The organism is Rhizobium sp. SU303 (assembly GCF_021052345.1).
GTDB lineage: Bacteria > Pseudomonadota > Alphaproteobacteria > Rhizobiales > Rhizobiaceae > Rhizobium > Rhizobium laguerreae.
Genome location: NZ_CP088097.1, coordinates 227261 through 284123 on the forward strand (window position 1 = coordinate 227261; position 56863 = coordinate 284123).

The window sequence follows — 56863 nt, forward strand, 5'->3', positions numbered from 1 at the left end:
ATGCAGAACCAGCAGGGCGGGATATTCCGCCTTGCGGTTTGTCATGGCTCGCGGGAAGGCGTAGCTCAGGCCCTCGATCACCTGGAAGAGCGAGAGGTCGACATAGGTCAGCGCATCGCCGACCAGATGGTTGGGGCCTTTCGGGTTCTGCCGCAGCACACGCTCAAAATAACCGAGGAATTTCGGAATGCGGTCGCGGATGAAGGCCGCGGAGCGGGCTTTCGCTTCCTGCTTCTGATCCTCGTAAAAGAGCGACATGTCGATCGGGTGGTGCGTATCGTGCACTTCGGCGACGAAATCGGTTACGGTCAGCTGCAGGCCGTTGACGACATGGCGAAGGCCTTCATCCTTAGGCGCCAGGCCGAGCTTCGGGCCGAGATAAAACAGGATGTTGGCGACATGCGGGACAATGAGATCGCCGTCCTTCAGGAAGGGCGGCGCGAAGGGAATGTGCGGTTCGCTGTCGCTCTTCATGATGTCGAACATGGCGCCGGCACCGCGCCCGGGCTGGCGGGTGATGTCGATATAGTCGGCGCCGGCTTCTTCCAGCGCCAACCGCACGAATTCGCCGCGGCCTTGAATGCCGTCCCAATAATAAAGTTCGTATGCCATGAGCGCTCAATCCTTCGGTCGACGACCGAAGTCTTTTCGCAGTTCGTCCTTGGCCTTTTCAAGGGTGCCGCGCCGCTTTTTCGTCAGCTGGTCGCCGGCGCGGTTGATATAGAAGGTCAGCATCGACATGGCGGCGCGGAAGGGACTCGACTTGCGGCGATCGCTCTCCTCGGCGGAGTGCTTGACGGAGCGGGCAATCTTCTTCGGATCGTCCGATTTGAACACGCCTTCCTTCAGGTCCATCGCATCGCTGTGTTCGGTGACGTCCTGCGACCATTTCTTTTTCGATTTGGCCATGGGTTAAACTCCCTATGCGGCTGACGGAAAGCCTCCGCTTGCCGCATCAGTTGTTAATGGTGGCTGTGGTGTTCGTTGCGCTTGCGCGTCGCGGCGGCCTTCTTCGCGGAAGCGGACCGTTCCTCCTTCGAGCGTGCGGCGGATGCCGCGCCGCCCTTTTCGGAGGATTCATGCGTATCCTTCTTGCCGCGGCCGGAACCGGATTTGTTGCCGCCGCCGCTTTCCTTGTTGACGGTCGCCCAGGCGCGCCGTTCGGCTTCCTTCTCGGAGACGCCGCGATCCTCGTAGCCCTCCTCGATGTGCTCGGCCTTGCGCTTCTGCTTGTCGGTATAGTCGGATTTGTCACCTCTCGGCATCTCGGCCTCCTCTGGTTTGGAAAGGGACTGAACCGATCAGGAGCCCAAAAGTTCCGGCCGCGGTCGTGGTCCGCAAGGCCCGGATTCGGAACAAAAGCCGGTTTTATCAGGTTTCCGATGGGAAAGGCCTGCACAGAAGAAGGAGCCGAGAACATGGAAAAACACATCGTCAAAGCCGATGGAAACGGCGCGATCGACGTGAACGGCCAGGTATCGCCGGTCACCTATACCGTCGGCCTCAAGCAAGGGAAGGGACGTTCCTACGAGGTCGACATCCGCCTGATGGCGCCGCGTGACTGGCTGCTGCAGAGGGGCTTCGAGCGGGATGCCGTGCTGGTCAGTCAGAGCGGCGCGCGTATTCCCGTCTATCACGATGGCGGCAGCTATCACGACGATGGCAATTATCACGATAATGGCCGTTTCGGTCCTGCCGACACGGTCTCGATCGAACTGACGGCGCGCGACGACAGCTGCACCAGCGAAGTGGACCTGATGCGCAAATATCCCGAGTTCGACGGCGCCGACGCATAAAAGCAGAGGTGGCAGCAAAGAAAACAGAGAAACTCTAGGCGCCCGGCCGCTGCTGGACGGCGTTCTTGACCGCCTGGTCGAGCGCCGTGCTGCTGAAAGGTTTCGACAGCAGCACTGAACCGGGGAGACGGTTTGCATCCGGATCCGGCAGACTGCTGTGGCCGGTAGCAAAGACCAGGCCGACCGAAGGAAAGGCCTCGCGCGCCTTGGCGGCAAAGACCGGACCCGACATGCCGGGCAGGCTGACATCGGCGACGATGATGTCGACGATGGTGTGTCCGAGGATTTCCACGCCCCTTTCGCCGCTGTCAGCTTCGATCACGTCATAGCCGAGATCCTGCAGAATCTCGGCAGTATCCATGCGGATGAAGGCGTCGTCTTCCACGAGCAGCAGCTTCAGCTTTTCACGGGGGATCTCGGGATGTTCGTGAACGGTCACCGCGGCATCGCTCGCCCCTTGGCGGCGTTGCGTCCTGATAGTAAGCACGTGGCGGATCTTGCGGGCGAGTTCCTCGCGCGTATAGGGCTTGGAGAGCAGTTCGAGGCCAGGATCGAGCCGGCCGCCATGGACGATCGAATTTTCGGTATAGCCCGATGTGTAGAGCACAGCGATATCAGGCAGGCGCTCGCGCGCCATGCGCGCAAGCTCCGGGCTCCTCAATGGCCCGGGCATGACGACATCGGTAAAGAGCAGGTCGATATGGGCACCGCTTTCGATCACGGTGAGCGCGCTTTGCGCATCCTTGGCCTTCAACACGTAGTAGCCGAGATCCGACAGCATCTCGATGACGGTGGCGCGCACGCCCTCGTCGTCCTCGGCGACAAGAATGGTTTCCGTGCCCCCGGCGGCCGGTACGCTGTCGGCGGCCGCAACCCGATCCTCGCTTCGGAACGAGCGCGTCAGGTAGAGCTTGACGGTCGTGCCTTCGCCGATCTCGCTGTAGATCTTCACGTGGCCGCCGGATTGCTTGACGAAGCCGTAGACCATCGACAGGCCGAGACCGGTGCCCTTGCCTTCCGGTTTCGTCGAGAAGAAGGGCTCGAAGGCCTGCTCCATCACCTCCTGCGTCATACCGGCGCCGGTATCGGTCACGGCGAGCACCACATATTGGCCGGCGGTCACTTCAGGATGGATGCGGCTGTAGGAATCGTCGAGGAAGGCGTTGCCGACCTCGATCGTCAGCTTGCCGGCGCCATCCATCGCGTCGCGGGAGTTGATCGCAAGGTTGAGCAGTGCGTTCTCGATCTGGATCGGATCGGCGAAGGTGTTCCATAGACCGCCGGAGACCTTGGTCTCGACTTCGATCTCCTCGCCGAGTGCGCGGCGCAGCATGTCGTCCATGCCGTTGACGAGACGGCCGATGTTGATGACCTTCGGCTCCAGCGGCTGGCGGCGACCGAAGGCGAGCAACTGGCTTGCCAGCCGCGAGCCGCGTTCGACGGCGGCAAGCGCGTTGGAAATGCGTTCCTTGCCTCGGCCGCTATCTGCCACATCCTTGCCGAGAAGCTGCAGATTGCCTGAGATCACCTGCAGCAGATTGTTGAAGTCATGGGCAACGCCGCCGGTGAGCTTGCCGATTGATTCCATCTTCTGCGACTGCTGGAGCGCTGCTTCGGCCTGCTGGCGTTCGGCAATCTCGGCCGCAACGCGGACCTCGAGCATTTCATTGAGTTTCCGCAGCTGATCTTCCATGTGGCGGCGCTGGTCGATTTCGACTTTGGCGGCGCGGAAGAGCCGGATATTGTCGATCGCGACGGCCGATTGGCCGGCGAGGCTGACGAGGCTCGCCTCGGCCGCTTGGGAAAAACGGCCGGGCTGGCCGTGACCGAAGAACAAGCCGCCGATGACGCTGCCGTCGCGTGATTTCACCGGCACGGCAAGGTAGCTCCTGACCGGAAGATGCCCCTTCGGCATGCCTGCATGCGGCGCATTCTGCCCGTAGCGCGGGTCGAGCAGGATGTCGTCGGAGCGCACGATGCCTTCGCCGTTGAAGGTCGGTGCGAAGACCTTGGTATTGCGCGGCATCGGGAATTTCTCGAAGTTCTTCCGATCGACGCCGGCGAGCGCATAGAGCATGTAGCTGCCGCCCTCGCCATCATCGACATTGTAGAAGAAGGCGCCGAATTCCGCGCCGGTCAGCGTCACGCCGGCGTCGACGACAATCTGGGTGAGGCGCTCGACACTGGGCTCGGCGGTGATCGCCGCACCCGCCTGGTTGACGACCGCAAGCGCCTCCGATTTTGCGCGCAGTTCTTCCAGCGCGGTCTGTTCGCCGCGCTTGGCCGACACCTGGTCGCTGACATCAAGGGCCGCGCAGAGGATGCCGGCGACCTTGCCGTCCTCGTCGCGTAGCGGGGTGTAGGAGAAGGTGAACCAGGTGTCTTCGGTACGGCCGTCGCGGCGCATCGGGATGAGCAGCTCTTTGAAGAGCTGCGAACTGCCTTCCAGCGTGCTGGCGACGATCGGCGAGAACTGTTCCCAGATATCCGCCCAGACCTCGCGGAAGGGTCGTCCGAGGGCATCGGGATGCCGCTCCGGGAAAACAGGCACATAGGCGTCGTTGTAGAGAAAAGCGAGATCTGGACCCCAGGCGACGAATTTGGGCTGGCGGGAATTCAACACCATTTCGGCGATATGCTTGAGAGAGGCAGGCCAGCTTTCGACCGGACCGAGCCCGACGGCGTGGAAAGCCGGATGCCGTAACAATTCGCCGATTTCGCCGCCGCCTCTCGGCCAGCCGTTCCCGACGCTTCCCATTCAAGATCGCTTTCTTGTCGCAGCCGCGCCGGGGTGATCGGCCACCTCGGGGTTCAGCACTTCCAAACCGTCAACATAGAGGCTTGCGATGAGAGGGAAAGGGCGCGGTCGAAATATCCTTAACTGCCGGGTGTTCAACAGTTTTAGCAGTCTGCGGACGGCGCCTGCGGGCTGCTATTTTCGATAGAGTTTTTGCGATGCGGCAAAGGCGCGGCCGATATAGACGGAGACTAGCTGCACCGGCGCGCGCGGATCGCGAAAAACCAGTCCGACCAGATTGTCGACGACAAGGATGAACCCGAACGCGAGACCGAGGTAGAGCAGTGCGGCGATGATGAGGAGCGACATCTCCATCCCCTCACACTATCGCGGTCGAAAAGCGGCCGCTGGCTGCGAAAAGCGGGATTGAGAGGATTTCGATACGGCCGTCGTTCATAGCAACTTCCCCAGTTTCGCCATAAACAGCCATGGGATGCTCTTGTTCCCGGTTATCCGGGCAAGGCTCAATTTTTTTGGAAGCCTCAAAGCTTGCAGCGTCATCCGGCCTCTGTTCACCCCCGCATGGAAGCCCACCCCTGCAATTCAATATCGCACAACCAATTCAGGCATATGACAAAAAGGGATCAAGGGCGTCGAGACGACGCCCTTTTTAATCGAAATGCTCAGTATTCTAGCGTTCAGGACGCGGTCTTGCGGCTCGCGGTGCGCTTCGGCGCCGGCGTGACCACGCCATTCGTCTTGGCGCCCGTCGCAGTGCGCTTCGCCTTGGGCTTGAGCTCTTTGCCCTTGGAAGACGCAGCCGAGCCCTCGAGCGCTTCGCGCTCGTATCGTGCCTGTTCCCAATGGATGGACTCTCGCCCTGTCGGATAACCCTCTTCTTCCCAGAGGGTGTATGCACGTTTTTTTATCCACTCTTCCCGAGTTTCTGCCATCGCTGATCTCCAGTCACATGATGCCGTCGTTCGAACGCGATACTGCTTGGATGGTTCCAGAGGAGGGGAGCTCTTTCAAGCGAAATCGCGCCGCAACCGGAAATATTTGGCATCGCAGCATATTAGGGTTGAGAATCGGCGTTCACTGGGGACCGAAACTCCACCGCCTTGTGCAGATCTGAGACGAAATCCCGGCGCTGCCGGCGCTGCTCCGCCTCGTCGCGGATGCGCAAAAGATAGGAAGGGTGGATGGTGACCAGGACAGGCGGACGGTTTGCCGGATGCAGGATATGGCCGCGCTCCGGCGTCAGCTTCACCTTCGGACCGAGCAGCGCATAAAGCGCGCTTGCGCCGAGCGTCACGACGAGCTTCGGCTGCAGGATGTTGAGCTCGGCGCCGAGCCACCAGGCGCAACGTCTGATCTCGCCGGCATTCGGTTTTGCATGCAGCCGCCGTTTGCCGCGCGGCGTGAACTTGAAGTGCTTGACGGCATTGGTGACATAGCAGCGCCGGCGGTCGAGGCCAGCCTCTTCGAGGCAGCGATCGAGCAGCCGGCCGGCGGGACCGACAAAGGGCCTGCCGGTCAGATCCTCCTGATCGCCCGGCTGCTCGCCGACAAGGACGATCTCGGCTTTCAGAGAGCCTTCGCCGAAGACGATTTGCGTGGCATTCCTGTAGAGATCACAACGGGTGCAGCCTTCGGCCTGATGCCGGAGTTCGGCGATGCTGTCGGCATCCGCGACTTCGAGCGCGAGGGCCGGACCGACATTTGCGACGATGTTCATGATGGCGATCCTCAGTCTCCTCGGGATCAATCGACCAGCGCAGTGATTTGTTCCCTGCAGAAATCGCGCAGCGCCCGGCATACAAAATGATCACGGTGAAAAATTTCGCGTCATGGGAGAGCGACGGCGCGATTGAACGCCGCCGTTTCGCGGCTATATTCGCCAGCGATGTTCTATCTCCTGTCGACCTACTGGCCGCATATCCTCTTTGTCGTCTCGATCGCCATGGGGGCCGCGGCGGCGATCCATGCCGCCATGACCAAGGAGGAGGTGCGCGCCGCGATCGGCTGGGTCGGCGTCATCATTCTGTCTCCGATCATCGGCGCGGTGCTCTATGCGATTGCCGGCATCAACCGTATCCGCCGCAAGTCGCTAAGCGTCCGCCGTGACGCGCTGCTGCTTGCGGCCGAATTCGACGAGTTGGAGACCTTCGACGCCGAGGCCGAGACGGTGATCAGCCAGTTCGGTCGCCGCTTTGCGGCGCTGCAGACACTCGGCGACCGGGTAACGCGCAATCCGCTGACTTCAGGCAATACGATCGACATGCTGGAGACCGGCGACGAGGCCTATGCGGCGATGAAATCAAGCATCGACGAGGCGACGCGCAGCATCCTGCTCGAAACCTATATCTTCGACCGCGATGCGGTCGGCCTTCGCATCGCCGATGCGCTGATTGCGGCGGTCAGGCGTGGTGTGGAGGTCCGGGTGCTGATCGACGCGGTCGGCGCGCGTTATTCGGTGCCGAGCATTCTTGGCCATCTCCGTGAGAGCGGCGTCACCGTCGCCGTCTTCAACGGCAACGTCATCATGGGGCTGCGGCTGCCCTATGCCAATCTGCGCACCCACCGCAAGATCCTGATCGTCGATGGGAAAATCGCGCTGACGGGCGGAATGAACATCAGGGCGGGCTTCAGCGAGGAGGCGACGGGCGAGAGCTTTGCCCACGACACGCATTTCAGCGTCACCGGCCCTGTCGTGGCCGATCTTTTCGACCTCGCCGCCGAGGACTGGCGCTTCTCCACGCAGGAATTGTTGAACGACGAGCCCTGGCGCATCGAACCGCCGCAGCGCAGCCCCGGCGACCCCATCCTGATGCGCGTCGTCGCCTCCGGCCCGGACCGCAGCGTCGAGACCAACCACAAAATCCTGATGGGCGCCTTTTCCGTGGCGCGCCAATCGATCCGCATCATGTCGCCCTATTTCCTGCCGGACCGTGAACTCATCAGCGCCTTGGTGACGGCGGCGCGGCGCGGCGTCGAAGTCGATATCGTCGTGCCTGCTGCTAACAACCTCGTGCTGGTCGACCGGGCGATGACGGCGCAATTCGATCAGATCCTCAAGAACTACTGCCGCATCTGGCGCTCCACCGGCAGCTTCAGCCATTCGAAGCTGCTGACGATCGACGGCACCTGGGCCTATGTCGGCTCTTCCAATCTCGACCCGCGCTCGCTGCGGCTGAATTTCGAGGTCGATCTCGAAGTGCTGAACGAGGGTTTCGCCGCCGAGATCGACGAGCACATCGAAGAAACCCTGAAAACGGCAACGCCGGTGACGCTTGACGGGCTGCAGGCGCGACCCTTCGCGGTGCGGCTGCTCGAGAAGGTGCTGTGGCTGGGCTCTCCCTATCTCTGACGGATTTTTTGCATTCTGACATGGCAAGTTCCGTCCGGCTGCCTATACTGCCGAATGAGTAGCCCTTTTGATCAACGGAACAAGTGCGCCGCCCGATGCACGCCAGGAAAGACAGCCTTCCCGCCAGCATTCTCGCCTCGATCAGGAGCAGGAAAAAGCGGCTCGACGCGGCCTATACGGAGGCAAGGCCGCGCAGTGCGGGAACGCTGATCGCCTCCTATAACGTGCACAAATGCATCGGCACCGACCGCCGCTTCGATCCGGAGCGCACCAGCCGCGTCATCCACGAAATCGGCGCCGACGTGATCGCGCTGCAGGAGGCCGACACGCGCTTTGGCGAGCGCACCGGCATTCTCGATCTCGGGCGGCTGGAGCGGGAAACGGGTCTGATCGCGGTACCGGTTGCCGGCATGGCAAAGGCGCATGGCTGGCACGGCAATGTCGTGCTCTTCAAGAAGGGGCTGGTGCATGACGTGCATCAGGTCAAGCTGCCGGGGCTGGAGCCGCGCGGCGCGCTGGTTGCCGAGATCGAACTCGAGAAGGGCGGGGTGCTGCGCATCATCGCCGCGCATTTCGGGCTGCTGCGCCATAACAGAGCCCAGCAGGCCCGCATGCTGGTCGAACTCATCAACGACAGGCACGAGATGCCGACCATCCTGCTTGGCGACCTCAACGAATGGCGGCTCGGCGACCGTTCTTCGCTCAACACCTTGCAATCCGCCTTCGGACCGCTGCCGCCCGCCGTCCCGAGTTTCCCCGCCGGCCTGCCGCTTCTGGCGCTCGACCGGATTATCGCCAACCGCAAGGGGATCATTTCGGAGGTGGAAGCGCATGACACGCCGCTCGCACGTATCGCCTCCGACCACCTGCCGATCAAGGCGCTGATCGATCTGGAACCGGTGACCGGTTAGCTGGACAGAAAGTCGCCACCCTGGTTCCGCGAGACTGCACGGCTTGATACGCCCAAGCCTCGTTACCCTATTCAATCCTGCTTCGGCTGCTCGCTCCGAACGTCGCAAAAACGGATCCCAAGTTATGAGATTGAACTTCAGCCCCGATAGCGATCCTCCAGCGGAATTGCTCGCCGTCTGGTCGGCAACGATCTCGCACATGATCCACTCTCAGGGATCAAAGGCAACAGAGCGGCTCGGTATCCGATTGCAGGACCGGCGCGGCCCTTTTCGCGACCGCGCTACCCGCTGATCCGTTTAAGCCTCTCCAGGTGCTCGGAGCACACCGCCTTGACCACCTCAATGAGCAATGTGGTTTGCTCTACCAGCCAACGAAGAGCCTCTTCGGTGATATCAAAATGCTTCGAATAACGCGCCTTCACATAAGCCTCATTCAATGTGTTGAACCAGGCTCGCTCCCTGTGCTGATCACGTGGAAAGGCATCCGCCAGCCGGCGGTCCTGCTCCTCGGCAAGTGAGCGCAGAAACTTGATGTTATGCGATGGTGGACCGTAGTTGGTAAGGGTAAGGAGGACGCAGGAATAGGCTTGCTCGAGCGATTGGTGCAAGCTGAATGCGGCCCAATTTCTCCAGGCGTCTCCGGTCCTTTCCGATTTGCTGAGCTGAAATCTGGCCGTCTCAAGTATGGTCGTGGCTTCGGCGAACCTTTGATCAAAATGCTCCTTCGCCAACCGCAGCCGATCCTCCTTCGAAAGCGGTGCGGGCTCAGCCAGCGGTTCGTCGTCGAGTTCATAGAGGACGATGCCTTCCTTCCTGATGTCGGAGAAGAAATACTGCCCTTCCTTCAGGTAGGTGTTCACCTCTCGTCTGGAGTGAACGATGAAGCTTACCGGCGTTTCAATCGACTTGTCGTGGATCAGCCGGCCGGCGGCCTTGTGCCAATACTCGGCAAACTCGCAGAGCTTGCGGTTGTTGACGATAATTAGGAGATCGAAATCGGAGCGATACCCCTTCATTGTGAAGGGCTCATCGACCCATCCACCCTTGGCATAGGAGCCGAACAGGATGATTTTCAAGATCCTGCCGCGCTTCTTGAAATCGGCCGTACCCTCTTTCAAAGCGTCCTCGAATTCCTCGTGGAGGATTTCGAGCCCGGCCGAGTTCTCGCTGCTTGCGAAGCGGCATGTGTTCAAGCGACGATTTCATGAGCAATCGATAGGCGAAAGATCCTGCACCGTCCAGCCGCAGTTTTCGCATTGTACGACCCCAGGTTCGCGTCGGAATGCGTGCACTTGGTTCACCCTTCCGACGCGACCTTAACGTTCGCTAAGGCACTGTAGCTGTCCCGACGTGCTCCTAGGGAACTCCCAGGCCACTGGGCGCATATAGACCGCATAGGGCTCTATTCCGCCGGCGTCGCCGGCTCCGCGAAACTCTGCTGCGCCTTGCGGCGTGACGATCCTTTGCGTGGCGCATGCTGTACTCTCGTGCCGATATCCACGGCGCAATTTGCGACCGGCCATGCGCTCATGGGCAGCGGCTGCCTCTCCTGGCGTATCGAAGAGCTCTACCTTCTGCTGCCCCATGGTGCCGATCCGGCCCCAATTGCGCACGAGAGAGCTGCCTCCGAACAATGTCGGCTGGATCGACAAGTGATAGAAGCGTGCCATGTTCAGCGCGGGGTCGATCCGGTAAAGCAGCGTGATCTTGGCTTTTGCATCCATGACCGGATCCTGCAGTGCTCACCATCAGGCTGTCCAACGACATTCCTGAATCGGTGACTGCGGATCGATTCATGTCCGTGATGCATCTGCCGGTGGACGGCGTCTTCAACTGCATCGCAGTGTTCGCGGCGGCAGGTGACGATGTGGAGGGCTCGCCATGTGGACACGGCGACTGTCGCGCTAGGTAGCTTGCCGGCTGTCAGGAACTTGCAGAGAGCATTTTCATCCGGATCGTATCGGACCATCAGGAGTAGCCGCTTGGCTTCCGGCATTGGGGCCGCAACCGAGTGGCCATGGTATTGTCTCCCACCGGCTGCGGTTCAGGACCATTCCCGTTCTCCATGTCGCCTTTCTAAGGGGCCGGCCGCCATCAGCGTCAACCCGCAAGGGGTTCCCCTGCGCTGCGCTGCGGTGACGCCTGCGGCTCGGCCCCTTCTTCGGGCGCCATCGGGAATGGTCCCGAGCAACCGAAGGAGACAATACCATGGCCACCACGATCGCAACCCTGACGCAGAAGGCCGACGGCAGCCTCGAAGGCATCTTCGCCACCATCCGGGTCAACGCCCCGATCGCCATCGTCCCGAACGCCAACAAGGCGAGCGAGGAAGCTCCCGACTACCGCATCATCCACCGCAAGACCGGCTTCGAGATCGGCGCGGGCTGGAACCGCGTCGCCCGCCTGACCGGCGAGGAATATCTCTCGGTGAAGCTGGAGGCTCCGGAGATCGGCGTGATCTTCGGCAACCTCGCACAAGCCCCCGGCGGCGAGCCGAACCGCAAGGTTATCCTCTGGAACAACCCGAACTGAACGACGAGCAACCGGCCCCGAGCGATCGGGGCCGGCTTCCGCGATGAAACACTGAGGCGGCCGGCTTTGCCCGCCGCCAGTTTTCTGGTGCCAAACGAAACGTGGATTGTCTGCTCAGATCACCAAGTCTGCCGCGAGGACCGTGCCGCCTCAAGGTCGCGCGGCCCCTCCAATTTTGCCTCCGCTGCGATGCTCTTCGCTCCGGCAAAATCGGCACCTCCGCGCGCCGGCTCCGCCGGTCGCTGACGCGAACCTTGACCCGACCCGATCCTCACGACCGCCGGTTCATCTTTCACGTCAACAAGGAGACGACGATGACGAACGAAAACGCCTTCAACATCGAATGCACCATCGAGGAACTGCGCGTTGAAGCCAGAGAGGCACCGACCGTCGAGGAGCGTTGCCGCATCGAGGCGGAGCTGGAAACCGCGCGCGCCGAACTTGCAAAACAAGCCGGGGAGGAATTGCCGTGAGGCAGCTCTTTCCTCACTGAGCACCGAGGTAGCCAAGCCGGATCGACCGGCCCGTCTGCCTGTGAGGGTTCTCCTCGACACTCCCCGCCGGCTGACGCCGGAAACGGTCGCGCCCCCTTGGGGCCGCGGGTCTCTTCTCTCTCTGAAGTCCTATTCTACTCCAGCAAATCCGGCGTCAAGGACGGCGCGGTCTCCCCCAATTTTGCCGCAAGCGACAAAATCGGTTCCCCCGCTTGCGAGCCGCGTTCCGCGGTTCTTGACCCCTCTTTGCCACGGAGTGGCCGATCTCCGTCATCAAGATGAAGGAGATCACATTATGACAACCGATCAGAACCTCATGCTCTACGCCAAGCTTGGCGGTTTTCGGCTCGTCGTCCTCGCAAACCGCTTCGGCTGCGACAGCGGTTTCTCGCAAGATCTTCATGATCGCCTGATTGAGGGGCTCGACGCGGCAATCGCTCGGATCCAGATGATGATGGCATTGGAACGAAGTGTTCTTACCGGAGAGGATGAACTCGCCGAATATCAGCTGCAGGGCGAGAACGAGATTTTCGGGCGCTTCACCATCAATTTGCTGGATGATCTCGAGATTGATTTCGACACACATGAGTACCGCATCAACGGCGGTGGCTGGATCAACGCTTTGGCGTCGGATGACAGCGGGGCCGGGGTCCAGTTTCCGACATTGGTTGGATTGACCGACGAGGAATTCGGTTCACTGGTGTCGATAATTATGGGCATCACGCAGGAAACCGGAATTCCGGTTGACGCCGCCCGTGTCGTCTATGGCCGAGGAGCAGTAGAGGACGAGCTGCCATAAGCAACTCCCCACTCCTAGCGCTTCGCGGCCAGACCGCATGCGCCGGCGTGCTTGACTGTCGATTTGCCGATCCCGTTGTCGTCTTGCGCGCGGGTGAGGTTAGACTCACGCAAAACGATCAGCATCTCCCTGCGCCGGACGTAGATTGCCCGTGCGATGCGGACCGGGCTGTGACCCTGCGTGATGATCTGCTCGACCCGTGTCATCGACTGCGGACCAATCAGCAGTCGGTGCTGCAAGCTGATGCTCTCGCTTTCCCGCCTTCTCGCGTTCGATCGTTAGAATTACCCAGCTGAGATGGCGCGCGAAGCCTCACCCCGACCGTGGAAGACCTCACTATCCCAGTTGTTCACTTTGTGATGAGGGATCTCCGGCGATTATACTAGCTAGAAATAGCTAGTTAAATAGGCTATTTTGTACCAGCCCCAAACCGTTGCGGACGGAATTTCGGCCGACGTCGGTCTTTCGGAAAAGCGGTATCGGCCCTCCGGTCCGATTGGTTTGAGGGCGCAATATACGTCGCTGTCGCGACGTGCTCGGATGGGGTTGGATAAGGCAGTGGCGATCATGTTCGTCAGAGCGCAGGTGATCAGCAGAGGGGCGGGGCGCAGCATCGTCTCGGCCGCCGCCTATCGCCATCGCGCCCGGATGATGGACGAGCAGGCCGGCACGTCCTTCAGTTACAGGGGCGGCGCTTCCGAACTCGTTCACGAGGAACTGACCCTGCCGGACGAGACGCCGACCTGGCTGCGGAGGGCGATCGACGGTCGTTCGGTTGCCGGCACTAGCGAAGTGCTGTGGAATGCCGTCGATGTTTTCGAGAAACGGGCGGACGCGCAGCTGGCGCGTGAGCTGATCATCGCCTTGCCGGAGGAACTGACGCGGGCCGAGAATATCGCGCTGGTGCGCGAGTTCGTCCGCGACAATCTCACGTCCAAGGGCATGGTCGCGGACTGGGTCTATCACGACAAGGACGGCAATCCGCACATCCATCTGATGACGACGCTAAGACCGCTGACGCAGGAGGGGTTTGGACGCAAGAAGGTGGCGGTCACCGGTGAAGACGGCGCGCCGTTGCGCGTCGTCACGCCGGACCGCCCAAAGGGCAGGATCGTCTACAAGCTCTGGGCCGGCGACAAGGAGACCATGAAGACATGGAAGGTCGCCTGGGCGGAGACGGCCAACCGGCATCTGGCGCTTGCCGGCCACGAGATCCGGCTCGATGGCCGCTCCTATGCCGAGCAGGGTCTCGATGGCATCGCGCAAAAACATCTCGGGCCGGAGAAGGCAGCCCTTTCCCGCAGGGGTGCCGAGATGTACTTCGCGCCGGCCGACCTTGCCCGGCGGCAGGAGATGGCGGACCGGTTGCTCGCCGATCCTGAGCTTCTGCTAAAGCAGCTCGGCAACGAACGCTCCACCTTCGATGAGCGCGATATCGCCAAGGCGCTGCACCGCACCGTCGACGATCCCGCCGACTTCGCCAATATCCGAGCGCGGCTGATGGCATCGGACGATCTCATCATGCTGAAGCCGCAGCAGGTCGATGCCGAAACGGGCAAGGCAGCGGAACCCGCTGTCTTCACCACGCGCGAGATCCTTCGCATCGAATATGACATGTCGCGGTCCGCGCGGGTTTTATCGGAACGTCGCGGATTTGCGGTTTCCCATCGCGTGGTTGCGGCCGCGATCGAAAGTGTCGAAACAGCTGACCCGGAAAAGTCCTTCCGCCTCGATCCGGAGCAGGTGGACGCCGTCCATCATGTTACCGGCGACAGCGGCATTGCGGCCGTGGTCGGTCTTGCCGGCGCCGGCAAGTCGACACTGCTCGCCGCGGCACGCGTCGCTTGGGAAAGCGAAGGCCGCCGGGTGATCGGCGCGGCCCTTGCGGGGAAGGCCGCCGAAGGACTGGAAGACAGTTCCGGCATCAGGTCGCGGACGCTCGCCTCCTGGGAACTCATCTGGGCCAATGGACACGAGACGCTCCATCGTGGTGATGTGGTGGTTGTCGACGAGGCCGGCATGGTGTCGTCGCAGCAGATGGCGCGCGTGCTGAAGCTCGTGGAACAAGCAGGGGCGAAAGTCGTGCTGGTCGGCGATGCGATGCAGCTTCAGCCGATCCAGGCGGGTGCGGCGTTCCGGGCGATCACCGAGCGCATCGGTTTTGCCGAACTTGCCGGCGTGCGCCGCCAGCGCGAAGACTGGGCGCGCGAGGCATCTCGGCTTTTTGCGCGCGGCGAGATCGAGAAAGGTCTCGACGCCTATGCGCAACAGGGTCATCTTGTCGAGGCGGCGACGCGCGACGAAATCATCGATCGGATCGTCGCCGATTGGAGCGAAGCGCGCAAACTGGCAATCGAGACGTCGGTCCTCGAAGGCAATGACGGTCGCCTTCGCGGCGACGAACTGCTTGTGCTTGCCCATACCAATGCCGACGTGAAGCGCCTGAACGAAGCACTGCGATCGGTGATGATAGGTGAGGGGGCGCTCGGTGAGGGTCGCTCTTTCCGGGCCGAACGCGGCGCGCGAGAATTCGCCGCCGGCGATCGCATCATCTTCCTGGAGAATGCTCGCTTCCTCGAGCCACGTGCTCCCCGTCTCGGTCCGCAATATGTCAAGAACGGCATGCTCGGGACGGTCGTATCCACCGGCGACAAACGGGGCGAGGTTTTGCTTTCGGTCCGTCTCGACAATGGCCGTGACGTCGTCATCAGTGAGGACAGCTATCGCAATGTCGATCATGGCTACGCCGCGACCATCCACAAATCACAAGGTGCCACCGTCGAGCGAACCTTCGTACTCGCCACCGGCATGATGGACCAGCATCTGACCTATGTGTCGATGACCCGGCATCGCGACCGCGCCGATCTCTATGCCGCGAAGGAAGATTTTGAAGCGAGGCCGGAATGGGGACGAAAGCCGCGTGTCGATCATGCCGCTGGCGTGACCGGCGAGCTCGTCGAAACAGGACAAGCCAAGTTCCGGCCGAATGATCAGGACGCCGACGACAGTCCTTATGCCGACGTGAAGACGGACGACGGAAGCGTCCATCGTCTCTGGGGTGTGAGCTTGCCGAAGGCGCTCGAAGAAGGTGGGGTCTCAGAGGGCGACACCGTCACCCTGCGCAAGGACGGTGTCGAGAAGGTCAAGGTTCAGGTTCCGATCGTCGATGAACAAACCGGCCAGAAGCGGTTCGAGGAAAGAGAAGTCGACCGCAATGTCTGGACCGCCAAGCGCATCGAAACCGCCGAAGCTCGCCTGGAACGCATCGAGCAGGAAAGCCATCGGCCGGACCTGTTCAAGCAGCTCGTCGAACGTCTGTCGCGCGCCGGTGCCAAGACGACGACACTCGATTTTGAAAGCGAGGCCGGCTACCAGGCCCATGCCGACGACTTCGCCCGGCGTCGTGGGCTCGACACTCTTTCTCGAGCTGCCGCCGGCATGGAAGAGGAGGTCTCGCGGCGGTGGGCGTGGATTGCGGAAAAGAGAGAGCAGGTGGCTGAGCTCTGGGAGCGGGCCAGCATGGCGCTCGGTTTTGCGATCGAGCGGGAGCGGCGCGTCTCCTACAATGAGGAACGAATTGAAACGCAACCTGTCTCGGATGCAGATGCTGGCCGTGCGCGGCATCTGATCCCATCCACCACGGTCTTTGCCAGGAGCGTCGACGAGGACGCGCGGCTGGCTCAGCTTGCGTCGCCGACCTGGAAAGAGCGGGAAGCCATCCTGCGGCCGCTGCTGGAGAAGATCTATCGTGACCCGGATGCGGCGCTGTCAGCGCTGAACGCGCTTTCATCGGATACAAGCATCGAACCGCGCAAGCTTGCCGAGGATCTTGCCGCTGCACCGGATCGGCTCGGCCGCCTGCGCGGTTCCGATCTCATCGTCGACGGTCGTGCGGCACGCGACGAACGAAATGCCGCGATCACCGCCTTGACGGAACTGCTGCCGCTCGCCCGCGCCCGTGCGACGGAGTTCCGAAGAAACGCCGAACGCTTCGATCTCCGTGAGCAACAGCGCCGCGCTCACATGTCCCTGCCGATCCCGGCTCTCTCGAAGGCGGCGATGGCACGTCTTGCGGAGATCGAGGCGGTGCGAGAGCGGGGTGGTGACGACGCCTACAAGACCGCCTTCGCGCTTGCCACAGAAGACCGCTCGCTCGTGCAGGAAGTGAAGGCGGCTAGCGATGCGCTGAGCGCCCGCTTCGGTTGGAGCGCCTTCACAGTAAAGGCCGATGCGGTTGCCGAACGCAACATGGTCGAGCGTATGCCGGAAGACCTCACGAGCACCAGACGCGAGAAGCTGGCCCGGCTGTTTGAGGCCGTGAAGCGCTTTGCCGAGGAGCAGCATCTTGTCGAGCGGCGGGATCGTTCGAAGATCGTCGCGGCGGCCAGTGCCGATCAGGGGGTGGAGACAGACAAGGAGAATGCCGCCGTGCTGCCCATGCTTGCCGCCGTCACCGAGTTCAAGACCCCTGTCGACGAGGAGGCGAGGTCTCGCGCTCTGGCCACACCGCTGTATCGCCAGCAGCGCGCCGCCCTGGCGGCCGTGGCATCAACGATCTGGCGCGATCCGGCCGGCGCCGTCGGCAAGATCGAAGAGCTGCTCCAGAAAGGTTTTGCTGCCGAGCGCATCGCCGCCGCGGTGACCAACGATCCGGCTGCCTACGGTGCGTTGCGCGGTTCCGATCGCCTGAAGGACCGGATGCTGGCCGCCGGCCGGGAGCGCAAAGAGGCTGTGCAGGCCGTGCCTGAAGCCGCCGCCCGTCTGCGCGCGCTCGGTTCAGCCTACGTCAATGTGCTCGATGCAACACGGCAGGCTGTTGCCGAAGAGCGACGGCGCATGGCAGTCGCCATTCCCGGCCTGTCGAAGGCGGCGGAAGAGGCGCTCAGGCGCCTGACCGCTGAGGTGAAGAACAACGGTCGCAAGCGGAATGCAACGGCCGTTTCTCTCGATCCAATTATTCGCCAGGAATTTGCCGCTGTCAGCAGGGCGCTCGACGAGCGCTTCGGTCGTAGTGCCGTCATTGGCGGCGAAAAGGATCTCATCAACCGTGTGCCACAAGCACAGCACCGCGTCTTCGAAGCGATGCAGGACAGGCTGAAGGTCCTGCAGCAGACCGTCCGCAGGGAAAGCAGCGAGCAGATCATCTCGGAGCGGCGCCAGCGGGCTGTCAGCCGTGGGCATGGCGTTGGTCTCTGAAGACCAGCCGAGGAGGGGCTCCATAAGCTTAGTCGTGTTTATTTTTACCTGTTCGTCACGAATCCGACACAGGTCGTAAGCCTCGACCGCAGTGAGATTGCGTCGCGTTTTCAGAAGGCCTTCGCTCCTGAGCTACGAGCCGAGGTTGTCTGATTGATGAGCAGATCTGCAAGCGCCGCGGCGAATGGCTTGATCTGAGTCGCAGCGTCGGCGGGATGCAGCTCAGTTGCTCATTTCCGTTCAGTCTGAAGCCTGTATCGTTGAAGTGTCAGTACCCTCAGAACATCGATATCGCAGGAGACGACTGAGAAGGACCGGGCGGTCGATCGTCCCGGGCCGTATGGACCGGCCTTCCAATTTGGAGTCGGTGCCTGGCTGATGTCATGGCGAATGCGGATGCCGGCGCCTTTATTCCCTCGCCTAGTCTTTCACTCGGCATGGCTGAAACGTCACCAGCCGGATGACGTTCAATATGGTCTCGAATATCCGCTTGCGCATCGATATCTCTCCTTCGCGATCATATGCGGCTTCTTGCCTTGCGCCTTCAAACGAGCTTATCGTCGACCTCGAATGACTTGAGGTTATGGATGAAGCGCGGACGCCTGCCATTGACGGCCTTGCGGAGTTTCGAGGTCGCCGGTCGTCTCGAGAGCTTCACGCTGGCAGCGCAGGAGCTGTTCATCTCGCAGGCGGCGGTCAGCCGGCAGATCCGCGAGCTGGAGACGTTGCTGGGCGAAGCGCTCTTCGAGCGCCGCCATCGGGGCGTCCATCTGACCGCCTCGGGCAACAGGCTGCTGGCGATCCTGACGTTATCCTTCGACCGGATCGACGAATGCCTGGAAGAAATCCGCAGCCGGCCGGCGACGGCAGCGGTGACGATCAGCGTGGAACCTTCCTTCGCGGCGTGCTGGCTCGTTCCCCGCCTGCCGGAGTTTCGCGAACGCCATCCCGAGATTGACGTGACGATCGACGCCGATTCACGCCTGATCGAGTTCCGGGGCGGGCAGGCCGAGATCGCCATCCGCCACAGCGCCAGCGTGACCGCCTGGCCGAGGACGGAGAGCGGGCATCTCGCCGATGTCAGGATGGTGCCGGTCGCCGCACCCGCGCTGCTCAAGGCAGGGCCTGCGATCGACCGCCCGGAAGACATGCTCCGTCATACGCTGTTGCATGAGGAGACCCGCGACGTGTGGTTCCGCTGGTTCGAGACAGCAGGCATCACCATGCCGGAAACCGCGCGGGGGCCGGTCTATGCCGATGGCGGGCTGGTGATGCAGGCAGTCCTGCGCGGGCAGGGCATAGCGCTGATGGACGATATCTTCGCCGAGGAAGAGATCAGGGCGGGCCGATTGCTTCGCCTGTCCGATCTTGCCGTTGCCCACGGCGCCTACTGGCTGGTCGCGCGCAGCTTTGAGCGGCTCGCCCCGCCCGCCTCACTCTTTGTTCGTTGGATCAGCTCCCGGATCGAAACATTCTGACGGCGGCCGGTATCGGCAAGACTCGGCCAAGAGGCCTATCGACCGTGACGCTCGACCTCGGTCAGCACCGTGATGAAGGCCCGCAAACCCTGCGGCACATGACGGTGGCCGGGATAATAGAGACAGAGGCCCGGAATGGCGGGACACCAGTCGTCCAGCACCGTGACGAGCGCGCCGCTTTCGAGAAAAGGCCGGGCCGTGCGATCCGAAACATAGGCGATGCCGAGCCCTTTTGCCGCCGCCTGCGCCATCAGCTCGACGTGGTCGAGCGTCAGCACGCCCGGAACGTCGACGGCAAGCTCGTGGCCGTGTTTTTCGAACTCCCAGCGAAAGAGCTTGCCGCTTGGCAGCCGGAAGCGGATGCAGGCATGGGTCTTTAATTCGTCCGGTGTCTGTGGCGCCGGATGCGCTGCGAGATAGGCCGGCGAAGCGACGGAGACAAAGCGGGTATCGCCGCCGAATTCCACCGCGATCATGTCGAGCGGCACCGCCTCGCGAAGCCTTATGCCGGCATCGAAACCGTCGGCAACGACATCGACGAGCCGATTGTCGGTGACGAGATCGAGCGACATATCGGGATAGCGGGTGAGAAAGGTCGGGACGGCGGCATCGAGCAGCACCCGCGCAGCGATCTCGCTGGTATTGATCCGCAACGTGCCGCTGGGATGACCACGGAATTCGTTGACCTCCTCGAGCGCCAGATCGAAATCCCTGAACAGTGGCGTCAGACGGGTGACGAGGCGCTCGCCGGCTTCCGTCGCCGCGACGCTGCGGGTTGTCCGGTTGAGAAGCCGAATGCCCATATTGGCTTCGAGCGAACGCATCATATGACTGAGCGTCGAAGGCGACAGACCCAACTCATCGGCGGCCTTGCGGAAGCTGCGATGGGTGACGATGGCAGACAAGGCTCTGAGATCCGCAAGGGTCGGCCTGTAATTCATGGCTAAAATTCACCAACTCATGCAGCATTCGACGGATGAAAGCAGGAATAGTCTCATCTATCTTTACCTTCAAGAGCAGCCGCAATCCCGCGGCATGAAAGGGTAGCCATGGCAAAGACATGGATGATAACAGGCGCTTCCTCCGGTTTCGGGCGCATCATGACCGAAAAACTGCTGGCGCGCGGCGATCGCGTCGCGGCGACGGTGCGCAGGCCGGAAGCGCTCGCCGATTTGACGTCGCATTACGGTGAGAACCTCTGGATCGCGACGCTTGACGTCAGCAATGATGAGGCGGTGCGCTCGGTCGTCGACGCCGCTTTTGGAGCGATGGGCCGGATCGACGTCGTCGTCAGCAATGCCGGCTATGGCCTGTTCGGTGCTGCAGAGGAGGTCAGCGACGAACAGATCCGTCATCAGATCGATACCAACCTGATCGGCTCGATCCAGGTGATCCGGGCAGCACTGCCGCATATGCGGGCGCAGGGCGGCGGCCGCATCCTGCAGGTGTCTTCGGAAGGCGGGCAGATCGCCTATCCGAATTTCAGCCTCTATCACGCGACCAAATGGGGTATCGAGGGCTTCATCGAAGCGGTTTCGCAGGAAGTCGCCCCCTTCGGCATCGAATTCATCATCGCCGAGCCAGGTCCGGCGCGGACCGATTTCGGGCGCGGGTTGGTCGCGCCGCAGCCGATGCAAGCCTATGACGCGACGCCGGCTGGCGACATCCGCCGCGCCATCGCCGACGGCACGTTCGAGGCCAAGGGTGACCCCGTCAAGATGGCGCAGGCAATGATCGAGGCCGCCGAACAACACGCGGCTCCGAGGCGGCTGGCGCTCGGCGCCGGCAGCTATGCCTCGATCCGCAAGGCGCTGGTCGAGCGGTTGGCTGAGCTCGACGCCTTCAAGGAGGTGACGATCTCCGCGGATGTCGATGCCTGACATCCACCAGCAAATGCTGCTGCCGGCGCCGGCCGGTCGATGCCAGCCGGCGCCGTATGTCCAATCCTGCAATACGCGTTAGAGAGCGCCTGCAGCCTGCAGCAGCGTGCGATCGAGATCGACCGCCACGCGGGGCTCCTTGTCGAGGACCATGGTCGCTGGTTTGTAGGTTGTGTAGGCCGGCCAGTCGGGCAGGCCCTCGGCGCTCGGCTTGCCGTTGCGCGCGAAGTTGACCCAGGCCTGGCTCACCTTCCTGGAAAGCGCGAGCGCGTCGCTGCCACCGCCGGTCGACGTCTTGACCAGGGCGGCGTTGGCGAACACGTAGGGCAGTTCCGCGCAATGCCAGGCCATGGCAATCCCATCCAGGACCGGTGACTCGTAGGCGAACATGTAGGAGTAGACCGGAGCCCCGTTCTGCTTCGCCTTCAGGTCGAGATCACGGATGGCTCCCGGCCGGAAGCGCAGATCCAGGAAATAGGCGTCGGCGATCTTTTTCTCGGGGTAGGCGGCCTTGAATGCCTTGCCGACCGCGTCGGCCTTGTCGGCGAAGCGCTCCTTCAGCTTGGCCCGAGACTTGTCTTCGTCCCAGTTGTTCTTGTTGTCGGCAAGAAGCTCGCCCGCCTTGTGACTGATCACCGTCTCGAATTCGTTAAGGGTGTTCCCGACCATCAGGGGAATGTCCTTGGCCTTGTCGACCCATTGTGTCCCTACGGGGTTCGCCGGAATGTAATCGCCGTCCTGAACGGGCGCATAGCGCGCATCCTTCGCGCCTTGGGTGGTCGCGTCCTTGATGGCCTTGTCGGCTGCGGCAAGGAGATCGTAATAGTCCGCGTCGGCAAGCTTGTCGATTTCGTCAGCCTTGAGACCGAGATTGGCGAGCGTCAGCTCGGCCACCTTCCGCGAGGACGCCGGATCGATGACGGAATCGGTCCGGGAGCCGCTCTGGACGATGGCCTTCTGGAAGAGGCCCTTCGCTGAAGGCGTGCCCATCAGGGCGCGCACCTTGTAGCCACCGCCGGACTGGCCGAAAATCGTCACGTTGCCGGGATCGCCGCCGAAGGCTTCAGCATTGTCGTGGATCCATTTCAGCGCAGCGACGAGATCTGTGACGCTGGCATTGCCCGACCGTTTGTATTTCTCTCCGTAGGCGGAAAGATCGAGGAAGCCGAGCACGTTGAGCCGGTGGTTGAGGGTGACGACGACAACATCGCCGTCCTTGCTCAGATTATGGCCGTCATACGAGGTCAGTTCGATGCCGGAGCCATTGGTGAAGCCGCCCCCATGGATCCACACCATGACCGGCCGTTTCTTTCCGTCCTTGATCGCTGGCGTCCAGATGTTCAGGAACTGGCAGGCTTCGCTCATCGGCAGATAGCGGTGCGGATTGAAGAGTTCGTCGCCGGCCACCTCCTTCATGCGGGGGATGAAGCAGTTCTCGCCATAGGTGACTGCGGGACGGATACCTTTCCAAGGCGCGACCTCTTCCGCCGGCATGAAACGGTCGGCATGAGCATAGGGGACGCCAAGATAGCTGTAGATGCGATCGTCGAGTGCGCCGACCAGACTGCCCTTCTTGGTTTCGACGACCGTCTTGCTCTGCGAAGCAACAAACTCTTCGGCGAGAGCGGGTGCGCCGACAATGGAAGCTGTCATCGCCGACAGCGCAGATATTAAAGCGCAATAATATAGAAACGTCCTTTTCATCAACTTATCCTCTTGTCGTTGATTTCGAGTTTTCAAAAGCCCGACGGCCGTCGTCCCCGGCCGTCGGTGACTAACTAGGTCGGCGCCGACGCTTTTCAGGCCACAGTCAGATGGTTTGCTGGAGAGAGGATCACGCCGGAGGGTTGGACGGGTCTTCTTGCCGACCGGCCTCCAATGAACAAGGAGATCCGACGCCGCGCGGGCTGCTTCTACGCGCTTTGGTCCTGCCGGATCTCGAGCTTCTTGAGCACGCCTGACAGAACACCATCGGCGCCCGAATGGTGGCGATTGGTCAACATTATCCGCACAGGTGATTACACGGCGAGATACATGGAAATCTCGCCGCTTGCCAGGATCGCGCTAGCGTCCGCCACTTGTCAGAAAGATGACGAAGGGACCACGCCGATCGTTGGGACGGGTGGTTTGTGCTCCGGCATCTTGTTTTCTTGCTCGTCGCCGGCGCTCAGTGCCTCGCGCACTTCATCCTCTTCCCAACCCGCCTCGATGGCGGAAGCCACGAGCGTTTCGATTTTCTCCGTTTCCGAGTTGTGCGAAGTCTCATCGAGACGGCGTCTGGCGGTCTCGAGACACTGACGGAGGTTCGAAGCGCGGCTGGCGTCGTTACGGTCGTAGCTTGGCGATGCGACGTAGGTCATTTGGAAGCTCCCTGCTGATCGAGAGGAACACCTGAAGAGAGAGCCGGTTCCAGCGCGTGTCTCGGGAAAGCGAGACAAGGTGCAATCTCCGGCGTAACGGCACTTAAGGTGATCGCGGCCGTTGCGATTGGCGCGGAACGGTCATCTGTGGCGATAGGTGGAAAGATGCCGGCGAGAAGTTTTTGCTGCAACTTTGAAACGGCAAATAGCTTGCCGTGCCTGTGGAACAGATTGCGCTTGTCCCGACCTGCCTGGGTATGTTCTAGGGGGGTGTCAGGACTTGCACTGGAAGGCACCGGCGAGCATGAAAGCTGAAATGAACGCAATCGCAGTACGGCTGGAAAATGTTACCCGTCGCTTTGGCATCACTGCAGCCGTGCAGGATCTTTCTCTTCATATTTGGCGCGGAGATGCGGTTTCGCTCGTGGGCCATTCCGGTTGCGGCAAGTCTACGCTCCTGCGCATGATTGCCGGTGTCGAGACACCGGAATCCGGCCGCATCCTCCTCGAAGGCCGCGAGGTTGCCAGTTCGACCACTTTCGTCGAACCGGAGGCGCGTGGCGTCGGATTGGTCTTCCAGGACTATGCTCTCTTCCCGCACCTGACTGTACGGGACAATATCCTCTTTGGTCTCAAGCGACATCCGAAGGGCGAAGCAACCGCGCGAGCACAGGAGATGATCAGCAAGGTCGGAATCGAACATCTAACGCATCGCTATCCGCACACCCTTTCCGGCGGTGAACAGCAGCGTGTCGCACTAGCCCGCGCCCTGGCGCCTCGGCCGAGTATCGTCCTGATGGACGAACCCTTTTCCAATCTGGATCAGGGCCTGCGTGGAAAGGTACGCAGCGACACCTTGAGCCTCTTGAGGGCACTCGGCACGACCGTGATCATCGTGACGCATGATCCCCAGGAAGCACTTTCCGTCGGTGATCAGGTGGTTCTGATGCGGGCAGGTGAAATCGTCCAATCCGGCTCCGCCTATGATCTGCACGACCGTCCAACGAATCCTTATGCGGCAGAGTTCTTTTGCGCGTCCAGCAAAGTGCCCGGCGTTTACCGTGGCGGATGGATCGAAACCGCGATCGGCAATTTCGCCTATGCGCTTGATTGTCCGCCCGCAAGCTCCGTGACTGTTTATATCCGCCCGCATGCGATTGCGCTGTCCCCCGGCTCGGGAATTGCCGCTCGTATCGAGGACCGTGTTTTGCATGGCGAATTCGAGCAGTTAACGTTGAAGGTTGATGGCCTCGATGTGCCGCTTAAGGCGAGAGCTTTGGAGCGGCTGCCGGCCGACGCCGAGTATATTCAGATATCAATCCTCCCCGAGCGGCTGCTGGCTTTTTGACAGCTGACCTGCGCTGGCCCATGCTGCTGACCTCCTCATCAAGTTTCCGTGATATTCGGCATCAAACCCCAGGGAAAACTTGACTTTCAGGGTCATGAACTGCTCAAGGGATGCGCATTCATTCGGAGGGACATAATGAATTCGCGCTCTATTCTCGCATCCATGCTGCTTGCTGCTTCGGCGCTGATGTCGCCTTGCATCGCTGCGGCCGCAGAAATCAACCTCTACACGACGAGAGAGCCGGCTCTGATCGCACCTCTTCTGGAGGCGTTCACCAAATCGACCGGGACGAAGATCAATACGGTTTTCCTGAAGGATGGCCTGGCAGAGCGTGTCGCCTCCGAGGGCGCCAGCTCGCCGGCTGACATCCTGATGGCCGTCGATGCCGGCAACCTTGTCGATCTGGTCGACAAAGGCGTAACGCAACCGGTCGAATCGCCTGTTCTGAATTCGGCAATCCCGGAACAGCTGCGTGATCCCAAGGGCAACTGGTTTGCACTTTCGATGCGCGCGCGCGTGCTCTACGCGGCCAAGGACATTGACATTAGCACATTCAACTACGAGGAGCTTGCCGATCCCAAGTGGAAGGGCAAGATCTGCATACGCTCGGGTCAACACCCTTATAATACGGCACTGTTTGCTGACTACATCGCTCATTACGGCGCGGAAGAAACCGAGAAGTGGCTGACAGCTGTCAAGGCCAATCTCGCCCGTAAGGCAGCCGGCGGCGATCGCGATTCGGCCAAGGATATCCTCGGCGGCATTTGCGATATCGGTATCGCCAACTCCTATTATGTCGGCCTGATGCGGTCCGGCAAGGGTGGTGAAGAGCAGGTCAAATGGGGCGACGCCATCAAGGTCGTCCTGCCGACCTTCAAGAACGGCGGGACGCAGGTGAATATCAGCGGCGCGGCAATCGCCAAGCATTCACCGAACAAGGCTGAAGCCGTTAAACTTCTCGAATATCTCGTCTCTGAAGAAGCGCAGAAGATCTATGCTGAGGCCAATTACGAATATCCCGTGAAGGCAGGCGTCGCGGCCGATCCGATCATCGCATCCTTTGGCGAACTAAAGATCGACAGCAAGCCCTTGTCCGAGATCGTCAGCCATCGCAAGCAGGCGAGTGAACTCGTGGACAAGGTCGGCTTCGACAACTAAGGACAGGGAAGGCGCCGCTGACAGGCGCCTCCCCCCCGAGAGCGGACCAAGTGATGTTTCCGAGCCCGGCGCCCGCCCGCTCTGCAAAGCGCCCTGGCAGCGCATGGCTGACGATTGCCGCCACTATCGCCCTCATTGCCATGCTGCCGATCGGGGGATTACTCATCGAAGCCTCGAAGGGTTCGGCGGGTCTTTGGGGACATCTTTTCTCGACCATCCTTTCGGTCGCGCTTCTCGACACCGTCATTCTCCTTGCGGGGGTCGGCGTCATCACTGCTGTGGTTGGCACGACGACGGCATGGCTGGTGACCGCCTATGATTTTCCCGGCAGGCATGCTCTGGAGTGGATGCTGCTTCTGCCGCTTGCCGTTCCGACCTACATCGTCGCCTATGCCTATCTGGATATAATGCATCCGATCGGTCCGGTGCAGGATGCCGTGCGCTGGTTGCTAGGCTACGAGACCCCGCGCCAGTTTCGCCTTCCGGACGTCCGTTCCATGACTGGCTGCATCCTGCTTCTCGGAATCGTGCTCTACCCCTATGTCTACATCCCCACGCGCGCGATGTTCCTCACGCAATCCGGTAATCTCGTCGATGCGGCACGCACGCTCGGCACATCTCGCCGCGCGGTCTTCTGGCGGGTCGCTCTGCCGCTCGCGCGCCCCGCTGTTGCCGTGGGTATCAGCCTTGCACTGATGGAAACGTTGAACGATGTAGGCGCCGCCGAATTCCTCGGTGTCCGGACGATCACCGTTTCCATCTACACGACCTGGATCACCCGCTCCGATTTATCGGGAGCGTCGCAGATCGCCCTTGCCCTTCTGCTCATCGTCGTCGCAATTGTTGCGGTGGAGCGATGGGCGCGACGCAAGCAGGGATACTCGATCGATGTACGCCGGATGCGAGATTTCCAACCGCGGCGGGTATCCTTGGGAAAAGGCGTACTGCTGTTTCTCGGCGGTCTACTGCCGGTCATCCTAGGCTTCGCCGCGCCCGCACTCTATCTCTTGATCGAAGCGGCAAAACGCTATCGGTTCGCCGGCATATCCCCACGGATCATCGATGAGGCCGTGAATACCCTCGCTATCGCCACCCTGGCGACAATCACGACCGTCATCCTTGGCCTTCTCGCCGCCTATGCGACCCGCCTGCGGCCGGGCCAGCCGTCCTCCTGGCTCCTGCGCTGTTCCACGATTGGCTATGCGGCTCCCGGCACCGTGGTCGCCATCGGTGTGTTGATCATCCTTGGCGGGCTCGATCAGTTTATCGACCGCACCGCGCTTTCCTTGTTTGACGTGTCCACTGGTCTGCTCCTGATGGGATCGGGTGCTGCCGTCATATATGCGCTCATCGTGCGGTTTCTGGCGATCTCCGCGGGCGGCATAGAAGCCGGTCTCTCGCGCATTTCCCTGTCGCTTGATCATGCGTCACGTTCACTGGGGCAATCCACCGCAGGCACCCTGCGCTACGTACATTTGCCGCTTTCGAAGGCGGCAATCTCAGCTGCCGCGCTACTGGTCTTCGTCGATTGTGTAAAGGAGCTGCCGGCGACGCTTCTCCTGCGGCCACTCAATGTCGAGACTTTCGCAACTCATCTTTATGGAGAGGCTGCCAGAGGCACTTACGAGGAAGCCTCGATTGCAGCGCTCGCCATCGTGCTGATCGGCATCCTGCCGGCCATTTTGCTGTCGCGGATCGGGCGTATCCGCTAGCCGGCATGCCGATGGATATGCCGGCGCCACGACCTCCACTAAGCAACGCAAAGCGACAAACCGGTCGCCATGGGCAATGTCGTGGCCGAATGGCTGCTTGGCCTCTGTAAATCGTAACACCGGCACAAGGGGAGAGAGGCCAATTTGGAGGGGCCAAAGGACGTCGTGGAGGAGCGGGACCAAAAATGGACGTTGCCGACTTGACGTTTTCCGCCGTATGCGAAATGCTAAGATGTCAGACCAATTTCAGAGGTCGGCTGCCTGATAAGAAAATGGGGAACCATGAAGGCAAATCGTAGCGACAGGCCGTTGATCCGGCCGCTTCCTGTCATGGACCGCGCGCGCCAGGTGACCGATGCGCTGGCGGATTATGTCGAGGAAGCCAGGTTGAAGGCGGGCGACCGTTTGCCGGCCGAGCGCGAGCTGATGGCAGCCCTTGCCGTCGGCCGCTCGACCATTCGCGAGGCGATCCGCCACTTCCAGGCGCTCGGCGTCATCGAGACGCGCAAGGGAAGCGGCACCTATCTGCTGAAGCCGGTTTCCAGGGCGACGATCCACATGCCGCTCTCGTTCGATACCGCACACCTTCGCGACGTGCTGCTGCAGACGCTGGAGGTTCGCCGCGGCATCGAATGCGAAGCGGGCATGGTTGCGGCGCGACGGCGCACGAACACGGATCTCGTCGTCATCGAGGAAAAGCTGAACGCGATGGAGCGGGTGCACTTGGAGAAAGGCACCTCCGGGCCGGAGGATCTGGCCTTCCATCTCGCCGTCTACGACGCCGCCCACAATCCGCTGTTTCGCCAGCTTCTCGAGCAGATGCGCGAGACCTTCGAGCGCTTCTGGGAGCATCCGTTCGACCGGCAGGATTTCGCGCGCCGGTCCTTTCCCTTTCACCGCACCCTTTTCGACGCGATCGCTGCCGGGGATCCCGAGGCGGCGCGCGCCGAAACATTGAAAATTCTCGATATCGTCGAGGAAGACATCAAGGAAATGTCCAAATGAGCAACGGCTCTGAACCGTTCGATCTTGCTTCCCTCATCACCGCGCATGACGAAGGCAACTTCGCCGACGCCGTCGTGCCGCCGATTTTCCAGACGTCGCTTTTCACCTTTTCCGATTATGACGACATGATCGCCTCCTACCGCGGCGAGAAGGTGCGGCCGATCTACACGCGCGGGCTGAACCCGACGGTACGTGCCTTCGAGGAAATGCTCGCCAAGCTCGAAGGTGCCGAGGATGCGCTGGGTTTTGCCAGCGGCATGGCGGCGATCTCGTCGGCGGTCTTAAGCTTCGTCGAACCGGGCGACCGCATCGTCGCCGTCAAACATGTCTATCCGGATGCGTTCCGGCTGTTCGGCACCATCCTGAAGCGGATGAAGATCGAGGTGACTTATGTCGACGGGCGCGACGAGGAAGCGGTCGCCCAGGCGCTGCCCGGCGCCAAGCTGTTCTACATGGAAAGCCCGACGAGTTGGGTGATGGAAGCGCATGATGTCGGCGCGCTCGCAGCACTCGCCAGACAGCACGGCGTCGTCTCGATGATCGACAATAGCTGGGCAAGCCCGTTCTTCCAGCGGCCGCTGACGCTCGGCGTCGACCTCGTCATTCATTCGGCCTCGAAATATCTCGGTGGCCACAGCGATGTGGTGGCGGGCGTCATCGCCGGCTCGAAGGCGATGATTGCGCGCGTCAAGGCAGAGGCCTATCCTTATCTCGGCGGCAAGCTTTCGCCGTTCGACGCCTGGCTCCTGATCCGCGGGTTGCGCACGCTGCCGCTGCGCATGCGGGCCCATGAGGCATCCGCTCTCGAAATCGCCAGGCGCCTGCAGAAGCTCGACGTGGTGGAGACAGTCTGCCATCCGGGGCTCGCCAACCGCCTGCCCGCCGGCCTCAACGGCACCTCGGGCCTGTTTTCGTTCATATTCCGCGAAGGCGTCGATATCCGCGCCTTCGCCGATCACCTCAAGCTCTTCAAACTGGGCGTAAGCTGGGGTGGACATGAAAGCCTGATCGTACCGGGCGAGGTGGTGCTTCAGCAGAAGGCACAGCCGAATTCCGCACATGCCTTCGGCATCCATGCGCGATCCGTACGTCTCCATGTCGGCCTCGAAGGAACCGAGGCTCTGTGGAGAGACATCGAGGAGGCGCTCGCCGCCGCCTCACAATCCTGAAACGCGAGAGAAACCTAACAAGGGGGAACTGAGCCATGAAAAAACTAATAATCTCGACGCTCTTTGCTTCGATGATGGCGGGCACGGCCTTTGCCGATACGACGCTCAAGCTTGTCGAAGTGATCACCAGCCCGGAGCGCACCGAAACGCTGAAATCGATCGTCGGCAAATTTGAAGCCGCCAATCCCGGCACCAAGGTCGACATCATCTCGCTGCCCTGGAACGAAGCCTTCCAGAAATTCGCGACCATGGTGTCCGCCGGCGACGTGCCCGATGTGATGGAAATGCCCGATACTTGGCTGTCGCTCTATGCCAATAACGGCATGCTCGAGAGCCTGGAGCCCTACCTCGAAAAGTGGGAGCACACCAAGGAACTGACGCCGCGCGCGCTCGAACTCGGCCGCGACGTCAAGGACACCGCCTATATGCTGCCTTACGGCTTCTATCTCAGGGCGATGTTCTACAACAAGAAGCTGCTTGCCGAAGCCGGCGTCGCCGCGCCGCCGAAGACGATGGAAGAATTCACCGCCGCTTCGGAAAAGGTTTCCAAACTGCCCGGCAAATACGGCTACTGCATGCGCGGCGGAGCAGGCGGCCTCAACGGCTGGATGATCTTCGCCGCCACGATGGCCGGCTCGAACAAGTATTTCAACGACGACGGCACCTCGACGATGAACAGCCCCGGCTGGGCGAAGGGCATCGAATGGATGGTCGATCTCTACAAGAAGGGCTATGCGCCGAAGGACAGCGTCAACTGGGGCTTCAACGAAGTCGTCGCCGGCTTCTATTCCGGCACCTGCGCATTTCTCGATCAGGATCCGGACGCGCTGATCGCCATCGCCGAGCGCATGAAGAAGGAGGATTTCGGTGTCGCGCCGCTGCCGAAAGGCCCCGACGGCAAGTCCTTCCCGACGATCGGTTACGGCGGCTGGTCGATGTTCACGACCAGCGGGAACAAGGATCTTTCCTGGAAGCTGATAGCCACCCTCGAAGGGCCGGAAGGTAATCTTGAGTGGAACAAGCGCATCGGCGCCCTGCCGGCCTATACGGCGGCCGAGAAGGATCCCTTCTATGCCGGTGACCAGTTCAAGGGCTGGTTCGAGGAACTGGCGGACCCGAACACGGTACCAACGGTCATGCCGACCTACCTCGAGGAATTCGCCTTCTTCAAGGATTCGCTGGCGATCAAGACCTCGCAGCAGGCATTGCTCGGCGATATCTCGGCGAAGGATCTGGCCGACCAGTGGGCCGAATACCTCACCAAGGCGCAGCAGAAGTTCCTCGCCAAGAAATAAGCGGCGGATCGACGGCGGCGGCCTCAGAACGGGCCGCCGCCGCTTTTTTATGACACAGACGGCGCATGAACGCCGCGAACGGGAATTTTTGGCTGATGACCATTTCCGCCGATACGCTCGATATGCGTCGCGACCGCAGGCCATGGCTGCGTCGCGTTGCCGATGCTTCGGAGCCCTATCTCTACAGCGCGCCGTCGCTGATCCTGATCATTGCGGTGATGCTGGTGCCGTTGACCGTCGGCATCTCCTACGCGTTCCGCGATATCCAACTGCTCAATCCGTTTTCCGGCGGCTTCATCGGGCTCGATCATTTCCGCGAGCTTGCCGGCGATGCCGCCTTTTACGGGGCGCTGAGGAATACGCTCTGGTGGACGGGCGCTTCCGTCGTCCTGCAGTTCGTCTTCGGGCTGATCCTGGCGTTGCTGCTCGACAAGCCGTTCAAGGGCCGGGCAATCGCGCAGGCGCTGGTCTTCCTGCCGTGGGCCGTGCCGTCCTTTCTCGCCGGCCTCAACTGGGCCTGGCTGTTCAATCCCGTGATCGGGCCGATCCCGCACTGGCTTTTCGGCCTCGGGCTGATGCACGAGCCGGGCAATATCCTCTCCGATCCCAATTATGCCATGTGGGGACCGATCGTTGCCAATGTCTGGTGGGGCATTCCCTTCTTCGCCATCACGCTGCTTGCGGCGCTGCAGGCCATCCCGCGCGATCTCTACGAAGCGGCGTCGATCGACGGCGCCGGCTGGTTCCAGCGCTTCCGCTCGATCACCCTGCCGTTTCTGGCGCCAACGATCGCGATCACCGTGCTGCTGCGCACCGTATGGATTTCCAATTTCGCCGATCTGATCGTCGTCATGACCAGTGGCGGACCGGCCGACCGGACGCAGATTGTCGCCAGCTACATCTTCACGACGGCCTTCCGGCGGCTCGATTTCGGTTACGCCTCGGCGATCGCGCTGGTGCTGCTTGTGCTGCTGCTTGCCTATTCGATGCTGATCATCCTGCTCCGGCAGACGCTGCTGAACAAGGATTGAGATCATGAGACGATCCGTCATTCCCACCATCGCACACCGTCTGGCGATCCTCTGCTACATCGCTTTCGCACTCTTTCCGCTGTTTTGGCTGCTCAAGGTTTCGGTGACGCCGAACGACCTGCTTTATAGCGAGGGCGTTCGCATGTGGCCGTCGCGCACGACATGGGATCACTATGCCTTCGTGCTGCGCCACAGCGCCTTTCCGACCTTCTTCAAGAACAGCCTGATCGTCTCGGCCGCGACCGCCGTCACCGTGACGATCTGCGCCTCGCTGTCGGGCTATGCGCTGTCGCGGTTTAATTTCCGGGCAAAATACTGGATCGTCGCCCTGATGCTGCTGACCCAGATGTTCCCGCTGGTCATGCTGGTCGCGCCGATCTTCAAGATCCTGTCGCCTCTGCATCTGACCAACAGCCTGACCGGGCTCGTCATCGTCTACACCGCCTTCAACGTGCCTTTCGCCACCTTCCTGATGCAATCCTTCTTCGACGGCATTCCGAGGGATCTCGAAGAGGCGGCGAAGATCGACGGGGCGACGCAGTTCATGGCGTTTCGCCAGATCATCCTGCCGCTGACGCTGCCGGGGATCGCCGCCACACTCGGTTTCGTCTTCACCGCCGCCTGGAGCGAACTGCTCTTCGCGCTGATGCTGATCAACGGCAATGACGCGGCGACCTTCCCGGTCGGACTTCTCACCTTCGTTTCGAAATTCTCGGTGGATTTCGGGCAGATGATGGCGGCGGGCGTCATGGCGCTCATTCCGGCCGGCCTCTTCTTCCTGCTCATCCAGCGCTATCTCGTCCAGGGCCTGACGGCCGGCGCGGTCAAGGGTTAAACAAATGGCATCGATCGATATCCGGAATATCCACAAAGCCTATGGCCATGTGCAGGTGCTGCATGGCGTCAACCTGGAAATCCTGGACGGCGAATTCGTCGTGCTCGTCGGTCCGTCCGGCTGCGGCAAGTCCACGCTGCTGCGGATGATCGCCGGGCTGGAGGAGGTCACATCAGGCGAGATCCGCATTGCCGGCAATAGGGTCAACGAGCTGCATCCCAAGGATCGCGACATCGCCATGGTGTTCCAGTCCTATGCGCTCTATCCGCATATGAATGTCGCCGGCAATATGAGCTACAGCCTCAGGCTGCGGAAGGTGGCGAAGGAGAACATCACCAGCGCGGTGGCCGCGGCGGCCGCCAAGCTCGGCCTCGATCCGTTGCTCGAACGGCGGCCGAAGGCGCTTTCCGGCGGCCAGCGCCAGCGCGTCGCCATGGGCCGCGCCATCGTGCGCCAGCCAAAAGCCTTCCTGTTCGACGAACCTCTGTCCAACCTCGACGCGCGCCTGCGCGAACAGATGCGCGCCGAAATCAAGAAACTGCATGGCGACCTGAAGGCGACCTCAATCTACGTGACGCACGACCAGATCGAGGCAATGACGCTGGCGGACCGGATCGTCGCCATGCATGGCGGGGTGGTCCAGCAGGTTGGCAGTCCCCTGGAACTCTACGACCGCCCCGCCAATCTCTTCGTTGCCGGTTTCATCGGCTCGCCGGGGATGAATTTCCTCGAGGCCACCTACGATGCCGGTGGCGTGAAGCTGAAGGACGGCACGATCGTGCCGCTTGCAAAACCCTTGCCGCTTTCAGACGGCGCGAAGGTGACGCTCGGCATTCGGCCGGAGCATGTGCTGATGAGCGATGGCGGGGCGGGGCTTGCCACCGATGTGGAACTCGTCGAGCCCACAGGCTTCGGGATCATCCTGCACCTTGCCCTGCATGGCCTGCCGTTCAAGATCTTCACGCTGAACCGCGAAGCGCTGAAGTCGGGTCCGAAGATCAATGTTGCCTTCCCCGCCCAATATCTGCACGTGTTCGATGTCGAGGGAAAACGCGTCGATTGAGCCGCTGGGCTGGTGGCTCGTTGCTGTCGGTTTTGGCATAGTGTCTCCGGCAGGGGCGGGAGGCAGAACATGCTTGTTGCGCAGATATCCGATATCCATGCGAGGCCGGACCTTTCGTCGCTCCAGACGCTGGAGCGAGCGATAGGCTGGCTGAAGACGTTCCGTCCGGATGTGCTTGTTGTCACCGGAGATCTGGTAGATGACGGATGGCGGCACGGCTATCGCCTGGTCGCCGAAAACCTGCGGTCGCTGGACTGCCCTGTCCACCTTTTGCCGGGCAATGGTGACGTTGCGCAATTGATGCGCTCCGAACTTGCCGCCGTTGGCGCTTGGATCAATGCGACGGGACCGATGCATTTCCGGGCAGCCGTCGATGGCCTGACCCTCTTCGGTGTCGATGTCACCGTCGCCGGCCAGAGCTACGGCGATGTCCTGCCGCATCTGCCATGGCTGATGAGCGCGCTTGCGGACGTGACGACGCCCTCACTTCTCTTCATGCATCAGCCGCCATTGAGGATCGGCATCGAGGTGCTGGACCGGGTCGGATGCAGGAACGACAGTGCGCTTCTCAGCACCCTGGTGGCGATGGACAGGCTACCGCTGGCGATTCTTTGTGGCCATGTTCACCGACCCGCATTTGGCCGGCTGGGATCGATCCCTGTCCAGACCTGCGGCTCCCTTTGCCTGCCCAATCCGCTTCTGCTGGAAGGCCGTGCCGATCTTCCGGTGATCGACGCTCCGTCCTTCCTCGTGCATGAGGTCAGCGACGGCGGGCTTGTTTCCCATGTGGTATCGATTCCGGCATCCGATGGCAGCGCATGAAATGGATTGACTGGGGAAACCCTCACGTGCTGCGGGTGGAAAAATCTTTTGCCGCATCGCCCAGGAGGGCTATATCGTCCGTGTGATCTTACTGGACTGGATGCCATGACCGACACTGTTCTCGACCGCTTTCTCCGTTATGTCGTTATCGACACGCAATCCGACCCTGCCTCTTCGACGCAGCCGACCACCGGCAAGCAGAAGGATCTCGGCCGGGTTCTGGTCGATGAACTGCTGAAGATCGGTCTTGCCGACGCGCATCTCGATGAACACGGCTATGTCTATGCGACCATTCCGGCCAATAGCGACAAGACGGTGCCGGTCATCTGTTTCTGCTCGCACATGGATACGGCACCCGATTTCAGCGGCACCGATGTCAAGCCGCAGATCATCGGGAATTATGCCGGCGGGGATATTAAGCTTGCCGGCGATCCAAGCCGGGTGATCCGCGTCAGCGACCATCCTGAGCTAAAGAACCAGATCGGCAATGATATCGTCACGACCGATGGAACGACATTGCTCGGCGCCGACGATAAGGCGGGACTGGCTGAGATCATGACCGCGGCTCAGATGCTCGTCGGCAATCCTGATATCAGGCACGGGACGATCAAGATCCTGTTCACGCCGGACGAGGAGGTCGGGCGCGGCGTCAACAAGGTGGATCTAGCGAAACTCGGAGCCGACTTCGCCTATACGATGGACGGCGAGACGGCCGGCCATATCGAGGATGAGACCTTCTCGGCCGACGGCGTCGAGATCAGCATATCAGGTGTGGCGATCCATCCCGGTTTTGCCAAGGACCGCATGGAAAACGCCATCAAGATCGCCGGCGCCATCATCGACCGGCTGCCGAGGGATCTTGCGCCGGAGACCACCGAAGGCAGGCAGGGTTTCATCCATCCCACCGGCGTGACCGGCTCGATGGAGAAGGCGTCGCTGAGCCTCATCATCCGTGACTTCACCGACAAGGGGCTGACGGAAAAGGAAACGACGCTCGAAGCTATCGTCAAGGACGTGATGGCTGCCTATCCCGGCTCGACCTATCGTTTTGAGGTGAAGGAGCAGTATCGCAATATGAAGGTGGTGCTCGATCGTCACCCGGAGATCGTCGAGAACGCGATCGAGGCGGTGCGCCGGGCCGGCATGACGCCGGTGCGCGGCAGCATCCGCGGCGGCACGGATGGCTCGCGTCTCTCCTTCATGGGATTGCCGTGCCCGAATATTTTCGCCGGCGGCCATGCATTCCACTCGCCGCTCGAATGGGTCAGCCGGCAGGATATGGAAAAGGCCGTCAAAACGATCGTGGAATTGGTGAGGGTTTGGGAAGAGCGCGCCTAAGCGCGCTTGTATCTAACTCATACCGGAAGGGCGGTTGGTTTAACCGCCGTTCGCCGGAAGGCTTTCACGCAGCATCACGCTGTCATAGGCTGGGCGGGGCGTCGGGATCGCAATGGGCATTCCCGGCTCGGGCTCAACCGATGTTACCGGCGATGTTTCCGGCGCGGTCACCGGCGCCGTTATCCGCATCTGTCCGGTGCTCGCCGTCGCCATGGGATCCGGAGCCGGCAGAGGAACGGGAACCGCCGAGGGTATCAGGGCTTCGAATTGCGGCGGGAGCATGCTTTCGCCGGGCACATAGTTCATCGCCACCTCGTAGGAGGGCAGCGGCGGAGGCGTTTGAAGCATGCCGTTGGAGTCGCGCTTCTCGTAGAAGGCGTTGCCGCCGGCAACCGTCACATAGTGCATGTTGTCGTAGGGGAATTTCAGCCCATTTGTGTGGAAGAACATCGCATCCTTCACCGCAGGATGGCGGGCGCCCTTGATAAGGATCGCATCGGCTGCGCTCGCAAGCTCGGTTTCCGCCTGCGGCTTGACTTCACGCGTCATCACGCCGGGGGCGAATTGCCTTTTCTGGGCCACGACGCCGCAGATGGAAGGGGGATAGGCGCCGGAGGTGAGCCTGTTCATGACAACGGTCCCGACAGCCATGTAGCCGTCCTCGTCCGAATGCTGCGATTCGAAATACATCGCGCGCTGCAGGCAGTCGCGATCCTTGGCCGTATAATTGAACGTGACTTTTGCCGGTTGACCCTGCTTCGTCTTGGTGTTCGCCGCCGTTGCCGCCGGTTTCGATGTCGTCGTGCAGCTTGCAGCTGCCAGTCCTACGAACAAAATCCCGATCAGGGATTTTCCAAAGGAAATCTCCGCCCTCAACGCCAGGTGCCTCCTATGGGATTAGTTCAGCCCTTTTTGATTAAGTGAAAACGTTTTACTCGTCATATGACTGAAATACAAACAACCTTAGATAACAAAAAGCCTAAGGGACTCTCGCCGAAAACGATTCCGGCGATGAGGACTGCATAATTCCTTGGATCGGAATCGATCAAAGGATAAAATCATATAGCAATTCAAAGTGTTACAGCTCCTTTGCGGCTCTCGAAAAGACGCGCGGCGCAGTCGGTCGCCGCCGCATCTCCATCAACTGCGGAACAGTTTCCAGCGGGTCGGCTTGAAAGCCACCCGGTTGCGGTCGAGCCTGTCGGCCTCGCTCGGCGGCAATTCGATCTCGATATGCGGGCGATCGGCACCGATATCCAATTCGATATGGCGGGTACCGGCCACGCGGCGGCTGGAAACCGGCTGGCCGGCGATACAGTTTTCAGCTGATTCGCAGAGCCTGACGTCATGCGGGCGGAAATAGAGCTGCGCCGTGCCATCCGGCTCGCCTTCGGCATTGAGGCCGAGCGAGCGGCCTTCGAAGCGAATGTCGCCGTCGGCAACCTCGACTTCAAGGCAGTTCGACTGGCCGATGAAGCCGAAGACGAAGGGCGAATTCGGATTGTCGTAGACCTGGTCCGGCGTGCCGACCTGTTCGATCGCGCCCTGACTCATGACGACGACGCGGTCGGCAAGCTCCAGCGCCTCATCCTGGTCGTGGGTGACGAAGACGGTGGTGTGGCCGGTGCGGTCGTGGATGTCGCGCAGCCACTTGCGCAGGTCCTTGCGCACCTGGGCGTCGAGCGCGCCGAAGGGTTCGTCGAGCAGCAGCACGTTCGGCTCGACGGCCATGGCGCGGGCGAGCGCCACACGCTGGCGCTGGCCGCCGGAAAGCTGGGCCGGGTAGCGCTTTTCCAGACCGGAAAGCTGGACGAGGTCGAGCAGTTCCAGCGCCCGCCTGCGGATATCGGCCTTCGGCGGCCGCCGCGCACTGTTTCTGACCTTCAGGCCAAAGGAGACGTTTTCGAGCACCGTCATGTAGCGGAACAGAGCATAATGCTGGAAGACGAAGCCGATATTGCGCTGCTGCACTGATTTCTTCGAGGCATCCTCGTCACCGAAGAAGATCAGCCCCTCCGTCGGGCTTTCGAGGCCGGCGATCAGCCGCAGCAATGTCGTCTTGCCGGAGCCGGAAGGGCCGAGCAGTGCGATCAGCTCGCCGGAGCGGATGTCGAGCGAGACATCGTGCAGCGCCGGAAAACGATCGAATTCCTTGCGAATGTTTTGAACGCGTACTTCCATTCCAAATCCTTCAGTGCCGCCGGCTGGCGGCGATTTCGGCGCTATAGCGCATTTCCAGCAGCGTCTTCAAAACAAGAGTTACGAGCGCGAGCAAGGCCAAAAGCGTGGCGACCGCAAAAGCGCCGGTGAAATTATACTCGTTATAGAGAATTTCCACCTGCAGCGGCATGGTGTTCGTCTGGCCGCGGATGTGGCCCGACACCACCGAGACAGCGCCGAATTCGCCCATGGCGCGGGCGTTGCAGAGCAGTACCCCGTAAAGCAGGCCCCATTTGATATTCGGCAACGTCACGTGCCAGAAGGTCTGCCAGCCGCTGGCTCCGAGCGAAAGGGCTGCCTCCTCGTCGGCCGTTCCCTGTTCCTGCATCAGAGGGATCAACTCGCGGGCGACGAAGGGGAAGGTGACGAACATCGTGGCGAGGATCAGCCCCGGCACGGCGAACAGGATCTTGATGTCGTGAGCGCTGAACCACTGGCCGAGCCAGGTATTGGCGCCGAACAGCAGAACGAAGACCAGGCCCGATATGACGGGTGAGACCGAGAAGGGCAGGTCGATCAGCGTCGTAAGGAAGGCCTTGCCCTTGAACTCGAACTTGGCGATCGCCCAGGCGGCGGCAACCCCGAAGACGAGGTTGAGCGGTACGCTGACGCCCGCAACGATCAGCGTCAGGCGAATCGCCGAGAAGGTTTCGGCGTCTGCGAGCGCCTCGAAGAACGGCCCGGCTCCCTTGCGAAAGGCTTCCACGAAGACGGCCGCGAGCGGCAGAAGCAGGATCAGCAGCAGGAAGACGAGCGAGAGGATGATGAGGCTGTAGCGCGCGATCCTGTTTTCGGTGGTTACCGACCGCAGCTTTGCCGGTTGAGCGGTCGCATCAAGCGCCATAACCGTACCTCCGCCTACTCCAGCTCTGGATGAGATTGATGACGAGCAGCATGGCGAACGAGATGATCAGCATGATCGCCGCAATGCCGGTCGCTGCGGCGTAATTATACTCTTCGAGTTTGATGATGATCAGCAGCGGCGCGATCTCCGATTTGAACGGCAGGTTGCCGGCGATGAAAATGACCGAGCCATATTCGCCGACGCCGCGGGCGAAGGCGAGCGCAAAGCCGGTGAGCACGGCGGGCGCCAGCCCCGGCAACAACACACGGAAAATCGTCTGGAAGCGATTGGCGCCGAGCGTTGCCGCGGCTTCCTCCACTTCCTTGTCGATCTCCTCCATGACCGGCTGCACGGTGCGCACCACGAAGGGCAGGCCGACGAAGATCAGCGCCACGACGATGCCGGCAGGCGTGAAGGCGATCTTGATGCCGAGCGGCGTCAGGAACTGGCCGATCCAGCCGTTCGGCGCATAGAGCGTCGTCAGGGCGATGCCGGCAACGGCGGTCGGCAGCGCGAAGGGCAGGTCGACCATGGCATCGATGATCCGCTTGCCGGGAAAGCGGTAACGCACCAGCACCCAGGCGAGGATGATGCCGAAGACGGCATTGACGATCGCGGCGATGAAGGCGCTGCCGAAGCTGATGCGCAGCGCGTTCAGCGTGCGCGGATCGAGCGCGATCGACCAGAATTTCTCCCAGCCGAGCGCGCTCGACCGGACGGCAAGGCCCGAGAGCGGGATGAGGATCAGAAGGGTGAGCCAGGTCAAGGTAAAGCCGAGCGCCATTCCGAAACCCGGAATGACGCTCGGCCGTTTGAACCGCCACCGCGTGGGGCTATGTGCTTTCATGAAGTCTATTATTGGGCCGGCTTGTAGATTTGGTCAAATACCCCGCCGTCGCCGAAGAATTTCGGCTGCGCCTCTTTCCAGCCGCCGAAGTCGTCAATGGTCGCGAGCGTCAGCTTCGGGAAGCGGGCGATGTCAGCCGGATCGGCGGCTTCCGGCTTGGTCGGCCGATAGTAGTGCTTGGCAGCAATCTTCTGGCCTTCGTCCGAATAGAGGTAGTTGAGATAGGCTTCGGCGACCTTGCGCGTGCCCTTCTTGTCGACATTGCCGTCAACGATGGCGACCGGCGGGTCGGCGCGGATGGAGAAGGCCGGCGTCACGATCTCGAACTGGTCGGGACCGAGCTCTTCGAGCGAAAGATGGGCTTCGTTTTCCCAGGCGAGCAGCACGTCGCCGAGGCCGCGCTGGACAAAGGTGGTCGTGGCGCCGCGAGCACCGGTGTCGAGAACCGGAACGTGCTGCAGCAGTTTAGCAACGTATTCCTGCGCCTTGGCTTCGTCGCCACCATTTGCCTGCTTGGCCCATGCCCAGGCGGCCAGGAAGTTCCAGCGGGCGCCGCCCGATGTCTTCGGGTTCGGCGTGATGACCTGCACGTCGTCCTTGACCAGGTCGCCCCAATCCTTGATGCCCTTTGGGTTGCCCTTGCGGACGAGGAAGACGATTGTCGACGTATAAGGCGTCGAATTGTTGGGGAACTTGGTCTTCCAGTCGGCCGGGATCTTGCCGGTCGCCTTGGCGATGGCGTCGATATCGCCTTCGAGGGCAAGTGTCACGACATCGGCGTCGAGGCCGTCGATGACCGATCGGGCCTGGGCGCCGGAACCGCCATGCGATGCCTGGATCGTCACGGTTTCACCGCTGTCCTTTTGCCACTTGGCGGCAAAGGCGGCATTGAAATCCTTATACAATTCGCGGGTCGGATCGTAGGAAACGTTAAGAAGCGTCTGATCCGCGAATGCCGGAGCGATGCTCCCGATTGCGAAGCTGCCTGCCATGACCGCAGCTGCGATGAGCCGGGTGAGCCGTTGTGTCTGCATGAGAACCCTCCTGTTTTCTTTCTTAACTCTATCAAGTCAGTCGTATAATGAAACAAAGGTTCTTCCGGTTCCGGCGTGGCTGTTAGAATGCCATTCCATTTAAGGGGCAATTTGGAAATGGACGTGCCGAAGTTGGCCGCGGCCAATCGGTCGCCGCCCAACCCCTGCCGCAAGGTCGTGTTTTTTTGGCCACAGTTCCTCCACGAAAGCGACATGGTGATGCAGATTTTTGCCAGGATTTTGCCGCGATGACACTTGCGGATTCCTATATGGCTCCCGTGCGGCCGTATTCGCCGACCGCTACGCGGGGGCACCCCTTGAAGTGCGCCTCGCATTCCAAACCTGTTAGGGCCATTCAAAATGAATATCAGAACTATCCTTTTTGCCTCCGTTGCCGCCCTTGCCGCGGCCTCCGGAGCCCGCGCAGCCGACGCCATCGTGGCGGCGGAACCCGAGCCCGTGGAATATGTTCGCGTTTGCGACGCCTACGGAACCGGCTATTTTTATATTCCGGGAACGGAAACATGCCTTTCGATCGGCGGTTACATCCGTACCGAAGTGCGCTTCGGTGAGCAGATATCCGGCGATTCCGACGTAAACTTCTGGACTCGCGGTCAGGTCACCTTCCAGACCAAGAACGACACCGAGTACGGTACGCTCACCGGCGTCATCACGCTGCGTTACAATGTCGACAATGCCTCCGATCAGGAAGCTTTGCTTGATGAAGGCTATCTCGACATTGCCGGTTTCCGCGCCGGTAAACTGTACAGCTGGTGGGATGACGACATGAGCGGCGAGACCGATACGCTCGCCAGCAACGAGACCACCCACAACTCGATCCGTTATCAGTACGAGAATGGTGCTTTCGCGGCCGGCATCTCGGTCGACGAACTGGAAGACGACTACGCCACCAAGCCGGGCGAAGGCCCGAACAACTTTGGTGTCGCAGGCCAGGTCTCCTACAAGGCCGGCGCCATCAGCGCTTACCTGCTTGCCGGTTATGACACCGACACCAGCGAAGTTGCTGTCCGCGGTATCGTCTACGCCGACATCGGCCCGGGCACGCTCGGCATTGCCGGCGTATGGGCAAGCGGCGCCAACTACTACTACGAAGAGTCCGAATGGACGATCGCAGCAGAATATGCCTTGAAGGTCAACGACAAGTGGTCGGTCACCCCGGGCTTCCAGTACTTCGAGAACATCGCTCTCGAGGCTGACGGCAACGGCTTCACCGGCGGCAGCGCCTACACGACCGGTGTCACCATCGACTACCAGATCGTCGAAGACCTGCGTTCGAAGCTCAGCGTGCAATATCACGATGAGGATGAAGGCGACGACGAAGTGTTCGGCTTCCTGCGCTTCCAGCGCGATTTCTAAGATAGTCTGATTGCAGACGAGCAGGCGCGGCCTTCGGGCCGCGCCTTTTTTATGATGCCGAAAAGTGTGAGCGATTTTCGGACGACATCATGCTCTCGCTATCGATTTGGACGTCACACCCGTGAATCGGCGATGAAATCGGAATAGAATTCGTCGACCGTTCTTGCCTTGCGCATGGCGGCAAGCACGCCGTCCGATTGCAGCCGCCTGGCGATGGCGGAAAGCACGTTCAGATATTCGCCGCGATTGTTTTCTCCGAAGAGCAGCACGAAGGCGATGTCGGTCGGGATATCGTCGATCGCCTCGAAATCCAGCGGCTGGGCGAAGCGGAGGAGCAGGCCGCGCGGGCTGGTCATGCCGTCGATCGCCGCATGCGGGATGGCGATGCCGTTGCCGATCCCCGTCGAGCCGAGCTTCTCACGCGCTTCGAGCGCCTTCAGGATGGTCTGGCCGTCGACGGAGAAAGCCTTGGCGGCCTTGTCGGCTATGGTCTGCAGCGCGCGCCATTTGGTCGGTACCGACACGCCGATGAAGGTGTGTTCCGGCCGGATGATGTTGGGAAGGTTCATGTCATTCTCGATACTGTTCGGCTCGATACTGTTTCGGGCAGCGGGAGCGAAGGGACGTCAGTCCGGTTCCCTGAGCCGGTAGCCGACGCCGGTCTCCGTGGTGATATAGTGCGGCTGGTCCGGAATCTGCTCAATCTTTTGCCGCAGTTGCCGGACATAGACGCGCAGATACTGCACGTCAGCCGCCGGCCCCCATATCTGCTTTAGAAGAAACTGGTGTGTCAGCACCTTGCCGGCATGCTGGGCGAGCACGCGCAGGATGTCGTATTCCTTCGGCGACAGCTTTATTTCCATGCCGTCGACCTTGACGATGCGCTTGACGAGATCGATCGACAGCCCGCCAGTCTGGAAGATCGCCTTTTCTCCCTGCTGCTGCAGGCGGTGGCGCAGCGCCACGCGGATGCGGGCGCCGAGCTCGTTGATGCCGAAAGGCTTGGTGACGTAATCGTCGGCGCCGCTTTCCAGCGCCTTGACGATGCCGGCCTCGTCGGTGCGGCTGGAGAGAATGACGACGGGCATGGAAAGCCCTTCGTCGCGCCACTCCTGCAGCAGGTCGTAGCCTGATTTGTCGGGCAGACCGAGGTCGAGCACGATGAGGTCGGGCATGTCGTCGGCGACCGACTGACGGGCGGCGCTGGCGCTCGGCGCCTCCTGCACTTCGTAGCCCTGCGCGGTCAGGCCGACGCGAAGCAGCTTGCGGATCGGAGGCTCGTCGTCGACGACGAGGATTTTGACGGCTGAACCGGTCATCTGAGTTCATCCAGTTTCGGAATGTCGGTGGGTTTCGGCAGGCGGATGGTGAAGACGGCGCCCGAACGGCCCGTCCGGTTGCCGGCGGTGATCGTGCCTCCCATCGCCTCGATGAAGCCGCGGCAGATGGAAAGGCCAAGCCCGGTGCCGGCGCGCACCTGATCGCCCTTGCGTACGCGGTAGAAGGTGTCGAAGACGCGGGTGAGATCGGCCGGCGGGATGCCCGGGCCTTCGTCCGAAATCTGCACGACGACGTTGTCGGCATCGGCCCAGCCGCCGATATGGATCACCGATCCCTCGGGCGCGTATTTCGCGGCATTGTCGAGCAGGTTGAAGATCACCTGCTCGAACAGGACAGGATCGACGCGCACCATCGGCAGGTCGGCGGGGATGCTCATCTCGGCCTTGTGGCCGTCGAGGATCTTTGCGGCACGGCGCAGCGCGCTGCCGACGATATCGCCGGCATAATGCAGCGCGGAGTTCGGCTCCATCGCGCCGGATTCGATCTTGGTCATGTCGAGCAGGTTGGCGATGAAGCGGTTGAGGCGTTCGGATTCGTCGACGACGGTCGACAGCAGGTCGCTGCGATCCTCCTCCGGCATCGAGGCGAAATAATCGCGCAGCGTGCCGGCGGCGCCGAGGATGGCGGCAAGTGGCGTCTTCAGGTCGTGCGAAATCGATGTCAGCAGGGCCGAGCGCAACCGGTCCGCTTCGGCCGCAAGTCTTGCCCGGTCGACATCGGCGACGAGCTGGATGCGTTCAATGGCAAGGGCCGCCTGGTCGGCCAGCGCATCGAGCAGCCGTTGTTGCTCCGGCGTCAGCAGCGGTCCGTCGCGGCGGTCGCTGTCGAGGCCGATGACACCGACAGCGGTGCGCCCGGTTCGGAGCGGCACATAGAGGCGTTTGGCGCCGGGCAGGGTATCGGCGCCGCGGCCGGCGGCATGATTGTGCTCCCAGGCCCACCGGGCGGCGGCGATATCGGCGTCGTCCAGCGTGTCATCAGGGGGATAACCGGCCTTGACGGCAATGCTACCCTCTTCCGGCAGCAGCAGCACGACGCGGACCTTCAGCATCGAGGCGAGCTGGAAGGCCGTCGCCCAGAGCACGTCGTCGAGCGTGCCGGTGCCGGCGAGCTTTTTCGAGAAGAGATAGAGGTCTTCAGTCGTGCGCGCCCGCTGGCGGGCGGCGGCCGCCTGGCGCTGCACGGTCGCGGTCAGGTTACTGGCGATGATGGCGACGCCCAGGAAGAAGAAGAGGGCGAGCACACTTTCCGGATCGCTGATCGTCAGCGTGTAGCGTGGCGGCAGGAAGAAGAAGTTGAAAGACAGTGCGCTGAGGATGCAGCTGTAAAGGGCCGGCCGCAGGCCGTGGAGGACGGCGGAGGTCAGCACCGCCATCAGGAAGACGAGGGCGAGGTTGCGCACGTCGAGCACTTGGTCGAGCACGACGCTGACGCCGAGCGCGATGGCGACATAACCGGTTGCCAGCAGGTAGGCCCTGAAATCCAGCTCAGGCGCAACCGCCGCAGCCCTGACGCCACGCGCGGTGGTGCCGTCCTTCTCGTTGCCTGAAATGACATGGACGCTGATCTCGCCGGTCTTGCGGATCAGCTCGTCGGTGATCGAGCGGCTCCACCAGTCGCGCCAAGTCGGTTTCTTCGGGGCGCCGATGACGATGTGGGTGACGTTGTTGGCGGTGGCGTGGCGGACGAGCTCTTCGGCCACTTCGCGGCCGGGAAGGGTGATCGCCTCGCCGCCGAGCTGCTCGGCAAGGCGCAGTGTGGCGGCGACCGTATCGCGCTCGGCTTCGGTGAGATTGATCGAGCGGTTGGTCTCGATATAGACGGCAGCCCAGGGCGCGCGCAGCCGCGAGGCCATGCGGGCGGCATAACGCACCAGCGAAGCGGAGCGCGGATGGTGGTCGACCGAGACGAGAACGCGTTCGCCCGCCGCCCAGGGGCCTGATATGGCATGGGCCTGCATATGCGTGAGCAACTGGTCGTCGACGCGCTGGGCGGTCTTGCGCAGCGCAAGTTCTCTGAGCGCCGTCAGATTGCCTGGCGTGAAATAATTGGTCAGCGCCCGCTCGGCAGTGCGCGGCATGTAGACCTTGCCGTCATGCAGGCGCTTGATCAGATCATCCGGCGTCAGGTCGATGATCTCGACGTCGTCGGCAAGGTCGATGATCGAGTCCGGCACCGTCTCGCGCACGCGGATACGGGTGATCTGCGAGACGACGTCGTTCAGGCTCTCGACGTGCTGGATGTTCAGCGTCGTATAGACGTTGATGCCGCGATCGAGCAATTCCTTGACGTCGAGGTAGCGCTTCGGATGGCGGCTACCCTCGGCATTGGTATGGGCGAGTTCGTCGACCAGCACGAGATCCGGCCGGCGGGCGAGGATGCCGTCGAGGTCCATTTCTTCAAGCGGCCGGCCCTTGTAGCTGATTTCGACGCGAGGGATGATTTCGAAGCCGGCGACAAGCGCTTCGGTCTCCTTGCGACCATGGGTCTCGACGACGCCGATGACGACATCGAGGCCGTCGGCGATCTTGGCACGGCCGGAGACGAGCATCTCGTAGGTCTTGCCGACGCCGGGGGCCGCTCCGAGAAAGATCTTCAGACGGCCGCGCGTCTCAGCCCGGGCTTTTTCGAGAAGCGCATCGGGCGAGGGCCTGCCGGCCTGGTCGCGATTGTCCTCTGGCATGCGTATGGTCTTTCTGCAGATGGCTGCCGGGGCGGGCGCTAGTTCCCGGTCCCTCATCAAGTCAGTTCGGCCGAGTGGTCGGCATTGTTTGGTTTAGCTGACGCATGGCATTCCTGACACGGTCGTCTGCTCCGTGAGTGGCTCCTTCCGTCAGCCCGACCCTCCGTCATGCTCGGGCTTGACCCGAGCATCAAGCCGCATCCGTCAGCAGCCACGGGCATGGATCCTCGGGTCAAGCCCGAGGATGACGGAGAGCGGGGTTGGCCTTTTCGCCAAACTCGCCCCCAGCCTGGCAAACTCACTGAGTCATAGAAGCATCAAGGGTCTGATTCAACGCCAGAACATTGACCGTGGGTTCGCCGAGAATGCCGATCTCGCGGTCTTGAACGGCGCCGTCGACCAGTGCCTTGACCTTGGCTTGATCCATGCTGCGTGCCTTGGCGACGCGCGGTACCTGGAAATAGGCCGCTTCCGGCGAGATATGGGGATCGAGGCCGCTGCCCGAAGCCGTGACGAGGTCGGCGGGGACGTCGGCCGTCGGGTTCGCCGCCTTGGCTGCCTCGTAGTCACCCTTGACGCGGTCGATCAGCTTCTGGCTGGTCGGGCCGAGATTTGAACCGCTGGAGGCAGCCGCATTGTAGCCGTCGCCGGCGGCCGAGGGGCGGCCGTGGAAATACTTGTCGCTGGTGAAGGCCTGGCCGATCAGCGTCGAGCCGATCACCTGGCCGTTCTTCTCGATCAGGCTGCCGTTCGCCTGGGTCGGGAAGAGGGCCTGGGCAGCACCCGTCATGGCGAGCGGATAAAGCAGGCCGGTGATGACGGTGGTGGCGATGATCATGACGATTGCCGGACGAAGTTCTTTCAACATTGTCTTACTCCTTGGAGTGTTCTTTTGCGAAGAGCTCCGGTTCCGATCCTCTCGGAACCGGGATGGCTCCAGGCCTTAGGCAAGGCCGAGGGCTGCGACAGCCATGTCGATCGCCTTGATGCCGATGAAGGGGACGATGATGCCGCCGGCACCATAGATCAGCAGGTTGCGCGACAGCAGCGCACCGGCGCCGATCGGACGGTAGCGCACACCCTTCAGCGACAGCGGGATCAGCGCGATGATGATCAGCGCGTTGAAGATGATCGCCGAGAGGATGGCGCTTTGCGGCGTCGAAAGCCCCATAATGTTCAAGACGCCGAGCTGCGGGTAGAAGGTCAGGAACATCGCCGGGATGATGGCGAAGTATTTTGCGATGTCGTTGGCGATCGAAAACGTCGTCAGCGCGCCGCGCGTCATCAGGAGCTGTTTGCCGATCTCGACGATCTCGATGAGCTTTGTCGGGTCCGAGTCGAGATCGACCATGTTGCCGGCCTCGCGGGCGGCGACCGTGCCGGTGTTCATGGCGACGCCGACATCGGCCTGGGCAAGCGCCGGCGCATCGTTGGTGCCGTCGCCGCACATGGCGACGAGCTTGCCCTTCGCCTGTTCCTCGCGCATCAGCGCCAGCTTCATCTCCGGCGTTGCCTGGGCGAGGAAGTCGTCGACGCCGGCCTCGGCGGCGATGGCGGCTGCCGTCAGCGGGTTATCGCCTGTGATCATCACGGTGCGGATGCCCATGCGGCGGAGCTCGGTGAAACGCTCGCGGATACCGCCCTTGACGATGTCCTTCAGCTGGATGACGCCGAGCAGCCTGCCGTCGCGGGCAACGGCGAGCGGCGTGCCGCCTGATTTGGCGACCTCGTCGGCGATCGACTGCAGTTCACGCACGACCTCGCTGCCGTTTTTCGAGGATGCGTCGCCGTTGACATAGGCCAGCACGGCATCGACCGCGCCCTTGCGGATCGAGGCGCCTTCGAGATCGACGCCGCTCATGCGGGTCTGGGCGGTAAACGGCACGAAGGTTGCTTTCAGGCTTGCCATGTCGCGGCCGCGGATCGCATATTTCTCCTTGGCGAGTACGACGATGGAGCGGCCTTCCGGCGTTTCGTCGGCAAGCGAGGCTAGCTGGGCGGCATCGGCGAGATCCTGTTCGGAAACGCCGCGAACCGGGCGGAAGGTTGTCGCCTGACGATTGCCGAGCGTGATCGTGCCGGTCTTGTCGAGCAGCAGCGTGTCGACGTCGCCGGCGGCTTCGACCGCGCGGCCGGACATGGCGAGCACGTTGAAGCGGACGAGACGGTCCATGCCGGCAATGCCGATTGCCGAGAGCAGCGCGCCGATCGTCGTCGGGATCAGGGTGACGAAGAGGGCGACGAGCACGATGATCGGTATCGAGCCGCCGGCATAGATGGCAAAGCTCGGGATCGTCGCGGTGGCGAGCACGAAGATCAGCGTCATGCCGGCGAGCAGGATGTTAAGCGCGATCTCGTTCGGCGTCTTCTGGCGCTCCGCACCTTCGACGAGCGCGATCATCCGGTCGATGAAGGTCGAGCCTGCAGCGGCGGTGATGCGGACGCGGATCCAGTCGGACAGCACCTGCGTGCCGCCGGTGACGGCCGAGCGGTCGCCGCCGGATTCGCGGATAACAGGGGCGGATTCGCCTGTTATCGCCGCTTCGTTGACGGAGGCCACACCTTCGATGACTTCGCCGTCCGACGGGATGATATCGCCGGCCTCGACAAGCACGAGGTCGCCGACCTTGAGGCAGGTGCCCGGCACCATGCGATAGCCGCTGCCATTGGCGGTGAGCAGTTTGGCCTGGGTTTCGGTGCGCGCCTTGCGCAGCGAATCCGCCTGCGCTTTGCCGCGGCCTTCGGCGACGGCTTCGGCGAAATTGGCAAACAGCACGGTGAACCAGAGCCAGAGATTGATCTGGAACGAGAAGCCGAGATTGCCGTTGCCCGCCACCAGATCGCGCAGGAAGAGCACGGTGGTCAGCACCGAGACGGTGGCCACGACGAACATGACCGGGTTTCTGGCAAGTGCGCGGGGGTTTAGCTTCTTGAAAGCGGCCCCCACGGCCGGAATGAGGATGCGAGAATCCATGACGCTCGCGGATTTTGCCTGGCTCATAAGAGACTCCAGCTTTGAAACGAGGATGGCGAACCGGAAGCCGGTCAGCCCTGTAGGATTTTGAAGATGGCGGCGATGACGAGGAGGCCTGCCATCATCACCAGGATGATGTCGGAGGCTTGGGGTCTCGGGCCATTCCCCCGCCCCGGCGCACCGGGACGAGGGTGGAAGGCGTTGCGAAGCCTGTGACGGAGGATCATGGCATCACCTCAGAAGGTCTGGCCGGCGATCATGACCAGGTGCTCGACGACAGGTCCGAGCGCCAAGGCCGGGAAGAAGGTCAGGCCGCCGACGATCAGGATCGTGCCGACAAGCAGGCCGACGAAGAGCGGACCATCCGTCGGGAAGGTGCCTGCCGAGGCTGGAACCGTCTTCTTGGCGATCAGCGAGCCGGCGATGGCAAGGGCCGGGATGATGACCAGGAAGCGCCCGGCAAGCATGCCGATACCGAGCGTCACGTTGTACCAGGGCGTGTTGCCCGTCAGGCCGCCGAAAGCCGAGCCGTTATTGGCTGCCGCCGACGTGTAGGCATAGAGGATTTCGGAGAAGCCGTGTGGGCCGGCGGTGCCGATCGAGGCGACGGCGGAGGGCAGCACCGTGGCGATCGCGGTGAAGACCAGCATAGCGAGCGGCAGGCAGAGGATGGCGAGAACGGCCATCTTCATTTCCTTCGCCTCGATCTTCTTGCCGAGATATTCCGGCGTGCGGCCGACCATCAGGCCGGCGACGAAGACGGCGACGATGATGAACAGCAGGATGCCGTAGAAGCCCGCGCCGACACCGCCGACGATGACTTCGCCGAGCTGCATGTTGATCAGCGGGATGAGGCCGCCAAGCGCGGTCAAGCTGCCATGCATGGCATTGACCGCGCCGCAGGAGGCGGCCGTAGTGATGACGGCAAAGAGCGAAGACAGGGCGACGCCGAAGCGGACCTCCTTGCCTTCCATATTGCCGCCACCAAGACCGAAGGCATGCATCAGCGGGTTGCCGGCAGCTTCGGCCCAATAGGTGATACCGACACCGGCGATGAACAGCACGCCCATCGTGGCAAGGATCGCCCAGCCCTGGCGCTGGTTGCCGACCATGCGGCCGAAGACGTTGGTCAAAGCCGCGCCGATCGCGAAGATCGAGACCATCTGGATGAGGTTGGAGATCGCGTCGGGATTTTCGAATGGATGGGCCGAATTGGCGTTGAAGAAGCCGCCGCCATTGGTGCCGAGCATCTTGATCGCAAGCTGTGAGGCGACGGGGCCGACGGCAATCGTCTGCTGCGCGCCTTCGAGCGTGGTCGCATTGACATAGGGCCCAAGCGTCTGCGGCACGCCGAGATAGACGTAGACGATGGTCAGCACGATGCAGATCGGCAGCAGGATGTAGAATGTGCCGCGGATCATATCGACCCAGAAATTACCGATCGCCTTGCCCGACGCTCGTGCGAAGGCACGGATGAAGGCGACAGCGATCGCCATGCCGGTCGCGGCCGACAGGAAGTTCTGCACCGTGAAGCCGGCCATCTGGGTCAGATACGACATGGTGCTTTCGCCGCCGTAATTCTGCCAGTTGGTGTTCGTGGGAAAGCTGACGGCGGTATTGAATGAAAGCTCCGGCGGGACGGCGGCCATGCCGGCCGGATTATAGGGCAGGATGTCCTGCAGGCGCAGGAGCGCGTAGAGGACGAGGACGCCGAGCAGGTTGAACATCAGCATCGCGAAAGCATAGGAGGTCCAGTGCTGTTCCTCGCGCTCGCTGGTGCCGGCAATACGGTAAAGCCCCCGTTCGATCGGAACGAGGACCGGAGAGAGGAATGTGCGCTCGCCATTGTAGACACGCGTCATGTAACCGCCGAGCGGTTTGACGAGCACGAGGACGATCCCGCAGTAAAGCAGGATCTGAAGCCATCCGTTGAGGGTCATTTGGGGTAACTTTCAATTCCCGGCTGCTTCTCGGTCGCGCATGGGCGACCTCAGAAGCGCCAGTTCTCTTCAAAAGCGTTCTGGGCGAAGGAGAGCGTAGGTGAGGTAAACGGTGAGAAACACGGTTACGGCACCGCTCAAGACATAATCGAGGGTCATCGTCGCTTCTCCTGTCAAAGCCTGTCGCAGGCTCGGGTGTAGGCAAAGCACAGCGCGAAGAATATGATCGCGGTGCCGAGTAGAATGATATCCATCATGATCGTGACTCCTGTTGTTCTTCTTGGAGTCAGACAAGACAAAGGGCGCTGGGAGGCCGCCTTTCATGCTTTCTGGCGTGGAGATGATCTTTTCAATCTCTCGGCCATCAATATGGAGCCGAAGGGCATAAAGGTTCGAGACGGACGACAGGCCATCTATATAAAAATCTTATAAATGCCCTTGCGGGGCCGCTCGCCGTCGGACCAGGCTGGTGCAGTTTTTGGACCGGCCGCTGCCGGTGCTGGATCCTCCGGCAAATCCGCGTGAGCATTTTATCATTTGTTGAGCAAAAGCCTTCGCAATCTGGTTGAATTGGGAAGGCTCCGGGCTCTATAGTCGGCTTCAACGCTGCCCGATGGAGTCATGGGCAAGCCACTAGGGAAGGAAACCGACGATGACCAAAGTCCGCGCGCTTGTCCTCGAGCGCCAGCATGAGCTTGCGCTCCGCGATATCGATCTGCCGCTCGAAACCGGCCCCGGCGAGGTGAAGATCAGGATCCACACGGTCGGCGTCTGCGGTTCGGACGTGCATTATTACACGCACGGCAAGATTGGCCCCTTCGTCGTCAACGCGCCGATGGTGCTCGGCCATGAGGCGGCGGGAACGGTGGTCGAGGTCGGCGCCGGCGTCACGCATCTGAAAGTCGGCGACCGCGTCTGCATGGAGCCCGGCATTCCCGATCCGAACTCCAAAGCAAGCCGGCTCGGCATGTACAATATCGACCCGGCCGTGACCTTCTGGGCGACCCCGCCGATCCACGGCGTGCTGACGGCGGAGGTCGTGCATCCCGCCAACTACACCTTCAAGCTGCCCGACAATGTCAGCTTCGCCGAAGGCGCCATGGTCGAGCCCTTCGCCGTCGGCATGCAGGCCGCCACCAAGGCGAAGATTACGCCGGGTGATACTGCCGTCGTCCTAGGCGCCGGGCCGATCGGCACGATGGTGGCGATCGCGGCGCTTGCCGGCGGCTGCGCCCGCGCCATCGTCGCCGATCTCGCCCAGCCGAAGCTCGATATCGCCGCGCAGTACCAGGGCGTCATTCCGGTCAATATCCGCGAGAAGAACCTGGCCGAAGAGGTCAGCAGGCTGACCGACGGCTGGGGCGCCGATGTCGTCTTCGAATGCTCCGGCTCGCCGAAGGCCTGGGAGACGATCATGGCGCTGCCGCGCCCCGGCGGCGTCATCGTCGTCGTCGGCCTGCCGGTCAACCCGATCGGCTTCGACGTCTCGACGGCATCCACCAAGGAAATCCGCATCGAGACGGTGTTCCGCTACGCGCACCAGTATGAGCGGTCGATCGCGCTGCTCGGCTCGGGACGCGTGGATCTGAAGCCGCTGATTTCCGAGACCTTTAAGTTCGAGGATTCGATCACGGCTTTTGATCGCGCTGTCGAGGCCCGACCGAGCGACGTGAAGCTGCAGATCGTGATGGAGTAGGGCGCTACAGCGCTTCTATGAGTGCTTGGCGCTCAGTTTCATCTTGCGAAAGGCAAGAGCCGCGGCTGCGACGACAGCCGCGGCTCCGATTGCAATCAGCAGATGACGATGAAGGGGAAGGTGGCCCAATGTCTGTTGGATGCCGTGCCCGAAGAGATAGCCGAGCGCCGTGAACAACTGCCCCCATACCAACGCGGCCACGGCATTCAGGATGACGAATTTACCGGTCGCTATTCGCGTCGTCCCGATGACCATCGGGCTGATCGTCCGCAATCCCACCAGGAAACGAAACGCAAGGATGAAGCCTGTGGGATATCTTTCCAGAAGCCGGGTGGCGCGCGCCAGCGCCGGCCTTTCCATCAGCCGGCGGACGAGACCCCATCGAGCGGCATAACGGCCGGCGAAGAACCAGAACTGATCGCCGGCGAAGGATCCTGCCGTAGCCGCAAGCGACGCCGACCAATAGGTCAGCAGCCCGCGGTGGGAAATCACGCCGCCTAGGAAGGCCGCTGTTTCGCCTTCGAAGGCCGCACCCAGAAATATCGCCAACAGGCCGTAGTGCTCGATCAGCAGTTCGATAGACACTCAGCCCGCCTCCAGCTATCGCTTTCGAAGCATCAATTCATAGCTGAACCGGCTTCAAATCCCCAAGCAGTGTCGGGATCAGCTCTGACACCGTCGGATGGATCGGCACCGACCATTGCAATGCGGGATAGGTCGTTCCCGCATTCATCGCGTCTATGATGCCGTGGATCACCTCGTCGCCTTCGATGCCAAGGATCGCCGCACCGAGGATTTTTTTAGTCTCGGCGTCGGCGATCACCTTCATGAAGCCCTTCGTCTCGCCGCGCTCGTTGGCGCGGCCGACGCGGCTCATCGGCCGGGTCGAGATCATGATCTTGAGTCCCGAGGCGCGCGCCTGCTTCTCCGTCATGCCGACACGGCCGAGCGGCGGGTCGATATAGAGCGCATAGGCCATGATGCGGCTCGAGACCTTGCGGTCGTCGCCGTCGAGCAGATTGGCGGCGGCGATCTCGAAATCATTGTAGGAGGTGTGGGTGAAGGCGCCGTGGCCGTTACAGTCGCCGAGCGCCCAGATGCCGTCGACATTGGTGGCAAGCCTGTCGTCGACGGTGATATAGCCGTGCTTGTCGGTGATGACTCCGGCGGCATCGAGGCCGAGATCGTCGGTGTTCGGCTTGCGGCCGGTGGCAATCAGCACATGGCTCGCATCGATCCTCGCTGAATCGGTGGCGACCGTTATTCCGTCGCTGCTCTTGGTAAAGGCGATGTCGCTGGCGCCGGTATGAATGTCGATGCCCTCCGAGCGCAGGACATCGGCGATCGCGTCGGATATATCCTCGTCCTCGCGCGACGCGAGCTTCGGACCATGCTCGATGACGCTGACTTCGGCGCCGAAGCGGCGATACATCTGCGCGAATTCCAGCCCGATATAACTGCCGCCGATCACGGCCAGATGCCGTGGCAGCGTGTCGAGATGGATGATCGAGGTGCTGGTGAGGTAATCGATATCGCTGACGCCTGATAGCTCGGGGATGACGGGGCGCGCGCCGACATTGAGGAAGATGCGCGGTGCGGTCAGCGTCTCGCCGTTGACGCTGACGGTCTTCGGGCCCTCGAAGCAGGCATGGCCGTAGATCACGGTCATGCCGTCCATGCCGGCGAACCAGCCGATCAGGCCGTTGCGGGCATTCATGGTCACCGTTTCGGCGCGCGCCCTGACCACCTTCATGTCGATGGCGATCTCGCCCGGGAGATTGACGCCGTAAACGGCGCCGTTTCTTGCAACATGGGCGGCGCGGGCACTGGCGACCAGTGTCTTTGTCGGCATGCAGCCGGCATTGACGCAGGTGCCGCCGAGGAATTTGCGCTCGATCAGCGCGACCTTCATGCCCTCTTCGACCATCCTGGCGGCAAGAAACGGGCCGGCCTGGCCGGCGCCGATAACGATGGCGTCGAAGCTTTTCATGCGACGGCCCCCACGATCAGCACCGCGCCGATGACGGCGACGGCATCCTCGATGAGAGCGGCCGGCAGATCCTTGCCGAAGGAGGCGGCAAGCCTGCTGCGGACGGCGGCGCCACCATATGTGCCGATGACGGCGCCGATCACGCCGGCGATCAGCCCGCCGAAGAGCAGGCTGCTGGCGGCGCCGATCGTGGCGCCGGCCAGCGCGCCCGAGACGATGCGGGCGCCGAATTGCATCGGCACCTTGCGCGACGGCGTGGAGGGCAACTGGTCGGCGATCAGTTCGCCGATGGCGAGAACCGTGAAGATCCACGGTGTCCACTGGTAACCCATGAAGGCAAGCGGCGTCTGCGAGACATCAAACCATCCAAGCGCCGCGGCCCAGGCGACGGCGGCGGGCGCAGTCATCGTGCGAAGCCCAGCAATGACACCAATCAGCAATGCAAGAAGCAGAAACATGCACGACCCCCGTTTTGCCGGCGCTTACGTCGTCAGGAAGGTTGCATATTGTCAGGCGCGTGGCAATTCGCCCTTTCGCGCCAAAGGGCTAAAGCGCGTCGCAACGAATCTCAATCATGCGACGCGCTTTAGGTCTCTGTTTTATGCATGCCGTTGTCCCAAAACCGCTGCACACTTTTGGGCGGCATGCATTAGAGCGCCGTGCGTCCTTTCGGACGCACAAAGGACGCTCTAACATCCTTGAATCTACGCATTCGTGCTTTCCGAAAATCGATTTCGATTTTCGGGCCGATGCGCTAGTTCGCAAAGGCGGCAATGCCTGTTATCGCCCGGCCGATGATCAGCGCGTGGATGTCGTGCGTGCCCTCATAGGTGTTGACCACTTCGAGGTTGACGAGATGGCGGGCGATGCCGAATTCGTCGGAGATGCCGTTGCCGCCGAGCATGTCGCGGGCCGCCCGCGCAATCTCCAGCGCCTTGCCGCAGCTGTTGCGCTTGAGGATCGAGGTCAGCTCCACCGGCGGATGGCCTTCCTCTTTCATGCGGCCAAGCCGCAGGCAGCCCTGAAGGCCGAGCGAGATCTCCGCCGCCATGTCGGCGAGCTTCTTCTGGATCAGCTGGTTGGCGGCAAGCGGCCGGCCGAACTGCTTGCGCTCCAGCGTATATTGCCGGGCTCTCGCATAACAATCCTCGGCAGCACCGAGTGCGCCCCAGGCGATGCCGAAACGGGCCGAGTTGAGGCAGGTGAAGGGTCCCTTGAGGCCGGTCACATCAGGCAGAAGGTTTTCCTCCGGCACGAAGACCCCGTCCATCACCACCTCGCCGGTGATCGAGGCGCGTAAGCCCACCTTGCCGTGTATCGCAGGCGCCGAAAGTCCTTTCCAGCCCTTTTCGAGGATGAAGCCGCGGATGAGGCCGTCCTCGGTCTTTGCCCAGACGACGAAGACATCGGCGATCGGCGCGTTGGAGATCCAGGTCTTCGAGCCGGTCAGGCTGTAGCCGCCGTCGACTTTTTTGGCGCGTGCCGCCATCGAGCCGGGGTCGGAGCCATGATCGGGCTCCGTCAGGCCGAAGCAGCCGATCCATTCGCCGGTGGCGAGTTTCGGCAGGTATTTCAGCTTCTGCGCCTC

Annotated in this window: 51 protein-coding genes and 2 pseudogenes (2 of these 53 cut by a window edge); 22 read left to right on the plus strand and 31 right to left on the minus strand. The window is 61.7% G+C overall.

Annotated features, from left to right (window positions below; genetic code table 11):
• The 3 genes in view from RlegSU303_RS30005 to RlegSU303_RS30015 are tightly spaced (at most 53 nt apart) and all read right to left on the minus strand, a layout consistent with a single transcriptional unit that may run on beyond the window.
• A protein-coding gene (locus tag RlegSU303_RS30005; protein ID WP_231284009.1) for a glutathione S-transferase crosses the window boundary here: on the minus strand, positions 1-612 show its 5' portion. It extends 114 nt beyond the left edge of the window; only the first 612 of its 726 coding nucleotides appear in the window; its start codon is at positions 610-612; its stop codon lies off the left edge, out of view.
• A 6-nt stretch (positions 613-618) separates the two neighbouring features.
• A complete protein-coding gene (locus RlegSU303_RS30010; protein ID WP_017957949.1) occupies positions 619-909 on the minus strand; it encodes a DUF3175 domain-containing protein in 291 nt (96 codons plus the stop codon).
• A gap of 53 nt (positions 910-962) precedes the next feature.
• Complete coding sequence (locus tag RlegSU303_RS30015; protein ID WP_094088388.1) at positions 963-1265, minus strand: plasmid stabilization protein; 303 nt, start codon at positions 1263-1265, stop codon at positions 963-965.
• A gap of 153 nt (positions 1266-1418) precedes the next feature.
• Here RlegSU303_RS30015 and RlegSU303_RS30020 point away from each other — a divergent pair, with 153 nt between their 5' ends.
• Positions 1419-1796, plus strand: a complete 378-nt coding sequence (locus RlegSU303_RS30020; protein ID WP_231284011.1) for a hypothetical protein — start codon at positions 1419-1421, stop codon at positions 1794-1796.
• A gap of 34 nt (positions 1797-1830) precedes the next feature.
• Here RlegSU303_RS30020 and RlegSU303_RS30025 read toward each other — a convergent pair whose 3' ends face one another.
• The 5 genes and pseudogenes from RlegSU303_RS30025 to RlegSU303_RS30045 form a co-directional block, all read right to left on the minus strand.
• On the minus strand, positions 1831-4554 hold the full coding sequence (locus tag RlegSU303_RS30025; protein WP_231284012.1) for a hybrid sensor histidine kinase/response regulator: 2724 nt from the start codon (positions 4552-4554) through the stop codon (positions 1831-1833).
• A 174-nt stretch (positions 4555-4728) separates the two neighbouring features.
• The gene (locus RlegSU303_RS30030) at positions 4729-4902 is read right to left on the minus strand and encodes a hypothetical protein (protein WP_165504590.1); all 174 of its coding nucleotides are present in this window, start codon (positions 4900-4902) and stop codon (positions 4729-4731) included.
• 10 nt (positions 4903-4912) lie between these two features.
• Positions 4913-5094 (minus strand): annotated as a pseudogene (locus tag RlegSU303_RS30035) (hypothetical protein).
• A 137-nt stretch (positions 5095-5231) separates the two neighbouring features.
• A complete protein-coding gene (locus tag RlegSU303_RS30040) occupies positions 5232-5486 on the minus strand; it encodes a DUF2934 domain-containing protein (RefSeq protein ID WP_026160325.1) in 255 nt (84 codons plus the stop codon).
• A gap of 122 nt (positions 5487-5608) precedes the next feature.
• Positions 5609-6271 carry a UdgX family uracil-DNA binding protein gene (locus tag RlegSU303_RS30045; protein WP_131623150.1) on the minus strand — a complete coding sequence of 221 codons (663 nt, stop codon included), beginning with the start codon at positions 6269-6271 and terminating at the stop codon, positions 5609-5611.
• 168 nt (positions 6272-6439) lie between these two features.
• Here RlegSU303_RS30045 and RlegSU303_RS30050 point away from each other — a divergent pair, with 168 nt between their 5' ends.
• Both RlegSU303_RS30050 and RlegSU303_RS30055 read left to right on the plus strand, forming a co-directional pair.
• Positions 6440-7903, plus strand: a complete 1464-nt coding sequence (locus tag RlegSU303_RS30050) for a phospholipase D-like domain-containing protein (protein WP_222397769.1) — start codon at positions 6440-6442, stop codon at positions 7901-7903.
• A gap of 95 nt (positions 7904-7998) precedes the next feature.
• A complete protein-coding gene (locus RlegSU303_RS30055) occupies positions 7999-8814 on the plus strand; it encodes an endonuclease/exonuclease/phosphatase family protein (protein ID WP_131623152.1) in 816 nt (271 codons plus the stop codon).
• A 281-nt stretch (positions 8815-9095) separates the two neighbouring features.
• Here the strand turns inward: RlegSU303_RS30055 and RlegSU303_RS30060 are convergent.
• A pseudogene (locus RlegSU303_RS30060) lies at positions 9096-10071 on the minus strand (nucleotidyltransferase and HEPN domain-containing protein).
• Between the two features lie 59 nt (positions 10072-10130).
• Entirely contained in the window at positions 10131-10538 is a 408-nt protein-coding gene (locus RlegSU303_RS30065) for a WGR domain-containing protein (RefSeq protein ID WP_131623156.1), read from the minus strand.
• Between the two features lie 484 nt (positions 10539-11022).
• On the opposite strand from RlegSU303_RS30065, the gene RlegSU303_RS30070 reads away from it, so the two are divergent.
• From RlegSU303_RS30070 to RlegSU303_RS30080, 3 genes are all read left to right on the plus strand, one after another.
• Positions 11023-11346, plus strand: a complete 324-nt coding sequence (locus tag RlegSU303_RS30070; protein ID WP_131623158.1) for a DUF736 domain-containing protein — start codon at positions 11023-11025, stop codon at positions 11344-11346.
• Positions 11347-11660: 314 nt separating this feature from the next.
• Positions 11661-11819 (plus strand): hypothetical protein, encoded by a 159-nt coding sequence (locus tag RlegSU303_RS30075; protein WP_165504591.1) that lies wholly within the window; start codon positions 11661-11663, stop codon positions 11817-11819.
• A gap of 316 nt (positions 11820-12135) precedes the next feature.
• Positions 12136-12639, plus strand: a complete 504-nt coding sequence (locus tag RlegSU303_RS30080) for a hypothetical protein (protein WP_131623214.1) — start codon at positions 12136-12138, stop codon at positions 12637-12639.
• 14 nt (positions 12640-12653) lie between these two features.
• Here RlegSU303_RS30080 and RlegSU303_RS30085 read toward each other — a convergent pair whose 3' ends face one another.
• Positions 12654-12878, minus strand: a complete 225-nt coding sequence (locus tag RlegSU303_RS30085) for a hypothetical protein (RefSeq protein WP_168276261.1) — start codon at positions 12876-12878, stop codon at positions 12654-12656.
• A 319-nt stretch (positions 12879-13197) separates the two neighbouring features.
• Between RlegSU303_RS30085 and traA the strand changes: the two genes are divergently transcribed.
• Together traA and RlegSU303_RS30095 are read left to right on the plus strand one after the other, a co-directional pair.
• Positions 13198-17835 carry a Ti-type conjugative transfer relaxase TraA gene (traA, locus tag RlegSU303_RS30090; RefSeq protein ID WP_231284014.1) on the plus strand — a complete coding sequence of 1546 codons (4638 nt, stop codon included), beginning with the start codon at positions 13198-13200 and terminating at the stop codon, positions 17833-17835.
• A gap of 587 nt (positions 17836-18422) precedes the next feature.
• Complete coding sequence (locus RlegSU303_RS30095; RefSeq protein ID WP_131623164.1) at positions 18423-19313, plus strand: LysR substrate-binding domain-containing protein; 891 nt, start codon at positions 18423-18425, stop codon at positions 19311-19313.
• A gap of 35 nt (positions 19314-19348) precedes the next feature.
• Here the strand turns inward: RlegSU303_RS30095 and RlegSU303_RS30100 are convergent, their stop codons facing one another.
• Positions 19349-20254, minus strand: coding sequence for a LysR family transcriptional regulator (locus RlegSU303_RS30100; protein WP_131623166.1), 906 nt, complete (start codon positions 20252-20254; stop codon positions 19349-19351).
• Positions 20255-20362: 108 nt separating this feature from the next.
• On the opposite strand from RlegSU303_RS30100, the gene RlegSU303_RS30105 reads away from it, so the two are divergent.
• Complete coding sequence (locus RlegSU303_RS30105; RefSeq protein ID WP_131623168.1) at positions 20363-21193, plus strand: SDR family oxidoreductase; 831 nt, start codon at positions 20363-20365, stop codon at positions 21191-21193.
• Positions 21194-21271: 78 nt separating this feature from the next.
• Here RlegSU303_RS30105 and RlegSU303_RS30110 read toward each other — a convergent pair whose 3' ends face one another.
• Positions 21272-22897, minus strand: a complete 1626-nt coding sequence (locus RlegSU303_RS30110; protein WP_445944759.1) for a carboxylesterase/lipase family protein — start codon at positions 22895-22897, stop codon at positions 21272-21274.
• 377 nt (positions 22898-23274) lie between these two features.
• On the minus strand, positions 23275-23553 hold the full coding sequence (locus RlegSU303_RS30115; RefSeq protein WP_131623170.1) for a hypothetical protein: 279 nt from the start codon (positions 23551-23553) through the stop codon (positions 23275-23277).
• Positions 23554-23857: 304 nt separating this feature from the next.
• Here RlegSU303_RS30115 and RlegSU303_RS30120 point away from each other — a divergent pair, with 304 nt between their 5' ends.
• From RlegSU303_RS30120 to pepT, 11 genes are all read left to right on the plus strand, one after another.
• On the plus strand, positions 23858-24901 hold the full coding sequence (locus tag RlegSU303_RS30120) for an ABC transporter ATP-binding protein (protein ID WP_231284018.1): 1044 nt from the start codon (positions 23858-23860) through the stop codon (positions 24899-24901).
• Between the two features lie 162 nt (positions 24902-25063).
• A complete protein-coding gene (locus tag RlegSU303_RS30125; RefSeq protein ID WP_131623219.1) occupies positions 25064-26059 on the plus strand; it encodes a Fe(3+) ABC transporter substrate-binding protein in 996 nt (331 codons plus the stop codon).
• A gap of 53 nt (positions 26060-26112) precedes the next feature.
• Positions 26113-27771, plus strand: a complete 1659-nt coding sequence (locus tag RlegSU303_RS30130) for an ABC transporter permease (RefSeq protein ID WP_131623172.1) — start codon at positions 26113-26115, stop codon at positions 27769-27771.
• Positions 27772-28053: 282 nt separating this feature from the next.
• Positions 28054-28776, plus strand: coding sequence for a FadR/GntR family transcriptional regulator (locus RlegSU303_RS30135; protein WP_131623174.1), 723 nt, complete (start codon positions 28054-28056; stop codon positions 28774-28776).
• The gene (locus RlegSU303_RS30140; protein ID WP_131623176.1) at positions 28773-29945 is read left to right on the plus strand and encodes a PLP-dependent transferase; all 1173 of its coding nucleotides are present in this window, start codon (positions 28773-28775) and stop codon (positions 29943-29945) included. Before RlegSU303_RS30135 ends, RlegSU303_RS30140 begins: the two co-directional genes overlap by 4 nt.
• A gap of 35 nt (positions 29946-29980) precedes the next feature.
• The gene (locus RlegSU303_RS30145; RefSeq protein ID WP_131623178.1) at positions 29981-31240 is read left to right on the plus strand and encodes an ABC transporter substrate-binding protein; all 1260 of its coding nucleotides are present in this window, start codon (positions 29981-29983) and stop codon (positions 31238-31240) included.
• A 95-nt stretch (positions 31241-31335) separates the two neighbouring features.
• Positions 31336-32271 carry a carbohydrate ABC transporter permease gene (locus tag RlegSU303_RS30150; RefSeq protein ID WP_072642039.1) on the plus strand — a complete coding sequence of 312 codons (936 nt, stop codon included), beginning with the start codon at positions 31336-31338 and terminating at the stop codon, positions 32269-32271.
• A 4-nt stretch (positions 32272-32275) separates the two neighbouring features.
• Positions 32276-33106 carry a carbohydrate ABC transporter permease gene (locus tag RlegSU303_RS30155; protein ID WP_131623180.1) on the plus strand — a complete coding sequence of 277 codons (831 nt, stop codon included), beginning with the start codon at positions 32276-32278 and terminating at the stop codon, positions 33104-33106.
• 4 nt (positions 33107-33110) lie between these two features.
• Entirely contained in the window at positions 33111-34169 is a 1059-nt protein-coding gene (locus RlegSU303_RS30160; protein WP_131623182.1) for an ABC transporter ATP-binding protein, read from the plus strand.
• A gap of 69 nt (positions 34170-34238) precedes the next feature.
• Complete coding sequence (locus RlegSU303_RS30165) at positions 34239-34991, plus strand: metallophosphoesterase (RefSeq protein ID WP_131720235.1); 753 nt, start codon at positions 34239-34241, stop codon at positions 34989-34991.
• A 105-nt stretch (positions 34992-35096) separates the two neighbouring features.
• Entirely contained in the window at positions 35097-36329 is a 1233-nt protein-coding gene (gene pepT / locus RlegSU303_RS30170; RefSeq protein ID WP_131623186.1) for a peptidase T, read from the plus strand.
• Between the two features lie 39 nt (positions 36330-36368).
• Here pepT and RlegSU303_RS30175 read toward each other — a convergent pair whose 3' ends face one another.
• The 5 genes from RlegSU303_RS30175 to RlegSU303_RS30195 all read right to left on the minus strand — a co-directional run bounded on the left by RlegSU303_RS30175 (position 36369) and on the right by RlegSU303_RS30195 (position 41274).
• On the minus strand, positions 36369-37205 hold the full coding sequence (locus RlegSU303_RS30175) for a cell wall hydrolase (protein ID WP_020052640.1): 837 nt from the start codon (positions 37203-37205) through the stop codon (positions 36369-36371).
• 264 nt (positions 37206-37469) lie between these two features.
• Entirely contained in the window at positions 37470-38510 is a 1041-nt protein-coding gene (locus RlegSU303_RS30180) for a sulfate/molybdate ABC transporter ATP-binding protein (protein ID WP_027665648.1), read from the minus strand.
• Positions 38511-38520: 10 nt separating this feature from the next.
• Positions 38521-39393, minus strand: a complete 873-nt coding sequence (gene cysW, locus RlegSU303_RS30185) for a sulfate ABC transporter permease subunit CysW (RefSeq protein WP_020052642.1) — start codon at positions 39391-39393, stop codon at positions 38521-38523.
• On the minus strand, positions 39383-40240 hold the full coding sequence (cysT, locus tag RlegSU303_RS30190; protein WP_017957989.1) for a sulfate ABC transporter permease subunit CysT: 858 nt from the start codon (positions 40238-40240) through the stop codon (positions 39383-39385). The genes cysW and cysT overlap by 11 nt, the downstream gene beginning before the upstream one ends.
• A gap of 8 nt (positions 40241-40248) precedes the next feature.
• Positions 40249-41274, minus strand: a complete 1026-nt coding sequence (locus tag RlegSU303_RS30195) for a sulfate ABC transporter substrate-binding protein (RefSeq protein ID WP_131628799.1) — start codon at positions 41272-41274, stop codon at positions 40249-40251.
• A gap of 360 nt (positions 41275-41634) precedes the next feature.
• Here RlegSU303_RS30195 and RlegSU303_RS30200 point away from each other — a divergent pair, with 360 nt between their 5' ends.
• Positions 41635-42651 carry a porin gene (locus RlegSU303_RS30200; protein WP_077980157.1) on the plus strand — a complete coding sequence of 339 codons (1017 nt, stop codon included), beginning with the start codon at positions 41635-41637 and terminating at the stop codon, positions 42649-42651.
• A 113-nt stretch (positions 42652-42764) separates the two neighbouring features.
• Here RlegSU303_RS30200 and RlegSU303_RS30205 read toward each other — a convergent pair whose 3' ends face one another.
• From RlegSU303_RS30205 to RlegSU303_RS30240, 8 genes are all read right to left on the minus strand, one after another.
• On the minus strand, positions 42765-43220 hold the full coding sequence (locus RlegSU303_RS30205; protein WP_131720236.1) for a PTS sugar transporter subunit IIA: 456 nt from the start codon (positions 43218-43220) through the stop codon (positions 42765-42767).
• A gap of 57 nt (positions 43221-43277) precedes the next feature.
• Complete coding sequence (locus RlegSU303_RS30210) at positions 43278-43970, minus strand: response regulator transcription factor (RefSeq protein WP_168277243.1); 693 nt, start codon at positions 43968-43970, stop codon at positions 43278-43280.
• The gene (locus tag RlegSU303_RS30215) at positions 43967-46675 is read right to left on the minus strand and encodes a sensor histidine kinase (protein WP_231283908.1); all 2709 of its coding nucleotides are present in this window, start codon (positions 46673-46675) and stop codon (positions 43967-43969) included. The genes RlegSU303_RS30210 and RlegSU303_RS30215 overlap by 4 nt, the downstream gene beginning before the upstream one ends.
• Positions 46676-46973: 298 nt before the next feature.
• On the minus strand, positions 46974-47543 hold the full coding sequence (kdpC, locus tag RlegSU303_RS30220) for a potassium-transporting ATPase subunit KdpC (protein WP_131720238.1): 570 nt from the start codon (positions 47541-47543) through the stop codon (positions 46974-46976).
• Between the two features lie 75 nt (positions 47544-47618).
• Positions 47619-49676: a potassium-transporting ATPase subunit KdpB gene (gene kdpB, locus RlegSU303_RS30225; protein ID WP_231283909.1), complete on the minus strand. Its 2058-nt coding sequence runs from the start codon at positions 49674-49676 to the stop codon at positions 47619-47621.
• Between the two features lie 44 nt (positions 49677-49720).
• Complete coding sequence (locus RlegSU303_RS30230; RefSeq protein WP_003547764.1) at positions 49721-49876, minus strand: hypothetical protein; 156 nt, start codon at positions 49874-49876, stop codon at positions 49721-49723.
• A 9-nt stretch (positions 49877-49885) separates the two neighbouring features.
• Positions 49886-51589 carry a potassium-transporting ATPase subunit KdpA gene (gene kdpA, locus RlegSU303_RS30235; protein ID WP_231283910.1) on the minus strand — a complete coding sequence of 568 codons (1704 nt, stop codon included), beginning with the start codon at positions 51587-51589 and terminating at the stop codon, positions 49886-49888.
• 69 nt (positions 51590-51658) lie between these two features.
• Positions 51659-51748, minus strand: a complete 90-nt coding sequence (locus tag RlegSU303_RS30240; protein ID WP_003547774.1) for a K(+)-transporting ATPase subunit F — start codon at positions 51746-51748, stop codon at positions 51659-51661.
• 493 nt (positions 51749-52241) lie between these two features.
• Here RlegSU303_RS30240 and RlegSU303_RS30245 point away from each other — a divergent pair, with 493 nt between their 5' ends.
• Positions 52242-53285, plus strand: a complete 1044-nt coding sequence (locus RlegSU303_RS30245) for an NAD(P)-dependent alcohol dehydrogenase (protein ID WP_017958000.1) — start codon at positions 52242-52244, stop codon at positions 53283-53285.
• A 15-nt stretch (positions 53286-53300) separates the two neighbouring features.
• On the opposite strand, the gene RlegSU303_RS30250 is transcribed toward RlegSU303_RS30245, so the two are convergent.
• From RlegSU303_RS30250 to RlegSU303_RS30265, 4 genes are all read right to left on the minus strand, one after another.
• On the minus strand, positions 53301-53870 hold the full coding sequence (locus RlegSU303_RS30250) for a DedA family protein (protein ID WP_017958001.1): 570 nt from the start codon (positions 53868-53870) through the stop codon (positions 53301-53303).
• A 37-nt stretch (positions 53871-53907) separates the two neighbouring features.
• Positions 53908-55275 (minus strand): FAD-containing oxidoreductase, encoded by a 1368-nt coding sequence (locus tag RlegSU303_RS30255; RefSeq protein ID WP_179040199.1) that lies wholly within the window; start codon positions 55273-55275, stop codon positions 53908-53910.
• Positions 55272-55733: a DUF4126 family protein gene (locus tag RlegSU303_RS30260; protein ID WP_017958003.1), complete on the minus strand. Its 462-nt coding sequence runs from the start codon at positions 55731-55733 to the stop codon at positions 55272-55274. Before RlegSU303_RS30260 ends, RlegSU303_RS30255 begins: the two co-directional genes overlap by 4 nt.
• Before the next feature lie 296 nt (positions 55734-56029).
• A protein-coding gene (locus RlegSU303_RS30265; protein WP_017958004.1) for an acyl-CoA dehydrogenase crosses the window boundary here: on the minus strand, positions 56030-56863 show its 3' portion. Its footprint extends 354 nt past the window's final position; 834 of the gene's 1188 nt are visible here — the last part of the coding sequence; its start codon lies off the right edge, out of view; its stop codon occupies positions 56030-56032.

Excerpts from the sequence above, each read along its gene's own strand:
- RlegSU303_RS30160 (WP_131623182.1), top strand. The coding sequence starts at position 33,111 with ATGGCATCGATCGATATCCGGAATATCCACAAAGCCTATGGCCATGTG.
- RlegSU303_RS30055 (WP_131623152.1), top strand. The coding sequence starts at position 7,999 with ATGCACGCCAGGAAAGACAGCCTTCCCGCCAGCATTCTCGCCTCGATC.
- RlegSU303_RS30065 (WP_131623156.1), bottom strand. The coding sequence starts at position 10,538 with ATGGATGCAAAAGCCAAGATCACGCTGCTTTACCGGATCGACCCCGCG.
- RlegSU303_RS30070 (WP_131623158.1), top strand. The coding sequence starts at position 11,023 with ATGGCCACCACGATCGCAACCCTGACGCAGAAGGCCGACGGCAGCCTC.
- RlegSU303_RS30120 (WP_231284018.1), top strand. The coding sequence starts at position 23,858 with ATGAAAGCTGAAATGAACGCAATCGCAGTACGGCTGGAAAATGTTACC.
- RlegSU303_RS30180 (WP_027665648.1), bottom strand. The coding sequence starts at position 38,510 with ATGGAAGTACGCGTTCAAAACATTCGCAAGGAATTCGATCGTTTTCCG.
- RlegSU303_RS30045 (WP_131623150.1), bottom strand. The coding sequence starts at position 6,271 with ATGAACATCGTCGCAAATGTCGGTCCGGCCCTCGCGCTCGAAGTCGCG.
- RlegSU303_RS30125 (WP_131623219.1), top strand. The coding sequence starts at position 25,064 with ATGCTGCTTGCTGCTTCGGCGCTGATGTCGCCTTGCATCGCTGCGGCC.
- RlegSU303_RS30130 (WP_131623172.1), top strand. The coding sequence starts at position 26,113 with ATGTTTCCGAGCCCGGCGCCCGCCCGCTCTGCAAAGCGCCCTGGCAGC.
- RlegSU303_RS30245 (WP_017958000.1), top strand. The coding sequence starts at position 52,242 with ATGACCAAAGTCCGCGCGCTTGTCCTCGAGCGCCAGCATGAGCTTGCG.
- RlegSU303_RS30050 (WP_222397769.1), top strand. The coding sequence starts at position 6,440 with ATGTTCTATCTCCTGTCGACCTACTGGCCGCATATCCTCTTTGTCGTC.
- RlegSU303_RS30150 (WP_072642039.1), top strand. The coding sequence starts at position 31,336 with ATGACCATTTCCGCCGATACGCTCGATATGCGTCGCGACCGCAGGCCA.
- pepT (WP_131623186.1), top strand. The coding sequence starts at position 35,097 with ATGACCGACACTGTTCTCGACCGCTTTCTCCGTTATGTCGTTATCGAC.
- RlegSU303_RS30210 (WP_168277243.1), bottom strand. The coding sequence starts at position 43,970 with ATGACCGGTTCAGCCGTCAAAATCCTCGTCGTCGACGACGAGCCTCCG.
- kdpA (WP_231283910.1), bottom strand. The coding sequence starts at position 51,589 with ATGACCCTCAACGGATGGCTTCAGATCCTGCTTTACTGCGGGATCGTC.
- RlegSU303_RS30195 (WP_131628799.1), bottom strand. The coding sequence starts at position 41,274 with ATGCAGACACAACGGCTCACCCGGCTCATCGCAGCTGCGGTCATGGCA.
- RlegSU303_RS30095 (WP_131623164.1), top strand. The coding sequence starts at position 18,423 with ATGAAGCGCGGACGCCTGCCATTGACGGCCTTGCGGAGTTTCGAGGTC.
- RlegSU303_RS30100 (WP_131623166.1), bottom strand. The coding sequence starts at position 20,254 with ATGAATTACAGGCCGACCCTTGCGGATCTCAGAGCCTTGTCTGCCATC.
- cysT (WP_017957989.1), bottom strand. The coding sequence starts at position 40,240 with ATGAAAGCACATAGCCCCACGCGGTGGCGGTTCAAACGGCCGAGCGTC.
- kdpC (WP_131720238.1), bottom strand. The coding sequence starts at position 47,543 with ATGTTGAAAGAACTTCGTCCGGCAATCGTCATGATCATCGCCACCACC.
- RlegSU303_RS30200 (WP_077980157.1), top strand. The coding sequence starts at position 41,635 with ATGAATATCAGAACTATCCTTTTTGCCTCCGTTGCCGCCCTTGCCGCG.
- RlegSU303_RS30255 (WP_179040199.1), bottom strand. The coding sequence starts at position 55,275 with ATGAAAAGCTTCGACGCCATCGTTATCGGCGCCGGCCAGGCCGGCCCG.
- RlegSU303_RS30025 (WP_231284012.1), bottom strand. The coding sequence starts at position 4,554 with ATGGGAAGCGTCGGGAACGGCTGGCCGAGAGGCGGCGGCGAAATCGGC.
- cysW (WP_020052642.1), bottom strand. The coding sequence starts at position 39,393 with ATGGCGCTTGATGCGACCGCTCAACCGGCAAAGCTGCGGTCGGTAACC.
- RlegSU303_RS30040 (WP_026160325.1), bottom strand. The coding sequence starts at position 5,486 with ATGGCAGAAACTCGGGAAGAGTGGATAAAAAAACGTGCATACACCCTC.
- RlegSU303_RS30140 (WP_131623176.1), top strand. The coding sequence starts at position 28,773 with ATGAGCAACGGCTCTGAACCGTTCGATCTTGCTTCCCTCATCACCGCG.
- RlegSU303_RS30030 (WP_165504590.1), bottom strand. The coding sequence starts at position 4,902 with ATGTCGCTCCTCATCATCGCCGCACTGCTCTACCTCGGTCTCGCGTTC.
- RlegSU303_RS30115 (WP_131623170.1), bottom strand. The coding sequence starts at position 23,553 with ATGACCTACGTCGCATCGCCAAGCTACGACCGTAACGACGCCAGCCGC.
- RlegSU303_RS30260 (WP_017958003.1), bottom strand. The coding sequence starts at position 55,733 with ATGTTTCTGCTTCTTGCATTGCTGATTGGTGTCATTGCTGGGCTTCGC.
- RlegSU303_RS30230 (WP_003547764.1), bottom strand. The coding sequence starts at position 49,876 with ATGATCCTCCGTCACAGGCTTCGCAACGCCTTCCACCCTCGTCCCGGT.
- RlegSU303_RS30135 (WP_131623174.1), top strand. The coding sequence starts at position 28,054 with ATGAAGGCAAATCGTAGCGACAGGCCGTTGATCCGGCCGCTTCCTGTC.
- RlegSU303_RS30105 (WP_131623168.1), top strand. The coding sequence starts at position 20,363 with ATGGCAAAGACATGGATGATAACAGGCGCTTCCTCCGGTTTCGGGCGC.
- RlegSU303_RS30015 (WP_094088388.1), bottom strand. The coding sequence starts at position 1,265 with ATGCCGAGAGGTGACAAATCCGACTATACCGACAAGCAGAAGCGCAAG.
- kdpB (WP_231283909.1), bottom strand. The coding sequence starts at position 49,676 with ATGAGCCAGGCAAAATCCGCGAGCGTCATGGATTCTCGCATCCTCATT.
- RlegSU303_RS30080 (WP_131623214.1), top strand. The coding sequence starts at position 12,136 with ATGACAACCGATCAGAACCTCATGCTCTACGCCAAGCTTGGCGGTTTT.
- RlegSU303_RS30165 (WP_131720235.1), top strand. The coding sequence starts at position 34,239 with ATGCTTGTTGCGCAGATATCCGATATCCATGCGAGGCCGGACCTTTCG.
- RlegSU303_RS30240 (WP_003547774.1), bottom strand. The coding sequence starts at position 51,748 with ATGACCCTCGATTATGTCTTGAGCGGTGCCGTAACCGTGTTTCTCACC.
- RlegSU303_RS30075 (WP_165504591.1), top strand. The coding sequence starts at position 11,661 with ATGACGAACGAAAACGCCTTCAACATCGAATGCACCATCGAGGAACTG.
- RlegSU303_RS30110 (WP_445944759.1), bottom strand. The coding sequence starts at position 22,897 with ATGAAAAGGACGTTTCTATATTATTGCGCTTTAATATCTGCGCTGTCG.
- RlegSU303_RS30155 (WP_131623180.1), top strand. The coding sequence starts at position 32,276 with ATGAGACGATCCGTCATTCCCACCATCGCACACCGTCTGGCGATCCTC.
- RlegSU303_RS30215 (WP_231283908.1), bottom strand. The coding sequence starts at position 46,675 with ATGCCAGAGGACAATCGCGACCAGGCCGGCAGGCCCTCGCCCGATGCG.
- RlegSU303_RS30145 (WP_131623178.1), top strand. The coding sequence starts at position 29,981 with ATGAAAAAACTAATAATCTCGACGCTCTTTGCTTCGATGATGGCGGGC.
- RlegSU303_RS30010 (WP_017957949.1), bottom strand. The coding sequence starts at position 909 with ATGGCCAAATCGAAAAAGAAATGGTCGCAGGACGTCACCGAACACAGC.
- RlegSU303_RS30020 (WP_231284011.1), top strand. The coding sequence starts at position 1,419 with ATGGAAAAACACATCGTCAAAGCCGATGGAAACGGCGCGATCGACGTG.
- RlegSU303_RS30205 (WP_131720236.1), bottom strand. The coding sequence starts at position 43,220 with ATGAACCTTCCCAACATCATCCGGCCGGAACACACCTTCATCGGCGTG.